47 protein-coding genes and 1 riboswitch (2 of these 48 cut by a window edge) are annotated in these 56,293 nt (G+C 67.6%); of the genes, 26 read left to right on the top strand and 21 right to left on the bottom strand.

Annotated features, from left to right (window positions below; genetic code table 11):
- On the top strand, positions 1 to 547 hold the end of the coding sequence (oadA, locus tag F3I16_RS01545; protein WP_160492022.1) for a sodium-extruding oxaloacetate decarboxylase subunit alpha. The gene continues 1,262 nt to the left of window position 1, outside the view; only the last 547 of its 1,809 coding nucleotides appear in the window; the start codon falls outside the window, past its left edge; the stop codon is at positions 545 to 547.
- A 213-nt stretch (positions 548 to 760) separates the two neighbouring features.
- On the opposite strand, the gene F3I16_RS01540 is transcribed toward oadA, so the two are convergent.
- The 5 genes from F3I16_RS01540 to F3I16_RS01520 all read right to left on the bottom strand — a co-directional run bounded on the left by F3I16_RS01540 (position 761) and on the right by F3I16_RS01520 (position 5,518).
- Positions 761 to 976, bottom strand: coding sequence for a DUF1127 domain-containing protein (locus tag F3I16_RS01540; RefSeq protein ID WP_160492021.1), 216 nt, complete (start codon positions 974 to 976; stop codon positions 761 to 763).
- A 338-nt stretch (positions 977 to 1,314) separates the two neighbouring features.
- The gene (locus F3I16_RS01535) at positions 1,315 to 2,121 is read right to left on the bottom strand and encodes an alpha/beta fold hydrolase (protein ID WP_160492020.1); all 807 of its coding nucleotides are present in this window, start codon (positions 2,119 to 2,121) and stop codon (positions 1,315 to 1,317) included.
- A 110-nt stretch (positions 2,122 to 2,231) separates the two neighbouring features.
- A complete protein-coding gene (locus F3I16_RS01530; RefSeq protein ID WP_160492019.1) occupies positions 2,232 to 3,344 on the bottom strand; it encodes a polyamine ABC transporter substrate-binding protein in 1,113 nt (370 codons plus the stop codon).
- Positions 3,345 to 3,368: 24 nt separating this feature from the next.
- Complete coding sequence (locus F3I16_RS01525) at positions 3,369 to 4,400, bottom strand: histone deacetylase family protein (RefSeq protein ID WP_160492018.1); 1,032 nt, start codon at positions 4,398 to 4,400, stop codon at positions 3,369 to 3,371.
- A 122-nt stretch (positions 4,401 to 4,522) separates the two neighbouring features.
- The gene (locus tag F3I16_RS01520; RefSeq protein WP_160492017.1) at positions 4,523 to 5,518 is read right to left on the bottom strand and encodes an AraC family transcriptional regulator; all 996 of its coding nucleotides are present in this window, start codon (positions 5,516 to 5,518) and stop codon (positions 4,523 to 4,525) included.
- A gap of 136 nt (positions 5,519 to 5,654) precedes the next feature.
- Between F3I16_RS01520 and glsB the strand changes: the two genes are divergently transcribed.
- Positions 5,655 to 6,578: a glutaminase B gene (gene glsB, locus F3I16_RS01515; protein WP_160492016.1), complete on the top strand. Its 924-nt coding sequence runs from the start codon at positions 5,655 to 5,657 to the stop codon at positions 6,576 to 6,578.
- A 123-nt stretch (positions 6,579 to 6,701) separates the two neighbouring features.
- Here the strand turns inward: glsB and F3I16_RS01510 are convergent, their stop codons facing one another.
- From F3I16_RS01510 to F3I16_RS01500, 3 genes are all read right to left on the bottom strand, one after another.
- Positions 6,702 to 7,694 carry an asparaginase gene (locus tag F3I16_RS01510; RefSeq protein ID WP_160492015.1) on the bottom strand — a complete coding sequence of 331 codons (993 nt, stop codon included), beginning with the start codon at positions 7,692 to 7,694 and terminating at the stop codon, positions 6,702 to 6,704.
- A 4-nt stretch (positions 7,695 to 7,698) separates the two neighbouring features.
- The gene (locus tag F3I16_RS01505) at positions 7,699 to 8,145 is read right to left on the bottom strand and encodes a GNAT family N-acetyltransferase (RefSeq protein WP_160492014.1); all 447 of its coding nucleotides are present in this window, start codon (positions 8,143 to 8,145) and stop codon (positions 7,699 to 7,701) included.
- A 227-nt stretch (positions 8,146 to 8,372) separates the two neighbouring features.
- Positions 8,373 to 9,818 (bottom strand): sodium:alanine symporter family protein, encoded by a 1,446-nt coding sequence (locus F3I16_RS01500; protein ID WP_160492013.1) that lies wholly within the window; start codon positions 9,816 to 9,818, stop codon positions 8,373 to 8,375.
- A gap of 162 nt (positions 9,819 to 9,980) precedes the next feature.
- Here F3I16_RS01500 and F3I16_RS01495 point away from each other — a divergent pair, with 162 nt between their 5' ends.
- Positions 9,981 to 10,793: a helix-turn-helix transcriptional regulator gene (locus F3I16_RS01495; RefSeq protein WP_160492012.1), complete on the top strand. Its 813-nt coding sequence runs from the start codon at positions 9,981 to 9,983 to the stop codon at positions 10,791 to 10,793.
- A 342-nt stretch (positions 10,794 to 11,135) separates the two neighbouring features.
- Here the strand turns inward: F3I16_RS01495 and aspA are convergent, their stop codons facing one another.
- The 3 genes from aspA to F3I16_RS01480 form a co-directional block, all read right to left on the bottom strand.
- The gene (aspA, locus tag F3I16_RS01490) at positions 11,136 to 12,560 is read right to left on the bottom strand and encodes an aspartate ammonia-lyase (RefSeq protein WP_160492011.1); all 1,425 of its coding nucleotides are present in this window, start codon (positions 12,558 to 12,560) and stop codon (positions 11,136 to 11,138) included.
- Between the two features lie 400 nt (positions 12,561 to 12,960).
- Complete coding sequence (locus tag F3I16_RS01485) at positions 12,961 to 13,716, bottom strand: ABC transporter substrate-binding protein (RefSeq protein ID WP_160492010.1); 756 nt, start codon at positions 13,714 to 13,716, stop codon at positions 12,961 to 12,963.
- 104 nt (positions 13,717 to 13,820) lie between these two features.
- Entirely contained in the window at positions 13,821 to 15,269 is a 1,449-nt protein-coding gene (locus F3I16_RS01480) for a sodium:alanine symporter family protein (protein ID WP_160492009.1), read from the bottom strand.
- A 911-nt stretch (positions 15,270 to 16,180) separates the two neighbouring features.
- Between F3I16_RS01480 and F3I16_RS01475 the strand changes: the two genes are divergently transcribed.
- The 13 genes from F3I16_RS01475 to F3I16_RS01415 all read left to right on the top strand — a co-directional run bounded on the left by F3I16_RS01475 (position 16,181) and on the right by F3I16_RS01415 (position 32,466).
- Complete coding sequence (locus tag F3I16_RS01475; RefSeq protein ID WP_160492008.1) at positions 16,181 to 17,086, top strand: LysR substrate-binding domain-containing protein; 906 nt, start codon at positions 16,181 to 16,183, stop codon at positions 17,084 to 17,086.
- Between the two features lie 357 nt (positions 17,087 to 17,443).
- Entirely contained in the window at positions 17,444 to 19,165 is a 1,722-nt protein-coding gene (gspE, locus tag F3I16_RS01470; protein WP_160492007.1) for a type II secretion system ATPase GspE, read from the top strand.
- Position 19,166: 1 nt separating this feature from the next.
- Positions 19,167 to 20,387 carry a type II secretion system F family protein gene (locus F3I16_RS01465; RefSeq protein ID WP_160492006.1) on the top strand — a complete coding sequence of 407 codons (1,221 nt, stop codon included), beginning with the start codon at positions 19,167 to 19,169 and terminating at the stop codon, positions 20,385 to 20,387.
- Between the two features lie 15 nt (positions 20,388 to 20,402).
- Positions 20,403 to 20,846, top strand: coding sequence for a type II secretion system major pseudopilin GspG (gene gspG / locus F3I16_RS01460; protein ID WP_160492005.1), 444 nt, complete (start codon positions 20,403 to 20,405; stop codon positions 20,844 to 20,846).
- Positions 20,847 to 20,858: 12 nt separating this feature from the next.
- Positions 20,859 to 21,317 carry a GspH/FimT family pseudopilin gene (locus F3I16_RS01455; protein WP_160492882.1) on the top strand — a complete coding sequence of 153 codons (459 nt, stop codon included), beginning with the start codon at positions 20,859 to 20,861 and terminating at the stop codon, positions 21,315 to 21,317.
- Positions 21,310 to 21,705, top strand: coding sequence for a prepilin-type N-terminal cleavage/methylation domain-containing protein (locus F3I16_RS01450; RefSeq protein WP_160492004.1), 396 nt, complete (start codon positions 21,310 to 21,312; stop codon positions 21,703 to 21,705). The genes F3I16_RS01455 and F3I16_RS01450 overlap by 8 nt, the downstream gene beginning before the upstream one ends.
- A complete protein-coding gene (locus F3I16_RS01445; protein WP_160492003.1) occupies positions 21,705 to 22,364 on the top strand; it encodes a prepilin-type N-terminal cleavage/methylation domain-containing protein in 660 nt (219 codons plus the stop codon). The genes F3I16_RS01450 and F3I16_RS01445 overlap by 1 nt, the downstream gene beginning before the upstream one ends.
- Positions 22,342 to 23,286, top strand: coding sequence for a general secretion pathway protein GspK (locus F3I16_RS01440; RefSeq protein ID WP_160492002.1), 945 nt, complete (start codon positions 22,342 to 22,344; stop codon positions 23,284 to 23,286). The genes F3I16_RS01445 and F3I16_RS01440 overlap by 23 nt, the downstream gene beginning before the upstream one ends.
- Positions 23,283 to 24,398 carry a PilN domain-containing protein gene (locus F3I16_RS01435; protein WP_160492001.1) on the top strand — a complete coding sequence of 372 codons (1,116 nt, stop codon included), beginning with the start codon at positions 23,283 to 23,285 and terminating at the stop codon, positions 24,396 to 24,398. The genes F3I16_RS01440 and F3I16_RS01435 overlap by 4 nt, the downstream gene beginning before the upstream one ends.
- Entirely contained in the window at positions 24,395 to 25,024 is a 630-nt protein-coding gene (gene gspM / locus F3I16_RS01430; RefSeq protein ID WP_160492000.1) for a type II secretion system protein GspM, read from the top strand. The genes F3I16_RS01435 and gspM overlap by 4 nt, the downstream gene beginning before the upstream one ends.
- 196 nt (positions 25,025 to 25,220) lie before the next feature.
- The gene (locus tag F3I16_RS01425; protein WP_160491999.1) at positions 25,221 to 25,760 is read left to right on the top strand and encodes a type II secretion system protein N; all 540 of its coding nucleotides are present in this window, start codon (positions 25,221 to 25,223) and stop codon (positions 25,758 to 25,760) included.
- 12 nt (positions 25,761 to 25,772) lie between these two features.
- Entirely contained in the window at positions 25,773 to 27,977 is a 2,205-nt protein-coding gene (gspD, locus tag F3I16_RS01420; RefSeq protein WP_218573083.1) for a type II secretion system secretin GspD, read from the top strand.
- A gap of 856 nt (positions 27,978 to 28,833) precedes the next feature.
- On the top strand, positions 28,834 to 32,466 hold the full coding sequence (locus tag F3I16_RS01415) for a hypothetical protein (RefSeq protein WP_160491998.1): 3,633 nt from the start codon (positions 28,834 to 28,836) through the stop codon (positions 32,464 to 32,466).
- 314 nt (positions 32,467 to 32,780) lie between these two features.
- Here the strand turns inward: F3I16_RS01415 and F3I16_RS01410 are convergent, their stop codons facing one another.
- From F3I16_RS01410 to F3I16_RS01400, 3 genes are all read right to left on the bottom strand, one after another.
- Positions 32,781 to 35,354, bottom strand: a complete 2,574-nt coding sequence (locus F3I16_RS01410) for an Ig-like domain-containing protein (protein ID WP_160491997.1) — start codon at positions 35,352 to 35,354, stop codon at positions 32,781 to 32,783.
- Between the two features lie 64 nt (positions 35,355 to 35,418).
- Positions 35,419 to 35,492, bottom strand: a riboswitch (cyclic di-GMP riboswitch).
- 693 nt (positions 35,493 to 36,185) lie between these two features.
- The gene (locus F3I16_RS01405; RefSeq protein ID WP_160487892.1) at positions 36,186 to 36,416 is read right to left on the bottom strand and encodes a hypothetical protein; all 231 of its coding nucleotides are present in this window, start codon (positions 36,414 to 36,416) and stop codon (positions 36,186 to 36,188) included.
- Positions 36,417 to 36,553: 137 nt separating this feature from the next.
- Positions 36,554 to 37,918, bottom strand: coding sequence for a sigma-54 dependent transcriptional regulator (locus tag F3I16_RS01400; RefSeq protein ID WP_160491996.1), 1,365 nt, complete (start codon positions 37,916 to 37,918; stop codon positions 36,554 to 36,556).
- A 181-nt stretch (positions 37,919 to 38,099) separates the two neighbouring features.
- On the opposite strand from F3I16_RS01400, the gene F3I16_RS01395 reads away from it, so the two are divergent.
- Positions 38,100 to 39,812 (top strand): ExeA family protein, encoded by a 1,713-nt coding sequence (locus F3I16_RS01395; RefSeq protein ID WP_160491995.1) that lies wholly within the window; start codon positions 38,100 to 38,102, stop codon positions 39,810 to 39,812.
- Positions 39,813 to 39,816: 4 nt separating this feature from the next.
- Entirely contained in the window at positions 39,817 to 40,578 is a 762-nt protein-coding gene (locus F3I16_RS01390) for a general secretion pathway protein GspB (protein ID WP_160491994.1), read from the top strand.
- Between the two features lie 265 nt (positions 40,579 to 40,843).
- Here F3I16_RS01390 and F3I16_RS01385 read toward each other — a convergent pair whose 3' ends face one another.
- The 6 genes from F3I16_RS01385 to F3I16_RS01360 all read right to left on the bottom strand — a co-directional run bounded on the left by F3I16_RS01385 (position 40,844) and on the right by F3I16_RS01360 (position 47,477).
- Positions 40,844 to 42,169: a sigma-54 dependent transcriptional regulator gene (locus F3I16_RS01385; protein WP_160491993.1), complete on the bottom strand. Its 1,326-nt coding sequence runs from the start codon at positions 42,167 to 42,169 to the stop codon at positions 40,844 to 40,846.
- Complete coding sequence (locus F3I16_RS01380) at positions 42,162 to 44,048, bottom strand: ATP-binding protein (protein ID WP_160491992.1); 1,887 nt, start codon at positions 44,046 to 44,048, stop codon at positions 42,162 to 42,164. Before F3I16_RS01380 ends, F3I16_RS01385 begins: the two co-directional genes overlap by 8 nt.
- Positions 44,049 to 44,247: 199 nt before the next feature.
- Positions 44,248 to 44,982: an amino acid ABC transporter ATP-binding protein gene (locus F3I16_RS01375; protein ID WP_160491991.1), complete on the bottom strand. Its 735-nt coding sequence runs from the start codon at positions 44,980 to 44,982 to the stop codon at positions 44,248 to 44,250.
- Positions 44,979 to 45,647, bottom strand: a complete 669-nt coding sequence (locus F3I16_RS01370) for an ABC transporter permease subunit (protein WP_178116643.1) — start codon at positions 45,645 to 45,647, stop codon at positions 44,979 to 44,981. The genes F3I16_RS01375 and F3I16_RS01370 overlap by 4 nt, the downstream gene beginning before the upstream one ends.
- Positions 45,644 to 46,390 carry an amino acid ABC transporter permease gene (locus F3I16_RS01365; RefSeq protein WP_160491989.1) on the bottom strand — a complete coding sequence of 249 codons (747 nt, stop codon included), beginning with the start codon at positions 46,388 to 46,390 and terminating at the stop codon, positions 45,644 to 45,646. The genes F3I16_RS01370 and F3I16_RS01365 overlap by 4 nt, the downstream gene beginning before the upstream one ends.
- 172 nt (positions 46,391 to 46,562) lie before the next feature.
- Positions 46,563 to 47,477, bottom strand: coding sequence for a glutamate/aspartate ABC transporter substrate-binding protein (locus tag F3I16_RS01360; protein WP_160491988.1), 915 nt, complete (start codon positions 47,475 to 47,477; stop codon positions 46,563 to 46,565).
- A 529-nt stretch (positions 47,478 to 48,006) separates the two neighbouring features.
- Here F3I16_RS01360 and F3I16_RS01355 point away from each other — a divergent pair.
- The 8 genes from F3I16_RS01355 to F3I16_RS01320 all read left to right on the top strand — a co-directional run bounded on the left by F3I16_RS01355 (position 48,007) and on the right by F3I16_RS01320 (position 55,751).
- Entirely contained in the window at positions 48,007 to 48,966 is a 960-nt protein-coding gene (locus F3I16_RS01355) for a hypothetical protein (protein ID WP_160491987.1), read from the top strand.
- Positions 48,967 to 49,155: 189 nt separating this feature from the next.
- Positions 49,156 to 49,644, top strand: a complete 489-nt coding sequence (purE, locus tag F3I16_RS01350; protein ID WP_160488159.1) for a 5-(carboxyamino)imidazole ribonucleotide mutase — start codon at positions 49,156 to 49,158, stop codon at positions 49,642 to 49,644.
- A gap of 16 nt (positions 49,645 to 49,660) precedes the next feature.
- Positions 49,661 to 50,746, top strand: a complete 1,086-nt coding sequence (locus F3I16_RS01345; RefSeq protein ID WP_160491986.1) for a 5-(carboxyamino)imidazole ribonucleotide synthase — start codon at positions 49,661 to 49,663, stop codon at positions 50,744 to 50,746.
- Between the two features lie 58 nt (positions 50,747 to 50,804).
- Positions 50,805 to 51,338, top strand: a complete 534-nt coding sequence (locus F3I16_RS01340) for a DUF3299 domain-containing protein (RefSeq protein WP_160491985.1) — start codon at positions 50,805 to 50,807, stop codon at positions 51,336 to 51,338.
- 145 nt (positions 51,339 to 51,483) lie between these two features.
- Positions 51,484 to 52,635 carry an efflux RND transporter periplasmic adaptor subunit gene (locus F3I16_RS01335; RefSeq protein WP_160491984.1) on the top strand — a complete coding sequence of 384 codons (1,152 nt, stop codon included), beginning with the start codon at positions 51,484 to 51,486 and terminating at the stop codon, positions 52,633 to 52,635.
- Positions 52,632 to 53,315 carry an ABC transporter ATP-binding protein gene (locus F3I16_RS01330; protein WP_160491983.1) on the top strand — a complete coding sequence of 228 codons (684 nt, stop codon included), beginning with the start codon at positions 52,632 to 52,634 and terminating at the stop codon, positions 53,313 to 53,315. Before F3I16_RS01335 ends, F3I16_RS01330 begins: the two co-directional genes overlap by 4 nt.
- The gene (locus tag F3I16_RS01325; RefSeq protein ID WP_160491982.1) at positions 53,315 to 54,526 is read left to right on the top strand and encodes an ABC transporter permease; all 1,212 of its coding nucleotides are present in this window, start codon (positions 53,315 to 53,317) and stop codon (positions 54,524 to 54,526) included. The genes F3I16_RS01330 and F3I16_RS01325 overlap by 1 nt, the downstream gene beginning before the upstream one ends.
- Before the next feature lie 28 nt (positions 54,527 to 54,554).
- The gene (locus F3I16_RS01320) at positions 54,555 to 55,751 is read left to right on the top strand and encodes an ABC transporter permease (protein ID WP_160492880.1); all 1,197 of its coding nucleotides are present in this window, start codon (positions 54,555 to 54,557) and stop codon (positions 55,749 to 55,751) included.
- A gap of 33 nt (positions 55,752 to 55,784) precedes the next feature.
- Here the strand turns inward: F3I16_RS01320 and F3I16_RS01315 are convergent, their stop codons facing one another.
- Positions 55,785 to 56,293, bottom strand: the 3' portion of a protein-coding gene (locus F3I16_RS01315) for a D-hexose-6-phosphate mutarotase (protein WP_160491981.1). Its footprint extends 394 nt past the window's final position; only the last 509 of its 903 coding nucleotides appear in the window; its start codon lies beyond the right edge, outside the window — the gene reads right to left on this strand; the stop codon is at positions 55,785 to 55,787.

The raw sequence follows: 56,293 nt of genomic DNA, 5'->3' as shown, positions 1-56,293 counted from the left end.
CGAGGAAGACGTGCTGACCTACGCCATGTTCCCCGACATCGGCCGCAAGTTCCTCGAGGAGCGCGCCGCCGGCACCCTGACTCCGGAACTGCTGCTGCCGATCCCGGAAGCCGGCGGCGTGGCCCCGGCCGACGGCGAAGGCGTGCCGACCGAGTTCGTCATCGACGTGCACGGCGAGAGTTACCGGGTGGACATCACCGGCGTCGGCGTGAAGGGCGACGGCAAGCGCCACTTCTACCTGTCCATCGACGGCATGCCGGAAGAGGTGGTGTTCGAGCCGCTCAACCAGTTCGTCGGCGGTGGCGGCAGCAAGCGCAAGAGCGCCAGCGCCCCGGGCGATGTCAGCACCACCATGCCGGGCAATATCGTCGAGGTGCTGGTCAAGGAGGGCGACCAGGTCAAGGCCGGCCAGGCCGTGCTGATCACCGAGGCGATGAAGATGGAAACCGAAGTGCAGGCGCCGATCGCCGGTACTGTCAAGGCCATCCACGTGGCCAAGGGCGACCGGGTAACGCCGGGCGAAGTGCTGGTGGAAATCGAAGCCTGAGTGGCTGACCGGCAATGAAAAAGGCCATGTCCCAATAGCGGGTTGCACAGGCCATCGAGCTTGAGTGGGGGCGGATTTATCCGCGATAAATAGGCAGCCCGGCGTAGGCCCTGATCGCGAATGAATTCGCTCCCACCAACAGCCAGATATGAAAAAGGGGGAGCATGATGCTCCCCCTTTTTTATCGGTCAGACGCGAGGTCCGCGCCGCGGCTTAGCGCCAGAACGGCTTGCTGACCTCGACCTGGCGCTCGTATAGGCTGATGCCGGCGTCGGCTAGCAGGCGTTCATCGAGGCGGGCCAGCTGGTGGCGGCTGACGATGCGGCGTTTCCACAGCAGCAGGGTGGCGATGATCTGCAGCGGCAGGCTGCCGCGAACGTTGCTGGAGCTGTCTTGAAAGAGCGAGTCGGAACTGAGGGTACGTTCCATGGTGGTGCTTCCTTCCGCTTGTGGCGGGGTGAGAGAGTGTTCGTCTGTAGAGGCATTTTCCTGACTTTATGGTCATTTTTGTAGGCACAGCTGCGATCAATTGCAGGGCTATTTGTTAGTCAGCTTGGTAACTGTACTGCTCTTTTGTCGGCAACTGTACTGGTCATAAGTGGAAAGTCATGCCGTGAGCTATACGGCGAGATTTTCCGCTATGCCTGGTGATAATTGCGGCAAATTCGTGGCGGTACAGTTGTTTTGCGGCCCGGTAGATTTGGCATCTGTTATTGCCCGGCCGCGTCGGATGGCCAGACCCCGCCCGGCCGCGCGTCGAGCGCGCTTCAGGCGCCGCAGTGGCGCTGGAGGAAGTCGGCAATCAGTGGGTTGACCCGTTGCGGATGGGTGATCGGGCCCATGTGGCCGAGCTCGGCAAACTCCACCAGCTGCGCCTGGGGCAGCGCGCCGGCGAGCAGGCGGGCGACTTCGCGGGCCGAGAGCGGCGACTGCCGGCCGACCAGGTAGAGCACCGGCACCTGCAGCTGCCGCCAGGCGTCCAGGCTGGTCGGCTCGCCAAACAGGGCGTCGGCCCAGCCGCGCACATTGACGATCGAGGCGAGGATCGGCCCGCGCCGGCTGGCGGCGGTGGCCGCCCAGGTGCCGGGGCCCATCCAGTAGTCGATGAAGCATTCGGCGGCGGCGTCCGGATCACCGGCGGCCAGGCTGGCGACGGCCCGGGCCACGGTGGCGCGGATGCCGTCGGCCGCGTTCGGCGCCGGCCGTTCGGCATCCAGCAGATTGAACAGGGTCGGCTCGTACAGCACCAGGGCGCGTACTCGCTGCGGTTGGCTGAGGGCGGCGCGCAGGGCGAGCGCGGCGCCATAGGAGTGGCCGACCAGGGAGAAGGAGTCGCCGGCGCGCTGGAACACCGGCTCCAGCAGGGCGACTTCGTCGCTCAGGGCCATCTGCCGCTCACCCGGCCAGGGCGGGCTCTTGCCGGCGCCGTAGGAGTCGGCGGCGAGCACATGGAAGCGCTGCGCCAGGCTCTCCTGCAGCGGGCGCCACTGCGCGGCGCTGCTGGCATTGGCGTGCAGGCAGACCACCGCCGGGCCGGCGCCGGCTTCCCGGTAGAAGGGGCTGGGCGCGGACATGGCAACCTCCGGTACGGACGCGACGGGCGGTTTCTCAAGCTAAGCCGCTGCCGCCGCCTTGTCCATCCGGCCGCCCCGGCAGCGGCCGGGCGGTCGGCGCCGGGCCGGGTTCAGCTGCCGGTCTTGATCTTGCTCCAGGTGCGGGTGCGCACCCGTTCGATCTTCTGCGGCAGCGGTTGCAGCACGTAGAGGGTCTTCTGCGCCGCGGCGCTCGGGGTCAGGTTGGGGTTGTCGCGGATCTCGGCGCTGACCAGCGGCATGGCGTCGCGGTTCGGGTTGGGGTAGCCGAGGAAGTCGGAGATCGGCGCCACCACTTTCGGCTCCAGCAGGTTGTTGAGGAACTCGTGGGCCTCGGCGACGTTCTTCGCGCTTTTCGGAATGGCGAAGGAGTCGTACCACAGCGGCGCGCCTTCCTTGGGCAGGCGCCAGTCGACCACCACGCCGTTGCCGGCTTCCTTGGCGCGGTTGGCGAACTGGTAGAAGCTGCCCGAGTAGCCGATGGCCACGCAGATGTCGCCGTTGGCGATGTCGGTCATGTACTTGGCCGAGTGGAAGTAGGCGACGTAGGGGCGGATCTTCAGCATTAGCTCGCCGGCCTTGGCGTAGTCGTCGGGCTTGGCGCTGTTCGGGTCCAGGCCCAGGTAGTGCAGGGCGATCGGCAGGATGTCGCCGGGCGAGTCGAGCATGGCCACGCCGCACTGCTTGAGCTTGCTGATGTTCTCTTCCTTGAAGATCAGGTCCCAGCTGTCCACCGGCGCATCCTCGCCGAGCACGGCCTTGACCTTGGCCGGGTTGAAGCCGATCAGCACGGTGCCGTACATGTAGGGCACGGCATACTGGTTGCCGGGGTCGTTGGCGGTCATCAGCTCGAGCAGGCCGGGGTCGAGGTGCTGCCAGTTGGGCAGCTGGCTCTTGTCCAGCTTCTGGAACACCCCGGCCTTGATCTGGGTGTCGAGGAAGGTGTTGGTCGGCACCACCAGGTCGTAGCCGGAGTTGCCGGTGAGCAGCTTGGCCTCCAGCGATTCGTTGGTGTCGAACACGTCCCAGGTCAGCTGGATGCCGCTGTTCTTCTGGAAGTCCTTGGGCACCGCCGGCAGCATGTAGTCGGCCCAGTTGTACACGCGCAGCTCGCGCTGCTTGTCCGCGGCCTGGGCCTGGGTCGCGCCGGCCAGCAGGGCGGCGCCGCACAGGGTGGTAGCGATCAGCTGGTGGAGTTTGTTCATCGTGTGCTCCTCATGCGGGGCGCTTCAGGCGCCCTGGAAACCTTCGAGTACGTTGACGGCGTTGATGCCGATTTCCGCCACCGCGTAGCCACCTTCCATGACGAACAGGGTCGGTTTGCCGAGGGCGGCGATGCGCTGGCCCATGCGCAGGTAGTCCGGGCTGTCGAGCTTGAACTGGGAGATCGGGTCGTCCTTGAAGGTGTCGACGCCGAGCGAAACCAGCACCACGTCCGGGGCATAGGCGGCGATGCGCTGGCAGGCGCTGTCCAGGGCGGCGCCCCAGACGTCCCAGGCGCTGCCGGCGGGCAGCGGCAGGTTGAGGTTGAAGCCGCGCCCGGCGCCCTCGCCGACCTCGTCGGCATAGCCGAGGAAGAACGGGAACTCGAAGCTCGGGTCGCCGTGGATCGAGGTCACCAGCACGTCGTTGCGCGCATAGAAGATCGACTGGGTGCCGTTGCCGTGGTGGTAGTCGACATCGAGGATGGCCACGCGCAGGGCGCCCTGGTCGAGGCAGGCCTGGGCGGCGATGGCGGCGTTGTTCAGGTAGCAGTAGCCGCCCATCAGGTCGGCCGCGGCGTGGTGGCCTGGCGGCCGGCACAGGGCGAAGGCGCTGTGGGCGCCCTGGCTGATCTGCTGCTGGGCGGTCAGGGCGACCTGGGCCGAGCTGTACACGGCCTGCCAGGTGCCGGCGGTGATCGGCGCGCCGCCGTCGAAGCTGTAGTAGCCGAGCTGGCCGTGCAGGCTGTCCGGCAGCTTGTGGCGCAGGGTGCGTGCCGGCCAGGTGAAGGGCAGCAGGTCGCCGTTGGGGTTGCCCGTGGCGGCCCAGCGCGCCCAGGCACCTTCGAGGAAGGTGAGGTAGTCGGCGCCGTGGATGCGCTCGATCGGCGCCATGCCGAAGTCGCTGGGGCCGCGCACTTCGCCCAGCTTGCGCTCCTTGACCCGTTGCAGCACGTGGTCGGCGCGCGAGGGCATCTCGAAGCAGGGCTTCAGCTCGCCGTCGATCAGCTCGCAGCGGCCGTGGTGCAGGCGGTGGTCATCACTGTAGAGGGTCAGCATCTTGTTGTTCTCCTGGCAATGCATCTGGCGCCATTGTTGGCAGTGCCGTGGCCGGGAGAAAACGACCGGAGCGGCCACAAGGGGATAGATGTGGCCAATTTGTTGGGGCCCGCAGGTCCGTCTCAGGCGCGGAAGCGACTGGGCGGCACTCCACTCCAGCGCTGGAAGGCATGGCGGAAGCTGGCGGTTTCGCTGTAGCCCATGGCCTCGGCGATCTGGTGGATGGGCAGCTCCTGCTGTTCCAGCAACTGGCGGGCGCGGCTGAAACGCAGTTCGTCGAGCAGGCTCTGGTAGCTGCTGCCGGCATCGTGCAGGTGGCGGCGCAAGCTGCGCGGCGAGCAGTGCAGCTGCTGCGCCAGGCCTTCCAGCCCCGGCGGCGCCTGCAACTGGGCGGCGAGCAGCTGGCGGCAGCGCATGACCAGGGCCTGCCGGCTGACGAAGGTGGCGTTGAGCTGGCGGCACTGCTCGCGCATGTCGCGCGCGGTCACCGGGTTGGCCAGGGGCAGGCGCCGCTCCAGCCAGGCGCGGGAGAAGCCGAAGGCGTTGCGCGCGGCGCCGAACTGGCGCGGGCAGGCGAAGCTGTCGGCGTACTGCGCCTCGTAGGCGGGGGCGGCGTGGCGGAACTGCGCACCGATCAGGGGCAGCGGCTGGCCGAGCAGGTCGTCGCAGATCAGCTTGAGCGAGGCCAGGCAGAACTCCACGTTGAAGGTCTGCAGTTCGGCCTGGTCGCGGTAGCCGTCGGCCTGCATCCAGACGCTGTCGCCGTCGTCCACCAGGCTCAGCTCGAAGTAGGTGCCGAGCAGCGCCGGGTACTCCAGAGCCAGCCGTAGGGCGTCACCCAGGGTAGCGCTGGCGAGCAGGGTGTAACCGAGCGAGCCGTAGGAGGAAACGTGCATGCGCCGGCCCATGAGCAGGCCGAGCTCCTGGCAGTGGGCCTGGGCATTGGCGCACACGCGCATTTCCTGGGCGGTGCTGATGCGGATATCCGGGTGCTGCAGGTCGGCCAGGCGAATGCCGCTGCCGGCCAGCAGGGCTTCGGCGCTGACGCCGGGGTGGTCGCCGAGGATCTGCAGGATCAGGGCGACGCTGTGCAGGGTGGTGAGGTGAGAATGCAGCATGGCGACACCGCCAGTGAAGGATGCCAATTCAGGAGCAAGAAGCATGCCCCGGCAGGCAGCGGCTGGTCACCGCCAACTGTGATGGACGGCGTGCGCCGGGCGTCTATTTCGCCTCGTGGATAGGTGGAGACAGGCCATGCAAGCGGTGTTGAACGAGATTCTGGATCAGGTCCGCCCTCTGCTGGGCCAGGGCAAGGTCGCCGACTACATTCCGGCCCTGGCCGAGGTGCCGGCCAGGCAGCTGGGCATCGCCGTGTATGGCATCGATGGCAGCCTGTACACCGCCGGCGACGCCGACACGCTGTTCTCCATCCAGAGCATTTCCAAGGTGTTCAGCCTGGTCCAGGCGATCCAGCATGGCGGCGAGGACATCTGGCAGCGCCTGGGGCACGAGCCGTCCGGCCAGCCGTTCAACTCGCTGGTGCAGCTGGAGTTCGAGCGCGGCCGGCCGCGCAACCCCTTCATCAACGCCGGCGCCTTGGTGATCTGCGACATCAACCAGTCGCGCTTCGCCGCTCCGGCGCTGTCCATGCGCGACTTCGTCCGCCGCCTGGCGGGCAACCCGCAGCTCAACTCCGACGGCAAGGTGGCCGACTCGGAGTACCAGCACCGCGCGCGCAACGCCGCCGCGGCCTACCTGATGCAGGCCTTCGGCAACTTCCACAATGAGGTCGAGACGGTGCTGCGCAGCTACTTCCACCACTGCGCGCTGGCCATGAGCTGCGTCGACCTGGCGCGGGCCTGCGGCTTCCTGGCCAACCAGGGGGTCTGCCCGTTCAGCGGCGAGGCGCTACTGACTCCGCGGCAGACCCAGCAGGTCAACGCCATCATGGCCACCAGCGGGCTGTACGACGAGGCCGGCAACTTCGCCTACCGGGTCGGCCTGCCGGGCAAGAGCGGGGTCGGCGGCGGCATCGTCGCCGTGGTGCCGGGGCGCTTCAGCCTGTGCGTGTGGTCGCCGGAACTCAATGCGGCCGGCAACTCGCTGGCCGGCATGGCGGCGCTGGAGCTGCTCAGCGAGCGGATCGGCTGGTCGGTGTTCTCGCCGCTCAAGGCTTAGCGGCGCAAGGGATATCCGGGTTTCCAGGCAAGCCCGCACCCTTTCGTAGGAGCGGCTTTAGCCGCGATGCCGTTTGCCGAAGAGCATCGCGGCTAAAGCCGCTCCCACGGGAACCCTGGCTGCTTACTCGGCCAGCTCGCCGCACAGGTCGAGGGCGAACAGGCGCTCCACCTCGGTCTGTGCCAGGCCCGCGCCGAGCAGGCTGAACAGCTTGCCCAGTGCCGCCTCGCGGCTCATGCCGCCGCCGCTGACCAGGCCGGTCTGCGCCAGGGCGCTGCCGGCGGCATACACGCCGAACTCGACATGGCCCTGGGCGCACTGGCTGATCGCCGCCAGCACCACGCCGCGCGCATGGGCCTCGCGCAGGGTGGCGAGGATCTCGGGGTTGTCCGAGGGGCCGGTGCCGCTGCCGTAGCATTCCAGCAGCAGCGCCTGGACGCCGCTGGCCAGCAGCGCACGCAGTTGCGTCGCACTCAGGCCTGGGAACAGCGGCTGCACGGCCAGCGTCACCGGGCGGCGTGGCTGGCGGTAGTGCAGGGCGCTCGGCAGTGCGGCGATGGCCTGGCCGTGGCGCGGCCGGCGGGTGTCCTGGAAGGCGTCGAAGGCCTCGCTCTTCAGCTTGCTGGCGCGGGCGCCGTGCAGCAGCTGGCCGTTGAAATACAGGTGCACGCCAGGCGCCACGCCCTCGGCGAGCAGGGCCAGGGCGCCGAACAGGTTCGGCCAGGCATCGCTACCGGGCACGCCGGCCGGCTGCATGGAGCCGGTCAGCAGCACCGGCACGTCGAGGCCGAGCAGCAGAAAGCTCAGGGCCGCAGCGCTGTAGGCCAGGGTGTCGGTGCCGTGCAGCAGCAGCACGGCGTCAACGCCGTCCTCGTCCACCGCGTGGACGATGGCATCGCGCATGGCCAGCCAGTTGGCCTGGGTCATGTTGGCGCTGTCCAGCGGCGGCAGCAGTTCGGCGAACTGCCAGGCCGGTGCCGGGCGCTCGGGGTGGGCGGCCTGTTCGGCGCGCAGGCGGGCTTCGAAGCCGGAGGCCGGGGCCAGCCCGGCGGCGCTCATCTGCATGCCGATGGTGCCGCCGGTATACAGCACCAGCAGCTTTTGGGTCGGATTCATGGGGTCAACCAAACAAGTGTCGATACTGGATAAAGCCGGAGCGGCTGGCGATCCGGTCGTAGAGTTGGCGCGCCTGGGCGTTGTCTTCCTGGGTCAGCCAGTGCACCCGGCTGGCGCCGGCGGCCTGGGCGGCGGCATACACCTGCTCGATCAGCGCGCGGCCGATGCCGCCACCGCGCACGCCTTCGGCGACATACAGGTCCTGCAGGTAGCAGTAGTCGCCGAGCGTCCAGCAGGAGCGGTGGAAGATCCAGTGCACCAGGCCGATGGCCACGCCGTCCTGCCAGGCCAGCGCGGCGTGCATCGGCTCGCTCGGGTCGAGGAAGCGCTGCCAGGTCACGGCGCTGACTTCGGCCGGAATGTCGCTGTGGTAGAAGCGCTGATAACCCTGCCACAGCGGCAGCCAGGCGGCGTGATCGGCGGCGGTGACGGGGCGGATTTCCAGGGACATGCAAAGGCTCCTTGCGCTGCAGGGTGCGACGGTTTCAGCCGAGTGTACTGGCGAATCGCTGCAGCCTGCTCGCAGAAAAGGCCGGGCGCCGCGCTCCTTGTGGGAGCCGCTTTAGCCGCGAAAGCGTTAGGCGGGGAGTCGGGCTCTTATCGCGGATAAATCCGCTCCCACTCAAGCCGGGGCAAGAAAAAGGGGGCCTAAGCCCCCTCATCCCTGAGTACGGAGACTCAGCGCTGGTGCGCGGTGTGAGCCAGCTCGGCACGGGCATTGGCGCTTTCGCCCTGGGTCGGGGTCGGCCAGGCAGCCGGGTCCAGGTCGAGGTCGGCATAGTCCTGCGGATCCAGTACCGGCGACTGCACGCCGGCCTTGATCTGCCGGTCGTAGTCGCGCATCAGGCGCAGGCCGGTCTTGAACAGCAGGGCCACGGCGGCCAGGTTGACCAGCGCCAGCAGGCCCATGGTCACGTCGGCGAAGGCGAACACGGTGGACAGGTCCTGCATCGAACCCCACAGCACCAGGGCGATGACCAGCACGCGGTAGGCGATCAGCAGCGCAGGCTTCTCGCTGAAGAAGCTCAGCGCGTTCTCGCCCAGGTAGTAGTTGTACACCAGGGTGGTGAAGACGAAGAGCAGCAGGGCGGAGCTGACGAACACGCGGCCCCACTCGCCGACTTCGGCGGCCAGGGCGGTCTGGGTCAGGACCACGCCGGCCAGGTTGCTGCCCGGCTCGTAGACGCCCGAGAGCAGGATGATCAGCGCGGTGCTGGTGCAGATCAGCAGGGTGTCGATGAACACGCTGAGCGACTGCACGATGCCCTGGGCGGCTGGGTGCTTGACCGCAGCCACGGCGGCGACGTTCGGCGCACTGCCCAGACCCGCTTCGTTGGAGAACAGGCCGCGCTTGACGCCCATGATGATGGCCGCGCCGATACCACCGGCGAAGGCCGGCTCCAGGCCGAAGGCGCTCTTGACGATCAGGCTCAGCACCGCCGGCACTTCAGAGATGTTCATGCCGATCACCACCAGCGCCATGGCGATGTAGGAGAAGGCCATGATCGGCACCAGCACGTCGGCGGTGCTGGCGATGCGCTTGATGCCACCGAAGATGATCAGGCCGATCACCGCCACCAGGGCGATACCGCTGACATAGGTCGGCAGGCCGAAGGTGTCATGCAGCGAAGTGGCCACGGTGTAGGACTGCACGGCGTTGAAGCCGAAGCCGAAGGTCACCAGCAGCAGGACCGAGAAGATCACCGCCAGCCAGCGCTGACCCAGGCCATGCAGGATGTAGAAGGCCGGGCCGCCACGGTAGGTGCCGTCGGGCTCGCTGCGCTTGTACAGCTGGGCCAGGGAGCACTCGAAGTAGCTGGTGGCCATGCCGAGCAGGGCAACCAGCCACATCCAGAAGATCGCGCCAGGGCCGCCGAGCATGATGGCTACCGCCACACCGGCGATGTTGCCGGCGCCGACGCGGCCGGCCACGGAAAGCATCAGCGCCTGGAACGAGCTGAGCTGGCCCGGTTTGCGCTGGAAGGCTTCGGCGAAGATGCTGAACATGCTGCCGAAGTAACGGAACTGGACGAAACGCGAGGCGATGGTGAAGTACAGGCCGAGACCGACCAGGGCGACGATGAGGACCTTGCTCCAGAGCAGGTCGTTGAGAAGATCGAGCATGATGAGGGTGTCTCTCTTGTTGTTCTGGATGGGCGAGGCCGCGCCACCGTGCGGCCCCCGAATGGTTGGCCAAGGGCGGCGCCGGCGCAATTTCGCGGGTCGCGGCGAGTTGATGCGAGTTGATGCTAGAATCGCGTCACTCGCATCATCAGGACCAGGCCCATGGCGGAGCATTTCGGCGACAACCTCAAGCTGCTGTGCAGCCATTACCGCTCGATCGCCGAGGTTTGCCGCAAGCTGGCGATCAATCGTGCCCAGTTCAACAAGTACCTCAGCGGCCAGAGCCGCCCGACGCCCTACAACCTCAAGCGCATCTGCGACTTCTTCGGCGTCGAGGAATACGAACTGGGCCAGCCGCCGGAGCAGTTCGCCCGCCTGATCGGCGCCCGTGACGCCAAGCCGGGCAAGGTCAGTGACGGCGACCCGCTGCTGGAGCTGCTGCAGCCGCTGCGCGACAACGCCGGCAACCTCGGCCGCTACTGCGGTTACTACTTCGAATACTCCAACTGCATGTCGGTGCCGGGCTTCATCCTGCTGTCGCTGGTGCACCTGCGCGAGGAGCGCGGCACCTACCTGTTCGAGCGCCAGGAACGCCAGGAGCGCTCGCGGGCCGGCGAGGCCGAGGACTGGGTGCGCTGCCGTTACCTGGGCGCGGCCTTCGCCCTGCAGGACCGGCTGTTCCTGCTGGACTACGAGTCGCTCACGGTCAACGAGATGAGCCAGACCATCCTCATCCCCAGCTACAAGAGCCGCATCACCCGCCTCAACGGCCTGAAGACCGGGGTTTCCAGCGGCGACGGGCGCAATCCGGCCTGCACCCGCGTGGTCTGGGAATACCTGGGGCCGGAGATCAACCGGGTCAACGCCTACCGGCAGATCATGCTGTACCGCCCGGACGACCCGCGCATCGATGCCGACATCCGCCAGCGCCTGACGGTGGAGCCGCTGAAGAACGGTTTGTTCGAGATCGAGTAGTGCCAGGGGCTAGAGGGCGGTTTCTGGTGGCTATGTCCACAGGAGCGATAAGCCGTAGGTTGGGTTGAGGAGCCCCGCGACGAAGCCCAATGACTCACCCCTGTCCGTTGGGCTTCGCTACGCTCAACGCCAACCTACCCCCGTGTGCGCCGCGACATACGGGGCAGTTCTGCCTGTCATTCCATGCAGTACATGGCTGGGGCAGAACCTTTGCGCATGGCGCACCCTGCGGATCGTGGCGTTTTTCGGACAAAAAAAGGGATGGCCGGAGCCATCCCTGAGGGTAAGAGGCGGGGGCGCCTCTCGGTCGATGTTCAGTGCGCGCTACCGCGCGCCGCCGGCTCAGGCTTTGAGCGGCACCAGGCGCGGGGCGATCATGTTCTCCGGGCGCAGGATGTCGGCCAGGGTGGCGTCGTCCAGCAGCTTCTCCTCGCGCACCAGCTCCAGCACACCGCGGCCGGTATCCAGCGCCACCTTGGCGATGCGGGTGGCGTTCTCGTAGCCGATGTAGGGGTTGAGCGCGGTGATCAGGCCGATGGAGTTCTCCATCAGCTGGCGGCAATGGGCTTCGTTGGCGGTGATGCCGTCGATGCACAGCTCGCGCAGCATGTCCATGGAGCGGGTCAGCAGGCGGATCGAGTCGAGGATCTTGTAGGCGATCAGCGGCTCCATCACGTTCAGCTGCAGCTGGCCGCCTTCGGCGGCGATGGTCAGGGCCAGGTCGTTGCCGATCACTTCGAAGGCCACCTGGTTGACCGCTTCCGGAATCACCGGGTTGACCTTGCCCGGCATGATCGAGCTGCCCGGCTGGCGTGCCGGCAGGTTGATTTCGTTGATCCCGGTACGCGGGCCGCTGGAGAGCAGGCGCAGGTCGTTGCAGATCTTCGACAGCTTGACCGCAGTGCGCTTGAGCATGCCGGAGAACAGCACGAAGGCGCCCATGTCCGAGGTGGCTTCGATCAGGTCGGCCGCCGGCACCACTGGGTGGCCGCTGATTACGCCTAGGCGCTCGACCGCCAGCTTCTGGTAGGCCGGGTCGGCGTTGATGCCGGTGCCGATCGCGGTGCCGCCCAGGTTGACCTCGGTGAGCAGCTGCGGGGCCATGCGCTTGAGGTGCTGCAGGTCTTCGCCGAGGGTGGTGGCGAAGGCGCGGAATTCCTGGCCGAGGGTCATCGGCACGGCGTCCTGCAGCTGGGTGCGGCCCATCTTCAGCACGTGGCCGAACTCCAGGCCCTTGGCGGCGAACGACTGGATCAGCTTGTCCAGGGCGGTGAGCAGGAAGTCATGGCCGAGCAGCAGGCCGACGCGGATGGCGGTGGGGTAGGCGTCGTTGGTCGACTGCGCCATGTTCACGTCGTTGTTCGGGTGCAGGTACTGGTACTCGCCCTTCTCATGGCCCATGGCTTCCAGGGCGATGTTGGCGATCACCTCGTTGGCGTTCATGTTGGTCGAGGTGCCGGCGCCGCCCTGGATCATGTCGACCACGAACTGCTCGTGGAACTCGCCCTGGATGATGCGCGCACAGGCGGTGCTGATCGCGGTGTGCTTGGCGGCGGACAGGTGGCCCAGCTCGCGGTTGGCGTCGGCGGCGGCCTGCTTGACCATGGCCAGGGCGATCACCAGTTTCGGGTAGTGCGACAGCGGTACACCGGAGAGACGAAAATTCTGCACGGCGCGCAGGGTCTGGATGCCGTAATAGGCATCGGCCGGGACTTCCAGTTTACCGAGCAGGTCTTTTTCGACGCGGGTGGATGCAGCAGCGGACATGATGAGATTTATCTCTGGTAGATACGGCGAGTGCCGCGATGCCCAATAGACTAGGCCTGAGTCCGTTTGTCGGCTAATGCTGTTAACCGCTATGGTATGCACAATCGGCATAATGTCGCGGTGACCCGAGGCGAATGTCGCGCGTGCATAATTTCGAACGAATTGGCGGGATAAAAATGCACAGCCGGATGCAATTCGGGGTGGGGAGATTCGCTGAGCCGGCAAAGCGGGTGGCTGGGGCTTCATCGCCCTGGCCGGCACCCGCAGCGGAGCCCTCGGCGGGCAGTAGCGAGCCCGAAGGTCGGCGTGCCGGGCGGGCTTCGCCGCGGCCCGGCAGGGGTTACGCCAGGCCTGGTGGCTATCGCGGCCCTGTGCGCCAAGGCGCGGGCCGCCTGGACTGTCAGCACAGCTGCGGATGTTTTGTGCAGCTGCCGTAGCCTTCGCGGCGCATCTGCTCCAGGGCCTGTTGCAGGCGCTCTACCACCTCGTCCGGGGTGTCCTTGTGCAGGGCCAGGTAGAGCGGCGAGGTCTGGAAGCTGAGGATGGTGTCCAGGCCCTCGACCCCTTGTTCCTTGGCGTAGGTGCGCCAGACCGGGTCGGAGGTGGCCCATAGGTCGATCCGCCCGCGTTGCAGCTTGTAGATGTTTTCCTGGTCGCGCAGGGCGTTCTGCGGCTTGAAGCCCAGGCGCTCCAGGTGCTGGCTGACCGCCGCGCTCTGGTAGGCGCCGATGCGGTAGGCCCTGGCTTGTTCCAGGTCGGCTGGGCGGGGGCCGCCATCCTTGAGGCCGACCAGCACGCTCTGGTACTGGGCGATGGGGCCGACCCACTTGAACAGCGGCTTGCGCGCCTCGCTCAGGGAGGTGGAGAACAGGCCGTGGTTGGGGGTGGTCATCGCCTGCTTGTAGATGCGGTCCCAGGGGAAGCGCAGGGTCAGGCTGTAGTCGATGGCGGCGCGCTTGAACATCTCGCGCACGATGTCGGCGCTGATGCCCTGGATATTGGCGTCGCGGGCGAAGTTCTTGCCGTTGCTCGCCATGTTGAAGGGCGGGAAGTTCTCGGTGAGCAGCACCACCTTGTAGTCGGGCGGCAGCTGGGCCTGGCTCAGGGGGCTGAACACCAGGCAGAACAACAGAGCGGCGCAAAGATAATGGCGCATGGTCTGGCACTCCTGTGAAACAGAGAGTCCCGCGCCTGCCACCTGGCTGCGCGGGGCCTATGACACAAAGCAAGCGCCCGGAACGGAGTCCGGGCGGCAGGGTTTCAGCGTTGTTGCAGCACGTGGGCCGGCGTCTGGCTGGTCACGCTGGGCCGGGCGGTCAGCGGCTTCTCTGGCCAGGCGGCCGGGTCCAGGTCGAGGTCGGCGTAGGCCTTGGGATCGAACACCGGCGACTGCACGCCCGCCTTGCGCTGGGCGTCGTAGTCGCGCATCAGGCGCAGGCCGGTCTTGAACAGCAGGAACAGCGCGGCCAGGTTGACCAGTGCCAGCAGGCCCATGGTCACGTCGGCGAAGCCGAACACGGTGGACAGGTCCTGCATCGAGCCCCACAGCACCAGGGCGATCACCAGCACGCGATACACCTGCAGCAGGATGCGCTTGCTGCTGAAGAAGCCCAGGGCGTTCTCACCCAGGTAGTAGTTGTACACCAGGGTGGTGAAGACGAAGAGCAGCAGGGCGGTGCTGACGAAGATCCGGCCCCACTCGCCGACTTCGGCGGCCAGGGCGTTCTGGGTCAGGATCACGCCGGCCATCTCGCTGCCCGGCTGGTATACGCCGGAGAGCAGGATGATCAGCGCGGTGCTGGTGCACACCAGGATGGTGTCGATGAACACGCTGAGCGACTGCACGATGCCCTGGGCGGCCGGGTGCTTGACCTCGGCCACGGCGGCGACGTTCGGCGCACTGCCCAGACCGGCTTCGTTGGAGAACAGGCCGCGCTTGACGCCCATCAGGATGGCCGCGCCGATGCCACCGGCGAAGGCCGGCTCCAGGCCGAAGGCGCTCTTGACGATCAGGGTGAATACCGCCGGCACTTCGCTGACGTTCATGCCGATCACCACCAGCGCCATGCCGATGTAGGAGAAGGCCATGATCGGTACCAGCACGTCAGCCATGCTGGCGATGCGCTTGATGCCGCCGAAGATGATCAGGCCGATCACGCCGACCAGAGCCAGGCCGCTGGCCCAGGTGGGCACGCCGAAGGTGTCGTGCAGCGAGGTGGCCACGGTGTAGGACTGCACGGCGTTGAAGCCGAAGCCGAAGGTCACCAGCAGCAGGACCGAGAAGATCACCGCCAGCCAGCGCTGACCCAGGCCATGCAGGATGTAGAAGGCCGGGCCGCCACGGTAGGTGCCGTCGGCCTCGCGGCGCTTGTACAGCTGGGCCAGGGAGCATTCGAAATAGCTGGTGGCCATGCCGAGCAGGGCGACCAGCCACATCCAGAACACCGCGCCCGGGCCGCCGAGCATGATCGCCACGGCGACACCGGCGATGTTGCCGGCGCCGACGCGGCCGGCCACGGAGAGCATCAGCGCCTGGAACGAGCTGAGCTGGCCCGGCTGGCGCTGGAAGGCTTCGGCGAAGATGCTGAACATGTCGCCGAAGTAGCGGAATTGAACGAAACGCGAGCGAATCGAGAAGTACAGGCCGAGGCCGACCAGCGTAACGATGAGGACCTTGCTCCAGAGCAGGTCATTGAGTAAATCCAGCATGGGTCTCTCCCTCACTTGTGGTGATATCGGGGGGATAAAAGGTGATGACGCCGCGGCGGCGCCCGGATAGGACGGCGCCGGCGGTCGACAACGGGTGGGCCAGATGACCTGGGCGCCCGTTCAGTCGATCAAGCTCGGCCTGGTTGTGCGCCGACACGGAACTGCCGCGCCGCGTCATGGCCAGCCATGACGGATGCAGCAGCGTTAGCAAACCGGGCTTGAGTCAACTGAGCGGGCTGTTCAGGCGACCAGCAGTCGGTCGGGGATTAACCCGAGCGACTGCTGGCGCGACAGGGATGGCCTGACGTTTGGCGGGGGGAGAGACGACAGCGGTCGATCAATTTCATGGTGTCACCCTGTGTAGTTATTGTAGGTATGCCCTGGATGCCGATAAGCATCTCGTTGGCTGCCGGTTTCCTGCCGGCTTATGCCGATGCGCTGGGTCGGCGCATAAGCCCCGCACGTCCTGCTGCGGGTATTGCTCTGGTTGACGAGGCCGGTGCAGAGCATGGCTTGAGCCTGCAATGCCCTTCGTTGCGCCGTGACTCAGGCTGCAAGCGGCGCGATCAACCTATGCTCGACCACTCCGTTTCGGCCCTTGCGACAGCAGCACGCTGCAGAGACGAACATTCTGTTCGGCGTGCGGGGGCTGGATGGCGCCATAGATCCCGGCGGCGACTTCCCGGATGCCAGGCAGGTCTTTTCCGTCTCGGGAAGATGCAGCTGCGGACATAATGGGCATCTTCTCTGGAAGATCCGGCGAGGTCAGCGATAGCCTGTAAGATAAGGACTGCAGCACATTCTCGACCAATGCTGTTACAAGCTGGGGCATGCATAATCGGCATAGTGTCGGTGTGACGCCCCAAAGTCTTTGGACGTGTAATCTGCCTTTATTCGCCCACGGAGCCTCGATGAATCTGGAAACCAAGTGGCTGGAAGACTTCGTCGCCCTGGCCGCCACCCGCAGCTTTTCCCAGGCCGCGGAAAAACGCTTCGTCACCCAGCCGGCCTTCAGCCGGCGCATCCGCAGCCTGGAGGCGGTGCTGGGCCTGACCCTGGTCAATCGCTCGCGCACCCCGGTGGAACTCACCGAGTCCGGCCAGCTGTTCCTGGTCACGGCGCGGAGCATGGTCGAGCAGCTCGGTGAGGTGGTGCGCCACCTGCACAACCTCGAAGGCCAGCAGGGCGAGGTGCTGCAGATCGCCGCCGCGCACTCGCTGACCCTCGGCTTCTTCCCCGAGTGGATCGCCCGCCTGCGCCGCGAAGGCCTGCCGCTCAATACCCGGCTGGTGGCGAGCAACGTCGGCGAGGCCGTGCATGCCCTGCGCGAAGGCGCCTGCGACCTGATCCTCGCCTACTACGACCCGGATGCGGCGCTGCAGCTGGCGCCGGAAATCTTCCCCTCGCTGCACCTGGGCGCCACCTCGATGCTGCCGGTGTGCGCGGTGGACGAGCATGGCGCGCCGCTGTTCGACCTCGACAGCGGGCACAGCGTGCCGCTGCTGGCCTACAGCGCCGGGGCCTTCCTCGGCCGCTCGGTCAACCTGCTGCTGCGCCAGCGCGCCCTGCGTTCCAGCACGGTGTACGAGACGGCGATGGCCGACAGCCTGAAGAGCATGGCCCTGCAGGGCCTGGGTGTGGCCTGGGTGCCGCGCCTGTCGGTGACCGCCGAACTGGCCCGGGGCGAACTGGTCATCTGCGGCGGCGAACACTGGCAGGTGCCGCTGGAGATCCGCCTGTACCGCTGCGAACTGTCGCGCAAGGCGCTGGTGCGCCTGCTCTGGCGCAAGCTGGGGGCGGGCGTCGGCCAGGAGTAGGGTGCCGGCGGTGCTTTGCGCCTGCTGCCAAGCCGGCGCAACAGCCGTCGATCCGTTAGTTTCGCCACTGAAACAGCACCCCGGATACCAGCGTCTATAGTGAAACAAGTTGCGAACCCGGCCCGCCGGTGACCCCCGCTGCGGCCTGTGGCATTGCCGTCAGGCGCAGGACCGAGAGGGGCGTACCCCGTTCGCAGCGTGCCCAGCCGCCGGCTGTGGCCGTGACGTTGCGCCGCGCCTCGCCAGATCTTCGCGCGCACCGCCGGTTGACAAGGTCTGGAATCGAAGCGGATGGATGCAACATGTACCTGTCACAGGGATCCCGTGCGCTTTAGGGCATGCTGACAGGATTGCACCATGGTTGCCGCGGAACGCATTGAGCCCGATCCCGAGCCTGTGGATCTGGGGTTGGCGCTGGTCAAGGCCGGCTGCCTGTCGGAGGCCGATCACAAGCGCGTGCTGCGCATGCAGGCGGCACAGCCCGAGGCCGGTTCGCTGGTCAACCTGCTCAACCGTCTGGGCCTGGTCGCCGAGCGCGACATCGCCGCCGAGCTGGCGCAGTTGCTCGACCTGCCGCTGATCGCCGGCGAGGACTTCCCCGCCGAGCCGCTGCTGGCCGAGCGCCTGTCCTTCCGCTTCCTCAAGGAGTGCCGCGCGCTGCCGCTGGAACTGGTCGACGGCGAGCTGCGGGTGGCCATGGCCGACCCGCAGGATGCCTTCGTCCTGGCCGCCCTGCGCCTGGCCAGCGGCTGCCGGATCAGCCCGCGGGTGGCCCTCGGCTCGGAGATCGACGCCGCCATCGAGCGCATGCACGGCCAGGGCCAGAGTCAGATGGGCGGCATCCTGGCACGGGTCGAGAGCAACGAGCAGGACGAGGTGGCCGACGTCGAGCAGCTGCGCGACCGCGCCAGCGAGGCGCCGGTGATCCGCCTGGTCAACCTGATCATCCAGCGCGCGGTGGAGCTGCGCGCCTCGGACATCCACATCGAGCCCTTCGAGAGCCGCCTCAAGGTGCGCTACCGCATCGACGGCCTGCTGCAGGAAACCGAGGCGCCGCCAGTGCAGCTGTCGCCAGCGGTGATCTCGCGGGTCAAGCTGATGGCGCGGCTGAACATCGCCGAGCGGCGCCTGCCCCAGGACGGCCGCATCGAGATGCGCGTGCAGGGCAGCGACCTCGACATCCGCGTGTCCACGGTGCCGACCATGCACGGCGAAAGCGTGGTGATGCGCCTGCTCAATCGCGAGAACGTGGTGCTCGACTTCGCCGCCCTGGGCTTCGGCGAGCAGCCGCTGGCGCGCCTGCAGGCCGCGCTGCGCATCCCCCACGGCGTGCTGCTGGTCACCGGGCCCACCGGCAGCGGCAAGACCACCACCCTGTACACCGCGCTGAACAGCCTCAATACCAGCGAGAGCAAGCTGATCACCGTGGAAGACCCGGTCGAGTACCAGCTCGAGGGGGTCAACCAGATCCAGGTCAAGCCGAGCATCGGCCTGACCTTCGCCAGCGCCCTGCGCTCCATCGTGCGCCAGGACCCGGACGTGATCATGGTCGGCGAGATGCGCGACCTGGAGACCGCGCGCATCTGCATCCAGTCGGCGCTGACCGGCCACCTGGTGCTCTCCACCCTGCACACCAACGACGCGCCGAGCAGCATCACCCGCCTGCTGGAGATGGGCGTCGAGGACTACCTGCTGACCAGCACCCTCAACGGCGTGCTGGCCCAGCGCCTGGTGCGCAAGCTGTGCCACGCCTGCCGCGAGCCCTATGAGCCGCTGGCGGAGATGGTCAGCGAGCTGAACCTGGCGCGCTTCGCCGGCGGCCGCCCGGTGCGCCTGTACCGGGCGCGGGGCTGCAAGGCCTGCAACGGCAGCGGCTACCACGGCCGCATTGCCATCATCGAGGTGCTGGTGCTCAGCGATGCGGTGCGCCGCCTGATCCTGCAGCACGCCGACGCCGGCCAGCTGCTGCAGGCGGCGCGCGGCGAAGGCATGCTGACCATGTATGAGGACGGCTGCCAGAAGGCCGTGGATGGCCAGACCACCCTCGAAGAGGTGATCCGCGTCACCCAGGAGGGCTGAGATGGCGCTCTATCACTATCGGGCGGTGAAGGACGACGGCGAGGTCCAGCTCGGCCAGCTGGAGGCCGACAGCGAGCAGGCGGTGCTCGAGCAGCTGCGCCTGCGCAACCTGATCCCCATCGAGGTGAGCACCCGGCGCAACTGGCAGGCCCTGCTCAACGTCGAGTTCGGCAGCCTGCTGCGCCACTCGCGCCAGGGCCGCCTGACCCTGCGCTTCACCCAGTACCTGTCGTCCCTGCTGCAGGCCGGCGTGCCGCTGGATCGTTCGCTGGAGATCATGCACAAGGTCAACCGCGACCCGGCCATGCAGGCGCTGGTCAAGCAGATCCGCGATGGCGTGCACCGCGGCCAGTCGCTGTCGCGGGTCATCGGCGAGGAGCGCCAGGTGTTCGGCGGCTTCTACGTCAGCATGGTGCAGGCGGCCGAGATGTCCGGCGACCTGGCCAGCGGCCTGCACAACCTCAGCTACTACCTGGAGCGCAGCAAGTCGCTGCGCGACAAGCTGGTCTCGGCGCTGATCTACCCGATGATCCTGCTGGCCGTGGCCATGCTGTCGCTGCTGATCATCCTGACCTACGTGATTCCCCAGTTCAGCCAGCTGTTCGCCGACATGGGCGCCAAACTGCCGCTGTCCACGCAGATCGTCATCGGCGTGGCCAACGGCCTGCAGGCCTATGCCGGCTGGGCCGTGGTGGTGCTGGTGGTGCTGGCCTGGTGGGGCCAGCGGACCCTGCAGCGCCCGGAATATCGGCTGGCCTGGGACCGCTGGCGACTGCGCCTGCCGCTGCTCGGCGGGCTCTACCAGCGCATCGAGACAGCCCGTTTCAGCCGCAGCCTGGGCACCCTGCTCAAGGGCGGGGTGCCGCTGCTGGCGGGTCTGGAGATCTCGCGCCAGGTGGTGGGCAACCGGGTGATGGCCGAGCAGATCGGCGTGGCCGCCGAGAGCCTCAAGCAGGGGCGCCTGCTGGCCCCGCCGCTGCTGGCCACCGGGCTGTTCCCCGACCTGGCCATGCAGATGATCCAGGTCGGCGAGGAGACCGGGCGCCTCGACGAGATGCTGCTGAAAGTGGCGGACACCTATGACCTGGAAGTGGAGACCGCCATGCAGCGTTCCCTGGCGGTGCTCGAACCCTTGTTGATCGTCGGCCTCGGCGTGCTGATCGCCGGGATAGTCATGTCGGTTCTGGTGGCGGTGATGAGCCTCAACGAACTGCCCATCTGAAGTGCAGGAGGAAATATGCAGCGTTCGGCAAACAAGCAAGGCGGGTGGGCGCGCAGCCGCGGCTTCACCCTGCTGGAGATCCTGGTGGTGCTGGTCATCCTCGGCATGCTCGCCAGCCTGGTGGGGCCGCAGGTGTTCAAGCAGCTGAGCGGCTCCAAGACCCGCGCCGCGGAGTTGCAGATCCAGGAACTGAGTGCGGCGCTCGACCTGTACCGCCTGGAGATCGGCAGCTACCCCAACAGCGGCCAGGGCCTCGATGCCCTGATCAGCCAGCCCACCGGGGTGAGCAAGTGGAACGGCCCCTATCTGAAGAAGTCGGTGATCCGCAAGGACCCCTGGGGCAACGACTACAAGTACCGCTACCCCGGTCAGCACGGCGATTTCGACCTGTGGAGCCTCGGCGCCGACGCCAAGGATGGTGGCGACGGCGAGGACCGCGACGTGCGCAGCTGGGAGTGACGAGGTGCCGGCATGGGCAAAACTGCGTCGAAGGGTTTCACCCTGCTCGAGCTGATGGTCACCCTGGTGATCATCGCGACGCTGGTCGGCCTGGTGGCGCCGCGCCTGGGCGGCGCCCTGGCGCCGATCAGGCTGGAGAGCGAGGGGCGCAAGGTGGCGGCGCTGTTGCGCCATGCGCGCAGCCAGGCGGTGCTGCGCAACCAGGACGCCGAAGTACGCCTCGGCGGCGAGCCCCCCGGCCTCAGCCTGGATGCCGGCGAGGCGCCCTACCGGCCGCCACAGTCGATCCAGCTGGAGCTGCGCGGCGGCAAGGTGACGGCGGCCGAAGCGGCGGCCACGGCCGAGGCGACGATCCGCTTCTACGCCGCCGGCGGCTCCAGCGGCGGCGAGGTGATCCTCAGCCTGGAGGACGGGCGGCAGACGGCGGTCAGCGTCGACTGGCTGTCCGGACGGGTGCGCGTCGATGACTAGCAGAGCGCGCGGCTTCACCCTGATCGAGGTGCTGGTGGCCTTCGTCATCCTCGCCCTGGCCCTCAGCGTGCTGACCCGCATCCTGTCCCTGGCGGCGTATTCCCTGGCCACCGCCGGGCATTACCAGCAGGCCCTGTACCTGGCCGAGTCGCAGCTGGCGGAGATCGGCGCGACCCTGCGCGCGCGGCGCAGCGAGCGCCTGCGGGGCAACCTGGAGCCGCCCTACCGCTGGGAGGCCGAGCTCGAACCCTACGACTTCGTCAGCAGCCAGCTGAACCTGGAGGAGCGGATCAAGGCGATGCTGATCACGGTCAGCGTGTCCTGGGGCGACAACCCCAGCCAGCGGGTCAGCCTGTCGACCATCCGCCTGGTCGAGGAGCCCCTGTGATGCGCGGCCCGGCCGGCTTCACCCTGATCGAGCTGCTGATCGCCATGCTCCTGGCCAGCCTGCTGGCGGTCCTTACCTACACCGGCCTGCAGCTCGGCCTGCAGGGCTGGACGGTGTCCGAGCGGCGCCTGAGCGAGCTGGAGGAGCGCTACCTCGGCCAGACCCTGCTGCGCCGCCTGCTCGAAAGCCCGTTGCAGCGCCTCCTGCGCGACGAGGAGGGGACGCTGCAGATGGGCTTCTACGGCACCGAGGAGGACCTGATGTTCGTCGCCAGCCTGCCGCAGATCGAGCACAGCACCGACCTGTACTGGGTGCAGCTGGCCCAGGTCGAGCTGGACGAACAGGACCCGCCGACCTGGCAGCTGGTGCTGCGCTACCTGCCGTTCGACCGCTACCTGAGCGTCGACTGGCCGCGGCTCGAGGAGCAGCTGGCCGAGAGCGGCCGCCAGGAAGTGCTGCGCGACGGTCTGGCCGGGCCGCTGCGCTTCACCTACTACGGCGAACTGCCGGGCGCCGAGGCGGCCTGGCACCTGCAATGGCAGGCGCAGGAGCGCCTGCCATCCCTGGTCAAGGTGGACGCCAGCGAGGAGAGCGACGGCGCCATCCGTCTCTCGGTGGCGCCCCGGGAGATGGCCTATGGCGTCAAGCAACTGGACTGAGCCGCGCCGCTGGCGCGGGCTGGCCCTGGTCGGGGTGCTCTGGGTGCTGGTCCTGCTGTCGCTGATCGCCCTCAACATCTCCGCCACCAGCCGGCTCGAACTGAAGCTGGCGGCCAACCTGGTGGAAGCGGCGCAGCGCCGCCACGTCAACGACGCGGCCGTCAACTGGGCGCTGTGGAGCCTGCTGCAGCCCGGCACCGCCGGCTGGCTGGCCGATGGCAGCCGGCGCCTGCTGAGCCTGGAGGACTACCAGATCGAGGTGGCCATGCAGGACGAACACGGCAAGATCGACCTCAACGAGGGCAACCCGCTGCTGCTGCAGGGCCTGTTCCTCGCCGTGGGCCTGCAGCCGGAGGTGGCGGTGGACCTGGCCGACGCCATCCTCGACTGGCGCGACAGCGACGAGCTGCGCCGCCTGCACGGCGCCGAGGCCGAGGAGTACCGCGCCGCCGGCCTGGTCGAACCGGCCAACCGGCCGTTCGAGCGCGTGGAGGAGCTGCGCCTGGTGCTGGGCATGAGCCCGGCGCTGTACGAGCAGGTGGCGCCGCTGCTGACCCTGTATTCCGGGCAGGCCCAGGTCAACCCGCTGGTGGCCCCGCAGCAGGTGCTGCTGGCCGTGCCGGGGGTGTCCGAGGCGAATGCCCTGCAGTACATCGAACAGCGCCGCAGCACCTACGAGCAGGGCCTGCCCACGCCGCCGTTCGGCTCGGTCAACGCGAGCCTGCTGAACAGCAACATGCCGGGCATTAGCTATGCTATCGAAACAGCGGTGAGCAAGGCCGGCAGCATCGTTTCCCGGCAGAACCTGATCATCCGCCGGCGTGGCGGAATGGGCAGCCGATTCGAGATTCTCAGTCTCAGTTCGCCTCAGGTTGCCCCCGAGCCCGGCCGCGATCCCGCGGTGCCAGGAGAGCCTCTATGAACATGCGCGGTTACGGAGCCCAACTGGGGGCGCGGCTTCGCACGCTGCTCGCGCAGGCCAGCGACTTCGCCATCTGGTGGTGGGACGAGCTGCTGGGCCTGATGCCCGAGCGCTGGCAGCGCCACCTGCGCCACCTGGGCAACAGCCTGATCATCGAAGTGGACGAACAGCAGGCCGCCTTCAGCCTCGGCAATCTGGCCCAGGCCGAAGCGCTGGAAAGCCTCAGCCTGGAAGCCCTGTGCGGCGACGGCGGGCTGCGCGAGGCGAGCCTGGCGCGGGCCGCCAAGGCCGCCCAGATCATCCTCCTGCTGCCCGCCCAGCATGCCCTGCGCAAGACCGTCGGCTTGCCCCTGGCCACCGAAGGCAAGGTGGACAACGTGCTGCGCTTCGAGATGGACCGCTACACCCCGTTCAACAACGAGCAGGTGTATTTCGGCCATCGCCAGCTGCGCCACGCTGGCTCCCGCGAGCGCATCGAGATCGAGCTGACCGTGGTCCAGCGCGACTACCTCGACCCGCTGCTGGCCGCCCTCGGCCGGCTCGGCCTGGCGCCCGACGTGGTGTCGCTGCGCGACAGCGCCGACAGCGCCGGCAACCTGGTCAACCTGCTGCCGGCCAGCCGCGGCCTGGCCGGCCGCCAGGGCTGGCGCAAGCGCCTGCGTGTGGTGTGGGTGCCGCTGCTGGTGCTGGGCCTGCTCGCCTGGCCCTTCTTCCAGCAGGACCGCGAGCTGCAGGCGCTGCAGGCCGAGGTGCTGCAGCTCAAGGACCAGGTCGATCAGGCGCGCGGCCTGGGCAGCACCCTTGAAGAGCTGCAGACCGGCCGCGACTTCCTCCTGCGCCAGCAGGCCCTGGCCCCGCAGCCCCTGCTGCTGCTGGACGAACTGACCGCCCTGCTGCCCGACAGCACCTGGCTGACCCGCTTCGAAGACGACGGCAGCAGCGTGCGCCTGGACGGCGAGTCGGCCGAGGCGTCGAGCCTGATCAGCCTGCTGGAGAGTTCGCCGCTGCTGGAGAACGTGCGCTTCGCCTCGCCGGTGACCGCCAACCCGGGCACCGCCCGCGAGCGCTTCAGCCTGGTGGCCGATGTCAGCCGCAGCGAGGTGCAGCCATGAAGAGCCTGCGTCGCCGGCAGCGCCAGGCACTCGCCCTGCTGCTGTTGCTGGCCGTGCTGGTGCTGCTGCTGGGCGGCGTGGTGCAGCCGCTGCTGATGCATTACTGGAGCAGCGAGCGGGAGATCGAGGCGCTGCACAGCCGCCTGGAGCTGTTCCGTCGCCTCGCCGCCGCGCTGCCCGAGCAGGAGCAGAACCTTGCCCAGCTGCAGGCTCAGGACCCCGCCAGCCAGCTGCTGTTCCAGGAGCCGCGCCCGGCCCTGGCGGCAGCCAGCCTGCAGCAACTGGTCGGGCAACTGGTGACCCAGGCCGGCGGCCAGGTGGTCAGCACCCAGATCATGCCGCGCGAGCGCGGCGACACGCCACTGCCGGAAATCGCCTTGCGCGTGCAGTTGCGCGGCGACAGCCGCACCCTGGTCGGCGTGCTGCACGGCCTGGCCTACAGCCAGCCGCTGCTGCTGACCCGCGACCTCACGGTGGCCAGCAACCCGCGCCAGCGCGCGGCCCAGCGCCTGCTGCGCAATGCGCCGAACGCGCTGGACGTACCGCCGCTGGAGCTGTCCTTCACCGTGGCCGGCTACACCCGCCGGGTCAGCGATGGAGCGAGCGACGAGGTGAGTGATGAATAAGGCCATGTCCTCCTTATGTGTTGCATGGGGTGGCGAGCGTGGATTGCTCTGTATTGCGCCGCGCGCCTGCGTGGGTAGGTTGGCGTTGAGCGCAGCGAAGCCCAACAACCGGGGCAGGCTCGTTGGGCTTCGTCGCGCTGCTCCTCAACCCAACCTACGACTTATCGCCTTTGCAACACGCTATTGGGACATGGCCATGAATAAGTCCCGCCCGTTGGCCTGTGTTGCCCTGCTGCTGCTCGGCGGCGTCGCCCTGGCCGCCGAGGAGGCCGTCGAACCGGCGCCGCCTCCTGCCTTGGTCGCGCGGCCGCTGGGCGACTTCCAGCGCATGCTGGAGCGGCCGTTGTTCAACGCCAACCGTAAGGCCGAGGACAGCACCCAGGACGACACGGTGAGCAGCGCCGACGAGCAGCAACTGCGTGAGAACTGGCGCCTGACCGGGGTGCTGATCGAACCCCAGCGCCAGCTGGCGCTGTTCTCCCAGCTCAAGGGCGGCAGCAGCCTGCAACTGGAGAGCGGCGCGGTGCTGGACAACAACTGGGTGCTGGAGCAGATCGCCGCCGACCACGTGGTGTTGCAGCGCAGCGGCCTGCGCATCGAAATCCTGCTGTACGACCCCGCCGCCCAGCCCGTGGCTGCCCCCCAGGCACCACAGGCTGCGCCACCGGCGGCCAAGCCGAAGCCGAACAAGTCGCAGGATGCGGCACAACCCAAGATCCCGGCAGTACCGGGATAAAGGAGGGGCGTCATGACCCATCGAGCAAGCTGGAGGTACGCCTGGCTGTTACTGGCCGGCGGCGTGCTGGCCGGCTGCGGACTCACCCCGGGTGGGGAGCGCAACACCATGGACGCCTGGCGCAAGCCGCCGCCCGAGGCGCCGCAGCCATCGGTGCGGCGCAAGGGTTCGAGCGCGGAGCTGGCGCAGCGCGATGCCAGCCGCCTCGACCCCGAGGAGCGCAGCGACGCCCTGGTCAGCACCCCGCAGACCCCGCGGGCAGAGGTCTACCGGGGCGCCCCGGGCATGCTCGACCTCGGCGCGGCGATCACCCCGCAGCCGACGGCCGAAGGCGACATCACCCTCAACTTCCAGCAGAGCAGCATCGTCGAGGTGGTCAAGGTCATCCTCGGCGAGATCCTGCGGGTCAACTACGTGCTGGACCAGGGCGTGGTCGGCAACGTCAGCCTGCAGACCAGCCGCCCGCTGCTGCGCGAGGACCTGCTGCCGATCCTCGAATCGGTGCTGCAGCTCAACGGCGCGGTGCTGGTGCGCAGCGGCGACCTCTACGAGGTGCTGCCGCTCGATGCGGCCTCGGCCGGGGCCATGGTGCCGCGCCTGACGCCGCTGCCGCAGCAGGGCTTCCAGCTGCTGGTGGTGCCGCTGCGCTACATCTCGGCCACCGAGATGCACAAGGTTCTCGAACCGCTCAAGCCGACCAAGGGCCTGCTGCAGGTCAACGAGGCGCGCAACCTGCTGCTGGCCGCCGGCACCCAGGAGGAGCTGAACAACATCCGCGACACCGTGCGCCTGTTCGACGTCGACCAGCTGCGCGGCAAGTCGGTGGGCCTGTTCCACGTGCAGGAGGTGGACGCCAAGGTGCTGCTCGGCGAGCTGGATGCGATCTTCGGCGACACCGCCAGCGGCCCGCTGGCCGGCATGGTGCGCTTCATGCCGATCGAGCGGCTCAACGCCCTGCTGGTGATCACGCCGCAGGCCAAGTACCTGGAGGATGCGCGGGCCTGGGTGGAGCGCCTGGACCGTGCGGAGAACGGCCAGGGCAGCAACATGTTCGTCTACCAGGTGAAGAACGGCAAAGCGCCGCAACTGGCGGAAATCCTCAACGCCCTGCTGGAAGGCCAGGGCCAGGCCCAGGAAGCCGAAGGGGAGGGCGCCGGGCCGCTGAACCGCGACGAGCCGGTCATGCCGGCGGAAGGCGAAGGCGAGGCCGGCGAGCCGCCGAGCACGCCGGGCGCGGCCCTGGCCAGCAGCCTGGGCGTCGACGGCAGCAACCTGGAAGTCGGCACGGTCAGCGTGATCGCCGACGAGGAGAACAACGCCCTGCTGGTGCTGGCCACCCCGGCCGACTACGACAAGCTGCTCAAGGTGATCCGCAAGCTCGACGTGCTGCCGCTGCAGGTGCTGGTGGAAGCGACCATCGTCGAGGTGGCCCTGGAAGACGAGCTGCGCTACGGCCTGCAGTGGTACTTCAAGGGCTCGATCGGCGGCAAAACGCTGCGCGGCGTGCTCGGCCAGTTGCCCCTGGTCAGCCCCACGGACCCCTTGCCCACCGGCTCGCTGAGCCTGGTCGATGCTGGCGAAGCGCGGGTTCTGCTGGACTTCCTCGCCACCGACTCCAAGGTCGACGTGATTTCCTCGCCTACCCTGATGGTGCAGGACAACCGCACCGCGACCATCCGCGTCGGCGACCAGGTGCCGATACGCACCTCGGAAACCACCAACACCAGTGGCGTGATCGACGACCCCGTCGACCCCTCGGCGCTGGTCACCAGCACCATCCAGTACCAGGACACCGGGGTGCTGCTGGAGGTCAAACCGCGCATCAACTCCGGCGGCATGATCGCCCTGGAACTCACCCAGGAGGTCAACGACGTCAAGGAAACCACCACCTCCGGCATCGACTCGCCGACCATCACCCAGCGCCGCATCAACACCAGCGTCAGCGTGCTCAGCGGCGAGACCCTGGTGCTCGGCGGGCTGATCCGTGAGAACAACTCGCGCGACAGCGAAGGCCTGCCCTATATGCGCAACATCCCGGTGCTGGGCTGGCTGTTCGGCAGCCAGGGCAAGGCCAAGAGCCGTACCGAGCTGGTGGTGATGATCACCCCCACGGTGGTCTCCAGCCTGGACGAAGCCCGCGACGTGACCCAGGAGTACCGCAGCAAGCTCAAGGGCATCGAGCTGCCGCAGGATGCCTGGCAAGGCGACGAGCCATAGCGCTGTCGCACACCCCGCCGCGCAATGCGGCGGCTTGTGCGCAGCTTGTCCGATAAGCCGTAGGTAGGGTTGAGGAGCAGCGCGACGAAGCCCAACGCTCCTGCCCCCGCCTGTTGGGCTTCGCTCCGCTCAACGCCAACCTACCCGCGTATGCGCACCGCGAAATACCGGGCAAGCCCCGCTCATCACCCCATGCCACCCATAGTCGAGGCCGAGCCCGAGCGAAGCCCTGGCGCACCTTGCACCGCCCCCGGTGTTCCATCCCTGCCGAGCCCCTCGGCCCCGCGCCAGAGCCGTTTTTCAAGGCGGTGAAACAGCCGGAGTTGCAGCACCTTAACAATCGAGCACTGCCCCGCTACGGGCGCCAGGCCCCATGCAACGGGGCTTGCCCGGCATTCGCCGGAATCGACTGTTAACCAGGCCTGACAGAAACCCCGGAAATTCCCGCAAAAGCCGGGCAAGGGCTCGCTTTCTGGCTTTGTATCAAGAAATTAATTTATATAAATCAGATGCTTACAGCTATGGCACGGTAATTGTCTATCAGAGCGCGAGGGGACGCAGTTTGTCTTCGGAGGCGGTACCGGATGCTGGGTCGGTGCAAGGCACAGGACAGCACGCGGGGCCGCAAAATGTGTGATTTCGACTTGTCCTGCTGCTCACGGAAAACAATCTCGGCCAAAGACCGACACAGCCCGTGACCCCAGGCAAGCCTGAAAAGGCCACACCTGCCATGGCTAGTCGGTGGGCGGGGCCAAGGAGCATCGATATGCGCACGCGAAAATCAGTCCGCTCGTGTCGCCCCGGACTACTAGGCCGTCTACCGGCCTATTTGCTGGGGGCGATCCTGTCGACGGGGATGGTCTTCTCCGTCAACACCTATGCGGTACACGACATTGATGTGTTCGAGCTGGATAACGGCCAGCTGGGCGCCAATGCCATCGACGAAACCGACATCGGCAATGCCGATGCCTCCGCCCCGGACGACTGGGCCAAGGTCGGCGGCTGCCCGAACGGCCTGGCCAGTTGCGGCTATGTCTCCGGGCCTACCGTGGACCCCGACAATCCCGGCGGCTCGGCCTTCAAGAGCCTGTTCATCCAGGACCCCAATGGCGTGGCCAACACCGATGACATCTTCACCGGTGGCGGCTCCAAGGATGACCTGGACGTCAAGCAATGGCTGACCAAGCGCGGCTCGACGCCGGACAAGGATGACCTGCTGCCGATCGGCGCCGCGGCCTATTTGGAAGATATGTCGGATGACGGAGTCGACAACCCGGATCTGCTGATCTACCTGTTCGGCTCCCTGTTCGCCCCCAATGGCAGTGCGGCTATCGGTGCCTGGCTGTTCAAGAAGGACATCGGCATTTGCGATGACGGCATCGGCGGCGCAGACACGGACCCCTTCGGCGTGGTCGACGGCAATGGCAACTGCCTGCCGCCCGCCCAGCAGCCGATCAATTTGCACACCATCGGCGACGTGTTCGTGGTGGCGGAGAACGTCAACGGCGGCCGCGTGGTGATCATGGAAGTCTACAAGTGGGTCGACGAGAACACTGCGGGAGGCCAGGATACGGCCGCCGCCACGGCCGCCAAGGCCGCGTGCACCAGCGACGGTGGCACGCTGGTCAACGGTACCCTGTGCCGGGTGTTCGCTGACGAGGATGCCCACTGCGATAGCGTCAATCTGGCCAATGACGATGCCTGCGGCACCATGAACCTGGGTGAAACCAAGGGGCAGAATGCGCAGCCGGGCGTGCCCACCGAGTCGCCGGACGACTGGGGCTTCCAGTCCAAGTTCCCACCGGCAGCTGGCCCGGCCAGCCCGCCCGGAACCGACGGCATCCAGAGCAATGACTTCCCGCCCACCTCGCTGTTCGAGGCTGGCTTCAACTTCACCAATCTGTTCCCTGAAGCAATCGGGTGCTTTAACACGTTCCTGATGAACACCCGTGCCTCGCACAGTGTGGATGCCACGCTGAAAGACATCGGCATGGGCAAGTTCCCGCTGTGCGGTATCAGCGTGAGCAAGAGCGGACCGGAGAAATCCAAGATCGGTGACGATGCGGACTTCACCTTCACCATCACCAACACCGGTGCCATCACCCTGTATCTCGATACCGTCGTGGATGATGTACTCGGCGATCTGGAAACGGCTGCCGTAGCAGAAGGTTGCGCCACCCTGGCGGCACAGGCCTCCTGCGAGTTCACCGTGACCAGGCCGATTCCGGATGGCTCGCCCGACCCGCTGGTGAACACGGTGACGGTGCACTACAACTCCGCGCAGAGCCTGCAAGGGGATGACCAGACCTCAACGGCCAGCCACAGCACCAACCTGTTCCAGCCGAGCATTACGTTCGACAAGACTGGTGATGCGCTGTCCAAGGCCACCGACACCACCAACTACACCATCACCCTGAACAACACCAGTTCGGCCGATACACCAGACCTGGTGTGCACCATCACCGACCCGCTGTTGAATCTGGATGAGGATGTAACCCTGGCCTCCGGGGCTAGCCACGTGATCAACACGAATTACGTCGTCCAGGCGGGCGATAGTGATCCGCTGCTGAACACGGCCTCGGTCACCTGCTCGCCAACCGGCTTCCCGAACATCTACACCGCGTCGGATGGCCACAGCACCAACCTGTTCCAGCCCAGCATCACGCTGGACAAGACGGGTAGCGAGCTGTCCAAGGTGGGTGACCCGGTGGACTACACCATCACCCTGAGCAACACCAGCTCGGCCGACAGCCCGGCGCTGGACTGCACCGTCAGCGATGCGCTGCTGGGTATCGACGAGGCGGTGACCCTGGCCGCCGGTGAACAGCATGTGATCAACGCGCAGTACACCGTGCAGGCGGGTGATGCGGATCCGTTGCCGAATACGGCATCGGCCACCTGTTCGCCGCAGGGCTTCCCGAACGTGCTGGCGGCTGAGGATAGCCATAGCGTCAACCTGTTCCAGCCGAGCGTGGTTGTGGTCAAGGAAGGCGACGCGTTGTCCAAGGTGGGTGACCCTGCCAGCTACACCATCACGGTGACCAACACCAGCTCGGCAGATAGCCCGAACCTGGTCAACGGCACCATCGTGGATACGCTGCTGGGCGATCTGCTGGCGGCCAACCAGTATGTGAGCAACTCCAGCTGCACCGGCACCCTGGCGACCGGGGCAAGTTGCGTCATCCAAGCCACCCGCACGGTACAGGTCGGTGATCCCGACCCGCTGCCGAACACGGTGACGGTGCACTACAACCCGAGTGGCTTCCCGAACGACATCACGGACAGCGACGACCATAGCGTCAACCTGTTCCAGCCGTCGGTGGCCGTCGACAAGACTGCCAACTGCGACCTGGATGTCATAGTCGGGCAGACCATCACCTACAGCTACACCATCAACAACACCGGCTCGACGGACAGCCCGAACCTGAACCTGGCCAGCATCGTGGATGACAAGCTGGGTGACCTCGCTGCACAGGCTGCCGCTGCCAATTGCAACACCTTGGCATCGGGTGCTTCCTGCAACTTCACCGTGGACTACGTGACCCAGGCCACGGACGTCGGCGCGCCGATCGTCAACACGGTGGATGTGCACTACAACCCGGCCGGCTTCCCGAACGACATCTCTGACCAGGACGATCAGAGCTGCAACGTCGTGCTGCCGAACCCGGCTACCGTGGTGATCGAGAAACTGCTGCTCAACGCCGAGAACCTGGCGTTCAGCTACAGTACGACCGGTGATCTGCCGCCGAGCTTCTTCCTGACTCCGCTGTATGGTCAGCTGCCGCTCACCAACTCGCCGTTCGCTGATCCGCTGGCTGGTCAGAGCTTCGCGAGCTCCATCGAGTACACGGTGGATATCCCGAGCTTCGGCGCCACGGAACAGGTAAGCGTTACGGAAGACGAGCCGTTGCCGCCGTTCATCAGCGCGGTCAGCCTGACCTGCGCTGCTGCCGATGGCGGTAGCCTGACCGGTCAATCGGTAGCTGGCCTGACGGCAACCCTGACGCTGGGCAGTGGCGACTATGCCTTCTGCCGCTACGTCAACCAGTTCAACCCGGGTGACGAAGGCTGTACTCCGGGGTACTGGAAGCAAGAGCAACACTTCGGCAGTTGGACCAACCCGCCGTACGATCCGTACAGCACCCAACTGCAGGACGTGTTCAACTTCGCTGGGGTTAACGGCCAGATCGGCGGCCTCGCCGACGACCTGATGCTCGATGCCCTGAGCTACTCGGGTGGCACTGGCAAGCTGGGCGCAGCCCAGATCATGCTGCGTGCCGCAGTAGCCGCCGTGCTCAATGCCGCCAATGGTGGAGTGCAGTACGCCTTCACCCTCAGTGATGTGATCAGCGACGTCAATGCCCAGCTGCAGAGCGGTACTCGCGAAAGCATGCTGGCCCTGGCCACCCAGCTGGACGATGCCAACAACGGGGTGTTCGACAACCCGGATGGCGGCGAATCCTGCCCGTTGGGCCTCAACCCGCTGTAGTGAACCATGCCCCTAGGGGCTAGGAGGAAAAAGGGCGATGCCGCGAGGCATCGCCCTTTTTTATGGCTATGTGGCCGTTACGTGTTGCATGCGCCATCGAGCGTTGGTGGGAGCGGATTTATCCGCGATAAACCGGCCACTCTGCGCAGGCCCTGATCGCGAATGAATTCGCTCCCACGCACAGCCCGTGCGGCCGGGCAGGGCGGGAGCACGCCGCGCGGCGGGCGATGCAAGGCGGGTTTCACCCACCCTACATGGGGAAAGGGCGATGCCTCGCGGCATCGCCCTCTTTATATACAGCTTGCGGCTCGGCCTTATTTGCCTTTGCCACCATTGCCGCCCGTACCGCCGCTGCTGACCAGGCTGACCTGCACGGTGGCGCTGGCGACCTTGCTGCCGTTGCTGATGCTGTAGGTGAAGCTGTCGGTGCTCTTCAGGCCGCGGCCCGGGCTGTAGGTGACGGTGCCGTCGGCATTGGCCTTGACGGTGCCCTTGCTGCCCTGGGTTACGCTGACCAGGCTGAGCTTGGCGCCCTGCGGGTCGCTGTCGTTGGCCAGTACCGCGATCACCACCGGGTTCAGGCTGCTCAGGCTGGCCGAGTCGTTATTGGCCACCGGTGCCTGCAGGGCGCTGGCGGCGATGCTGACGCTGACTGGGGCATTGGCGCTGCCGCCACGGCCGTCGCTGATGCTGTAGGTGAAGCTGGTGGTGCCGCTGTAGCCGCTGTTCGGGGTGAAGGTCAGGCTGCCGTCGCCGTTGAGCTTGACGCTGCCGTTGCTCACGCCGCTGATCGAGCTGACGCTCAGGGCATCGCCGTCGGCATCGCTGTCGTTGCCCAGCACGGCCACGGTCACCGCAGTGCCGGCGCTGCCACTGGCGCTGTCGCTCTTGGCCACCGGCGCGGTGTTGGCGGCGGCCGCTTCCACCACGTAGAGGGCGGAGGCGCTGACGCTCTGGCTGCCGCTGACGGCGTTGGTGATGATGTCGTAGTAGGCGGCCGGGGCGCTGCTCGCCGAGGTCACGCTGAGGGTCGCGCTGGTGCTGGCGCCGGCGGCCAGGCTTACCGAACTCTTGCTCAGGCTGGCGCTCCAGCCGCTGGGCACGCCGGCGCTCAGGTTGAAGCTGCGGCTGGTGCAGCTGCCGCTGTCGCGGTTGACCAGGTTCAGGGTGTAGCTCACTGCGGTGCCGGCGCTGACCCAGTTGTCGCCGCTGGCGGTCAGGCTCAGGCTCGGCGCACTCTGCACGCACTGCTCGGCGCCCAGGCTGACGTCCACCAGGGCCTCCTTGCCGTCGGCCCACTGGGTGCTGACATTGACGCCGCTGGTGCTGTCGCTGAAGCGCTTGCCGGCGACCAGGGCGGCGTCATACCAGCCCGAGGTTTCCGGGGTCATGTCGAGCATGTAGCTGGCGTTGCCGTTGAGGTCGATGCCGCTGTGGATGGACACGCCCTTGTGCAGGTTGCCGCCCGAGGACTCGTAGGCGCTCAGCGGGCTGTCGAGGCCGATGGCCTGGCGGTATTCCACGTAGTACCAGGTCTTGGCGCCATTGGTGGGGTCGACGCTTTTCAGGGTCTTCAGGGCCAGCGGCAGGCTGCCGCTGAACTCCTGCGGCGCCAGGCGGTAGCTGCCCGAGCTGGCGACGGTGAGGATGCGGTTGCCGAACCAGCCCAGGCGGTCTTTCTGGTAGGCGTTGAAGTGGCCCTTGCCGGCACCCATGGTGTCGGCAAGGTCGCCGTATTCCTTGACGGTGCAGTTGCTGCCCAGGGTGCTGCCGGCGCAGACCTGGTCATGGGAGTGGTACAGGCCCAGGTTGTGGCCCAGTTCGTGGGTGTAGGCGCCGCGGTTGAACGAGCCGTTGAGCCAGGCCCGCGACGGCTTGCCGCCGACGCTGCCGAGGCCGCCCCAGCCGCAGGCGGAGGACACCGGGAAGGCGTAGACCAGGCGGTCGTAGTTGCTCAGCACATGGCCGGCGGCGGTGGCCGCCTGGTCCGCCAGGTTGGTGATGGCGGTGCGGTCGCAGCTGCTGCTGTTGGTGGCGATGGTCTGCCAGTTGAGTACGGTGGCCTGGAACGAGGTCTGGCCGTAGGAGACTTCCTGGTAGAAGGGGTTGATCTGGTTGCTGAACATGGACTGCATGTCGGCGCTGGTCCAGGGCTTGTTGCTGGGGGCGTCCTGGAAGTTGACCATCATCACCAGGGTGCGTTGCTCGCCCACGGTGTTGGCCTGCACGCCCGGCTGGCTGCCGTAGCTGGCGGCGCTGCCGGCGGCCAGGCTGAGGATGTCCTCGTCGAAGCTGGCGACCACCAGCTCGCCGGCCTCGCCCGACTTGGCGTTGGCGCCGGCGGGAATCAGCACGCCTTTCAGGCGCACCTTCTGCCCGGTTTGCAGCTCGCGGTGGCTGTGGCCGGCGTCATGCAGGCGCACCTGCTCGCCATAGGGCGTCTTCAGCAGGTGTTCGATGCGGTTCAGGCTGGGGTCTTCGAAGTTGTCGACATGGATGATCTCCAGCTCGCCTTCCACTTCCACCGCTTCTTCCACCAGCGCCAGCACTTCGCTCGGCAGCTGGCCCTGCTTGTCCGTCGGCACGGCAACCCGCAGCACTTCGCCCGGCTGCTGCAGGGCCAGTTCGCTGAGCAGCGCGCGACGCTGTTCGGCCTGGTCGCGCATCTGCTGCTGCAGGTGGGCCTTGGCCTCGCCGCCGGCGTTCTGCCAGCGCTGTTGCAGGTCGAACAGTGCCTTGGTCTGGCCGGTGGCCGCGGCGCGGGCGGCCTGCCCGGTGCTGCTGGCGGCCTGGGCCTGGGTGTCGAGCGGATGGGCCAGGGCGGCCGGGGCGAGGCTGGCGGCCAGAATGGCCAAAGCGAGGGCGAAACGGGGCTGGGACGGGCGCATGAAGGCTCTCCTGAATCAGGTTCAGAAAAGTTCCTCTTCACGGCTGTCCATGAGGGATGTCTCCTTCGGCAGTCCGGCGACCCATGAGGGCCCGTGACTTTGCGTCGCCAGGTTGCCCTGGTTATGCCTTTGTCGGGAGAGGAGCTTTCTGTAGCGATACAACGTGGGCAGCCGCGGCTGCCCGATTAAAGCCCCTCGATCTTCGACGACATGTAATGCCAGTGCGTGGATCGGCAAACCTCACTGTTCACTGCGCAATGCAGCGGGGTATTTCCTGTAACAGATGCCAGGGTTGTACTGTTCATTTTCTGTACAGCTGTTACGGGAGCGGAATCTATCACGCGATTTGTTCGTTTTTTATACAAACGAGGCATAAGGCTGTAGAGGTTTGGTTAAAAAACGATCTGGAACTTTTTCGCCGGGCAGGCGAAAGGCTCGCGCTAGAGGCCTGGGGGCAAGTCGAGCCGAGCATCGGCTCTTTGCTACCGTTCATCGAGCCGGCGGTGGAAATGCGCGTGCTGTCACACTGGCTTTCAGCCACTAATGGCGCTTTGAAATCATGGCCAAATGCTGGCCTTGCGCCCGGGGTGAATGGCCGCACGGCGCTGCCGGCGCGTGGCGCGGGCGGGTCGGGGTCGGCGGGAGGGGCGGTGCAGGAGGGCGTGGCTCAGAGCCTGTTCAGGCTATTTTCCCGGCTCTGCCAACGAGGCGAATCCACCGATTTCAGGCCCTTGCGTAGGGTGCGCCGTGCGCACCGCAGGCCGGTGTGTGGTTTGTGGTGTGCGCGGCGCACCCTGAGAGAGATCGTCAGCAGGCGCTCGGAACAGGTGCTCAGGGATCTTCCGCTTCGTCCCACAGCAGGATTGGCGGCGAACTGGAGGGATGCTGGCGATGCTGGATGCGCTGCTTGCGGTAGTGGTACCAGTTGACGAAGGGCGGCTCGCTGAACAGGGGGAAGGCCAGCATGCCGCTTTCCGGGCATGCGCCGACCACTTCCGCGGCGCCGCTGCCTCTTCTTTCCGGCGTCTGCAGATCGGTGGCTCGGCGACCGCGTTCGGGCATGCTGCTTACCTCCGTACTGGCCGGAGAAATCATGCAGGTAGCACGCCAAAGCCCTGAAAGGCCCGCCCCAGGCGGGGCGCCGCGCTAAACGCGGGGCGCCGGGGCGGTCGACTGTTGCTCGGTCGTTACAGCTGCGCTTAACGGATGCCGTATTTGTCCATCATGCGATAGAGGGTTACACGGGACACGCCGAGCAGTTTTGAGGCCTGCGACACGTTGTTCATCGAGTGGCTCAGGCAGCTGCGCACGGCCAGTTCCTCGGCATGGGCGCGGGCCTGCTCCAGCGGCATGACCATGTCCAGGCTCTCGCATTCCTCGAGGCCGAGGTCGGCCGCGCTGATCATGCGGTTCTCGCTCATCACCAGGGCGCGGCGAATGCGGTTGATCAGCTCGCGCACGTTGCCCGGCCAGCTGTGGCTGAGCAGGGCGCCGATGGCCTGGCGGGTCAGGCCGCGCGAGCTGGTGCCGTACTCCTTGGCGAACTTGTGCAGGAAGTAGCGCGCCAGCAGCTCGATGTCGTTGCCGCGCTCGGCCAGGCGCGGCACATAGATGCTCAGCACGTTGAGGCGGTAGTAGAGGTCCTCGCGAAAGGTGCCGTCGGCCACCGCCTGTTCCAGGTTGACGTGGGTGGCGGCGATGACCCGCGCATTGACCTGGATGCTCTGGTTGCCGCCCAGGCGCTCGATGGTCTTCTGTTCGAGAAAGCGCAGCAGGTAGACCTGCATCTGCGGCGGCAGGTCGCCGATCTCGTCGAGGAAGATGGTGCCGTTCTGCGCCGCCTCGATGCGCCCGATCTTGCGCTTGTAGGCCCCGGTGAAGGCGCCTTTCTCGTAGCCGAACAGCTCGGCATTGATCAGCGTCTCCGGCAGGGCGCCGCAGTTCACCGCGACGAACGGCCCCTCGGCCTGCGGCGAACGCTGGTGGATGGCGCGGGCGATCATCTCCTTGCCCACCCCGGTCTCGCCGCGGATCATCACCGGCGCCTCGACCCCGGCGACCCGGCGGATCTGGTCGAAGATGGCGAGAAAATGCCGGCTGCCGCCGACCATCTGGAACTCGGCCAGCGGCACCAGGGCCTCCTGCTCCAGGGCACGCAGGCGCGACATGCCGTCCAGATGACCGAGGGCGTGGCGCAGGTGATCCAGGCTGTTGCCCTGCAGCGGCAGGGAAAAGTAGTCGTAGAAGTGCTCGTAGATCAGTCGTCGGAAATTCTGCTGTTCCAGCAGCCCGGAGCGGGTCAGGGCGACCCAGGACAGGTGCTCGTCGTGGTCGAGCAGGCTTTCGAGCTGCTCGTACTGCTCCTCGGCGAGCTCCGGCAGCATGACGATGCCGACCCGGTATTGATGGAACTTCAGCAGGCCCTGGGCGCTATCCAGGGTGGTGACCCGGTCGAATACCCAGTCCTGCAGATGCTGCAGAGGCGGCGGGGTCTCTTCGCTGGAGAGATCGAGAAGCAGCGCGCGGCGGGGGGCGCCGGGCGCTTCGGAGACTATCGCGGACATGTGTTAAGCCTTTGATACAGTAGCGTGATTCTGCTACTCCAAACAGGCGATCCTCTTTACACAGTGTAGATCGGGGCGACGATTTGGCTGTTCCGCCGACGAAAGGACGTATGCCCGTACCGGACTGGAAAGTGCTCTGACGACTTCTATAGTCACAGGTAGACTGCGAGGTCAGACGTCCATGTACAGCAATTATTTCGGCTTCTCCGAACTGCCGTTCACCATAGCGCCCAACCCGCGCTACCTGTACCTGAGCGAGCAGCACCGCGAGGCATTGGCCAGCCTGCTCTACGGCATCAACTGCAACGGCGGTTTCGTCCTGCTGACCGGCGATGTCGGCACCGGCAAGACCACGGTGTGCCGCTGCCTGCTCGAACAGCTGCCGGAAAACACCGAAGTCGCGGTGATCCTCAATCCCAAGTACAGCATCACCGAGCTGCTCGAGGCCATCTGCGACGAGCTGAAGATCCACCGCCCGCACAACAGCCACCGGATCAAGGGCTATATCGACGCGATCAACCAGCACCTGCTGGAAGCCCACGGGCGCGGGATCAATACCGTGCTGATCATCGACGAGGCGCAGAACCTCGGCCTCGACGTGCTGGAGCAGATCCGCCTGCTGACCAACCTGGAAACCAGCAGCCAGAAGCTGTTGCAGATCATCCTGATCGGCCAGCCGGAACTGCTCGCCACCCTGGCCCGCCCCGAGCTGCGCCAGCTCGACCAGCGCATCACCGCGCGCTACCACCTGCACGCCCTGTCCCGCGAGGAGCTACCGGCCTATGTCGGCCATCGCCTGGCCGTGGGCGGACGCGATGCGCCGCTGTTCAGCCGGGCGGCGCTGCACCGCCTGTACCGCCTGACCGGCGGGGTGCCGCGGATGATCAATGTGATCTGCGACCGCGCCCTGCTCGGCGCCTATGTCGAGCGCCGGCCACGGGTCAACTGGTGGCTGCTCAACCGGGCGGCGCGCGAAGTGCGCGGCCAGTTCGCCGCGCCCGCGTCGACCTGGCGCTGGGCGCTGCTGCCGCTGGCGCTGCTGCTGTTGCTGCTGGGCGGCTTCCTGATTCCCGGCGGGCGCGAGCTGCTGGCCTGGATGCGCCCCGTGCCGGTCGAGCAGGTGCCGGCGCCACCGGCCGCCCCGCTACCCGTGCCCGTGGCGGAGCCGGTAGCGGCTCCGGCCGCCGAACCGGAGGCCAGCGAACTGCCGGCGGGCGGCCAGGTGCAGCCCGCGCTATTGCCGTCGAGCCCGGCGCAGTGGCAATGGCCGGCGGGCACCGACCTGACGGCCACCGAGGTGCTGGCCTACCAGCGCCTGTTCGATCTCTGGGGGCTCGACTACGACCCGCAGCAGGCGCCGGTGATCTGCCGCTTCGCCCGTCAGCACGGGCTGGATTGCCTGCAGACCCCCGGCCCGCTCGAGGAACTGCTCGGCTTCAACCTGCCGGCGGTGATCAGCCTGCGCAATGCCGGCGGGCAGCGCTTCCATGCCACCCTGGTCGGCCTCGACCAGCAGACCGGGCGCGCCACCCTGGACGTCGCCGGCGAGCCGCGCGAGGTCGAGCTGGAGGACCTGCGCAACTGGCTGGACGCCGGCGCGCTGCTGCTCTGGCGCCTGCCGCCGGGCTACCAGGAACCGCTGCGCCCGGAGACCAGCAGCCCGGTGGTGCCGTGGCTGGCGGCGCGCCTGGCCAAGCTGCAGGGTCTCGAGCCGCCGCGCGGCCAGCGCCAGCGCTACGACGAGCCCCTGCAGATGCAGGTGCTGGCCTTCCAGCATCAATACCAGTTGGCGACCGATGCGGTACTGGGGCCGCAGACCCTGATCCGCCTCAGCACCCTGACCGAACCCGGTATTCCCCTGCTGACCGCCGCCGCCGAAGCGGACTGGGAGTGAGGCCATGTCCTACATCCTCAATGCGCTGAAACAGTCGGAAAGCCAGCGCAACCTGGGCGAGATCCCCCATATCGACACGGCCCAGGAGCCGACCAGTGCCTACCGCCCGGCGCCGCGCCGCGGCATCGGTCGCGGCTGGGCGATGCTGGCCGGCCTGCTGCCGGTGCTGGCGGTCGGCTGGGTGATGATGAACCGCCAGCCCGAACCGGCCGCCGAGCCGCCCGCGCCACCTGCCGCGGTCGCCCCGAACCCGCCGCCGCCCGCCGCAGTCGCTGCCGTGCCCGCTCCGGCGGCGCCCACCGATCCACAGGCCCCCGGCCTGTCGCAGTTGCAGAGCATGGCCGGCACGCGCATCCAGCTCGACGACCAGCCGCCGCCGGCCCGCCCCGCGGCGCCGGTGGTGCTGGAGCTGCCGGTGGCCGCCGGGCGGGTGACGCCGCCGCAGGCCTCGCTGACCCGCGAGCGCCGCGCACCGCCGCCGATTCCGCAACGCGGCGCCGAGGACGCGGGGCAGGGCCAGGGCGCCCAGCTCAACGGCGTCAGCCACTGGAAGGGCCTGCCTTCCGGCATCCAGCGGCAGGTGCGCGAACTGGGCATCAACGCCCATGTCTACTCCGCGGACAGCAGCGCCCGCTTCATCCGCGCCAAGGGGCGCAGCCTGCACGAAGGCGACCGTCTGACCGACGACCTGCAGCTGCAGCAGATCACCAGCGACGGCATCGTCTTCACCTACCAGGGCGCCCCGTACTGGATGCGCCTGAACTGAGCGGTGGCTCGTGGCTTCGCCCTGCCAGGTTGCGAGGCCTGCCGTAGGGGGCGCCGTGCGCACCAGGCACTCGCGGGGGTTATCGGTGCGCGCGGCGCACCCTACGAGCGAGTCGCCGGGGCTCAGAACCTGTGCAAAGTCTCGCGAGCTAGAGCCAGGCAAGGCGAAATCGGGCGAAGAAGCGCAGTTTACGAGTTGTAAATGAGCATTCTGAGTCCGATTTCAACGCAGCATGGCCGACGCGCAGCAGACTTTGAACAGGTTCTCAGCCCAGGCCGTACTTCTTCACCTTGTCGAACAGCGTGGTCTTGGCCATGCCCAGGGCCTGGGCGGCCTGGCTGAGGTTGCCGGCGTGGCGCTCCAGGGTGGCGCCGAGCAGGTTGCGCTCGAAGGCTTCCACCGCCTCGGCGAAGCTCGGCTCGTGGCCGTCCGGCACCGCGCCGCTGCCCTTGAACACCGGCAGGCCGAGGGCGAAGCGCTCGGCCACGTTGCGCAGCTCGCGCACGTTGCCCGGCCAGTCGTGGGCCAGCAGGGCGGCGCTGGTGCTGCGGTCGAGCACGGGCGGGGCACGGTCGAAGCGCAGCGCGGCGAGCTGCAGGAAGTGCTCGAACAGCAGCAGGATGTCTTCGCGGCGGTCGCGCAGCGGCGGCAGCTCCAGGGTCACCACGTTGAGCCGGTAGTACAGGTCGCTGCGGAACTCGCCGCGCTTGCCCAGCTCGGCCAGGTCGGCCTTGGTCGCGGCGATCACCCGGCAGTCCACGGCGATCGGCTGGTTCGAGCCGAGGCGCTCCAGGCTGTGTTCCTGCAGCACCCGCAGCAGCTTGATCTGCAGGGCCAGCGGCATGCTCTCGATCTCGTCGAGGAACAGGCTGCCGCCGTCGGCGTGCTCGATCTTGCCGATCCGCCGCTTGCTGGCGCCGGTGAAGGCGTGCGCCTCGTGGCCGAAGATCTCGCTCTCGAACAGGCTCTCCGGCAGGCCGCCGCAGTTGAGGGCGACGAAGGGCTTGGCCTGGCGCCGGCTGAAGTCGTGCAGGCAGCGCGCCACCAGCTCCTTGCCGGTGCCGGTCTCGCCTTCGATGATCACGTTGGCGCCGGTGTCGGCGACGTTGGCGATCAGCTCGCGCAGCTGCTGGATGGCCGGTGAGCGGCCGATCAGGCGTTGTTCCAGGGCCTGGCGCCCGGCCAGCTGGCGGCGCAGGGCGCTGACTTCGCGGGCCAGGCCGCGTTGCTCCAGGGCGCGGCGGGCGACCTCGACCAGGCGCTCGGGGGAGAAGGGTTTCTCGATGAAGTCGTAGGCGCCGTCCTGCATGGCGCCGACCGCCATGCCGATGTCGCCGTGGCCGGTGATCAGCACCACCGGCAGGCTCGGGTCGCGCTGCTTGAGGCGGCTCAGCAGGGTCAGGCCGTCGCTGCCCGGCAGGCGGATGTCGCTGACCACGATGCCGGGGAAATCCGCGCCGACCTTGGCCAGCGCCTCCTCGGCGCTGCCCACGCCGATGCTGGCGATGTCTTCCAGCTGCAGGGCCTGCTGGCAGCCGAGCAGCACGTGGGGGTCGTCTTCGACTATCAGGACGCTCAGCGTTTCAGTCATGGCGGTGATTCCCCTCGCGCAGGATCGGCAGGCTGAGGATGAAGGCGCTGCCGCCTTCCTCCGGGTGGCGCACGGCCAGGCTGCCGCCGGCGGCTGCGGCCAGGCTGGCGGACAGGGTCAGGCCGAGGCCCAGGCCCTTCTCGCCGGGCTTGGTGGTGAAGAACGGCTCGAACAGGTGGGCGCGCACGTCCGGGGCGATGCCGGCGCCGCTGTCGCGCACCTCCAGATGGTAGCTGTCGCCGGCCGCGCTGCCGCTCAGCCACAGCTCGCGGCACGGCTGCTCGCGCAGGGCGTCGAGGGCATTGCTCAGCAGGTTGACCAGGATCTGCTCCAGGCGGGTCTGGTCGATGGCCAGGCGCGCCTCGGCGAACTGCCGGTGCAGGCTCGGCCGCTCCTGCTCGATGCGGCTGTGCAGGAGGAACAGCGCGGCCTCCACCGCCTGCTCCAGGCCGGCCTCACCGCGGTCGCCGCCGCGCCGGGCGAAGGCGCGCAGGCTGGCGGTGATGCGGCCCATGCGGTCGACCAGTTCGCCGATCGCCTGCAGGTTGCTGCCGGCGGTATCCAGGGCGCCGCGTTCGAGAAAGCGCGCGGCATTGGCCGAGAGGGTGCGCAGGGCCGCCAGCGGCTGGTTCAGTTCGTGGGCGATGCTGGTCGACATCTGCCCGATCACCGCCAGCTTGCCGGCCTGCACCAGGCCGTCCTGGGCCTGGCGCAGGGTCGCCTCGGTCTGCTGGCGTTCGCGCACCTCGTCCTGCAGGCGGGTGTTGCTGGCCTGCAGGTCGGCGGTGCGCTCGGCGATCTTGCGCTCCAGCTCGCTGTTGGCCCGCTCCAGCGCCGCGCGGGCGGCCAGGCGGGTGGCGATCACCTTGCGCCGCTGGTTCAGCACCAGGGCCAACAGCAGCAGCAGGGCGCAGGCCACGGCGGCGAGCATGGCGTGGCTGCTGGCGGCGCGGCGCTGGTCGTCCAGCGGGGTGAGCAGGGTCAGGTGCCAGGGGCTGTCGGCCAGCGGCCGGCTCTGGCGCAGGTAGTCGCGCGGCTGGCCGTCGGCGCCGGCCAGGCGCACTTCCTCGAGGCCGTCGGCCAGTTCGCGGCGGGCCAGCGGCTGCATCTCCTCCAGCGCCGCCCAGTGGTACTGCAGGCTGCGCGCCAGGCGTTCACGGCTGGCGGCGTCCAGCGGGCGGATGGCCTTGAGCCGGCGGCGCGGATCGCTGGAGAGAATGATGATGCCGTTTTCGTCGCTGACGTAGGCCTCCACGCGGGCGTCGGCCCAGCGCTTCTCCAGGGCGTCCAGGCGCACCTTGACCACGGCCACGCCGATCACCCGGCCGTGACTGCGCAGGCCGTGGGCCAGGTAGTAGCCGGGCTCACCGGTGGTGCTGCCGATGCCATAGAAGCGCCCCGGGCGACCGCGCACGGCATCCTGGAAATAGGCGCGGAAGGACAGGTCCTCGCCCAGGTAGCTGTCCGCCTGGTTCCAGTTGCTGGTCGCCACCACGCGGCCTTCGCGGTCCAGCACATAGGTGGCCAGGCTGCCGCTGCGGCGGTTGAGGCCTTCGAGGTAGTCGTTGAGGCGCTGGCGGTCCTCCGTGCTGGGCGTCCGCAGCAGGCGGCTGACGCTGTTTTCCAGCTCCAGCAGGCTGGGCAGGTAGGTGTACTGGTTGATCTCGCTTTCCACCGCGCGGGCGTTGAGCTCCAGCTGGCGTTCACCATTGCCGGCCAGGGCGCGGATGCCGCTGGCTTCGCTGAGGCGATAGCCGGCATAGCCGCAGGCGCCGATCAGCAGGAGCGCCAGCAGGGTCAGCAGCAGTTGGCGGAACAGGCGTGGTTTGACCATGAGGGCGGGCGGCAGGGCGCGGACGCTGGGGGAGAGACATTGCATCACAGTCGTCCGGGGCTGGCCAGCGGGCGCCCGGAGCCGAGGCTCCGGGCTCTCCCTCAGAACCTGTTTAGGATCTTTTGAGCTAGAGCCAGGCAAGGCGAAATTGGGCGAGGGCGCGGAGTTTACGAGCTGTAAATGAGCAGCCCGAGCCCGATTTCAACGCAGCATGGCCGACGATCAAGAGATCCCAGACGGGTTCTCAGTGCTGGAGGATCTTGGCGAGAAATTGCTGGGCCCGCTCGGAACGGGCGTTGATGTCACCGAAGAATTCCTCCTTGGCGCAGTCTTCGACGATCTGCCCGCGATCCATGAAGATCACCCGGTCGGCGACCTTGCGCGCGAAGCCCATCTCGTGGGTCACGCACATCATGGTCATGCCCTCGTTGGCCAGCTGCACCATGACGTCGAGCACCTCGTTGACCATCTCCGGGTCGAGTGCCGAGGTCGGTTCGTCGAACAGCATCACCACCGGGTCCATGGCCAGGGCGCGGGCGATCGCCACCCGCTGCTGCTGGCCGCCGGAGAGTTGCCCCGGGTGCTTGTGCGCATGGGCGGCGAGGCCGACCCGGTCGAGCAGCTTGAGACCCTTCTCGCTGGCCTCGGCCTTGCTGCGGCCGAGCACCTTGACCTGGGCGATGGTCAGGTTCTCGGCGATGGTCAGGTGCGGGAACAGCTCGAAGTGCTGGAACACCATGCCGACCCGCGAGCGCAGCTTGGGCAGGTTGGTCTTGCTGTCGGCGATGGAGGTGCCGTCGACCACGATGTCGCCCTTCTGGAAGGCTTCCAGGGCGTTGACGCACTTGATCAGGGTCGACTTGCCCGAGCCGGACGGCCCGCACACCACCACCACTTCGCCCTTCTGCACCTCGGTGCTGCAGTCGGTCAGCACCTGGAAGTCGCCATACCACTTGTTGACGTTCTGGATGGAAATCATACGGCTAACCTCTTTTGCAGGAACTTGACCGCCTGCGAGGCGGCGAAGCTGAGGGTGAAGTACACCAGGCCGGCGAAGATCAGGAATTCATGGGCCTGGCCGAGGATGTCGCCGCGCGAGCGGGCGGCGTTGAGGAAGTCCATCAGGCCCACGGTGTAGACCAGCGAGGTGTCCTGAAACAGGATGATGCTTTGCTGCAGCAGCAGCGGGGTCATCTTGCGGAAGGCCTGCGGCAGGATGATCAGGCGCATGCTCTGCGCGTAGCTCATGCCCAGCGCGCTGGCGGCGCCCATCTGGCCCTTGGGGATGGCCTGGATGCCGGCGCGGACGATCTCGCAGAAGTACGCCGCCTCGAACATCACGAAGGCCACCAGGCACGAGGTGAAGGCGCCCACCGGGGTGTCTTCGCCGGTGATCCAGCGCAGCAGGAAGGGCACCATGAAGTAGAACCAGGTGATCACCAGCAGCAGCGGGATGGAGCGGAAGTAGCTGACGTAGGTGGCCGCGGCCTTGGCCAGCAGCTTGTTGTGCGACAGCCGCGCCATGGCCAGCAGGGTGCCCAGCAGCACGCCGCCGAGCACGCCGAGCAGCATCAGCTGCAGGGTCATGGCCATGCCCTGCCAGAGGCCCGGCAGGGCCGGGAGGATCGCGCTGAAGTCCATTATTTGCCTCCCATGGCGATCAGCCCCGGCACCGCCACGCGCTTCTCGATCAGGCGCATCAGCAGCATCAGGCTCATGTTCAGGGTGAAGTAGATCAGCGTGGCCAGGGTGAAGGCCTCGAACAGGTTGGCGCTGAACTCGGCGGTCTGCTTGGTCTGCGCCAGCAGCTCCATCAGGCCGATCAAGGACGCCACCGAGGAGTTCTTGAAGATGTTGAGGAACTCGCTGGTCAGCGGCGGAATGATGATGCGGTAGGCCTGCGGCAGCAGCACGTCGCGGTAGATCTGCGCCAGGCTGAAGCCCAGGGCGTAGCCGGCGGCCAGCTGGCCCTTGGGCAGCGCCTGGATGCCGGTGCGCACCTGCTCGCAGACCCGCGCGGCGGTGAACAGGCCGAGGCAGACCACCACGCTGAGGTAGGCCGAGGTGGCGGGGTTGAGGTCCTGCTTGAACCACATCTCCAGCGGCTCGGGCAGCAGGTCCGGCACCAGGAAGTACCAGAGAAACAGCTGCACCAGCAGCGGCACGTTGCGAAACAGCTCCACGTAGCAGGTGGCGAAGCCGCTCAACCAGCGGTTCGGCACGGTGCGCAGCACGCCGAGCAGCGAGCCCAGCGCCAGGGCGATCAGCCAGCCGGCCAGGGCGATGGCGAGGGTCCAGCCCAGGCCGGTGACGAACCAGTCCAGGTAGATCTCGCTGCCGATGCCGGTGGACTTGAAGAACACGCTCCAGTCCCAGTTGTAATTCATGTGGGTTTCCCCTCGGGTAAAGCCGATGCAAGGCCCAGGCGGACGGGTGGCCGGGTACTCGCGTACCCCCGTCGCGGGTGGCGGCGGTGCCCCTGTCCTATCTGGCGAAGGCGGGGGCGGTCGCCCCCTGGTTCCCGCACCGCGCCTCTCGTGAAGGCGCGGTGGCACCGTGTCAGAGCTGCTCGGCAGCCTTGTCGGTGGGGTTGGCGACCAGCTTCTTCAGCTCGTCGCTCATCGGGAAATTGAGGTTCAGGCCCTTGGGCGGGACCGGGTTGAGGAACCACTTGTCGTAGATGGCGTTGACTTCACCGGACTTGAAGGTGGCGGTGAGGGCGTCGTCGACCACTTTCTTGAACGCCGGGTCGCCCTTGCGCACCATGCAGCCGTAGATCTCGTAGGACTGCGGGGTGCCGACCACGTGCCAGTCGGCCGGCTGCTTGGCCTTGGCCATTTCGCCGGCGAGCAGGGCGTCGTCCATCATGAAGGCCACGGCGCGGCCGGATTCGAGCATCAGGAACGACTCGCCGTGGTCCTTGGCCGAGATGATGTTCATGCCCATCTGCTGCTCGGCGTTCATCGACTTGAGCAGGCGCTCGGAGGTGGTGCCGGCGGTGGTCACCACATTCTTGCCCTTGAGGTCGGCGAAGTCTTTGATGCCGGTGGTCTTCTTCGCCAGCAGGCGGGTGCCGACCTCGAAGATGCCGACCGAGAAGTCCACCTGCTGCTGGCGCTCGACGTTGTTGGTGGTGGAGCCGCACTCCAGGTCGACGGTGCCGTTCTGCACCAGCGGGATGCGGGTCTGCGAGGTCACCAGGTTGTAGCGCACCTTCAGCTCGGGCAGGCCCAGCTTCTGCTTGAGCGCCTCGACCACTTTCAGCTGCAGGTCGTGGGAGTAGCCTTCCGGCTGTTGCGGGTCGCTGCCGAAGTAGGAAAAGGGGATGGACGAGTCGCGGTGGCCGAGGACGATGGTGCCGCTGTCCTTGATCTTCTTCAGGGTGCCGGTCAGTTCCTCGGCCAGCGCCGGGGAGCTGCACAGGGAGGCGGCCAGGGCGATGCCGACGGCGCGGGAGAGATTGCTCTTGAACATGCTGATCCTCACTCTTGTTGTTATGCGGGTGGCCGTCGGGGTGCGGCGCGGTGCCCGTGGGTGGTGGAAGGCGCGTGGCATTCCTGCAGTGAGGTAGAGCAGGTTGTGTGCCAGGCTTTCGGCATGGCTCGTGTTCTATCTAAGTTATTGAAAATAAACGATTAAATAATATTTTGCGATGAGCCGCGGCAGCCGCCGCGTTCGCCCTGGCGAACCGGGCGCCATGCCGCGTTCGGTTAGCCGAACGCGCAGCGGGCCCTACGGCTGCCTGCCTCTGCCTTAACGATCATTCCCACGAACGCCCAGGCAACTCCGAGCGCCCCATCAGGAGGGTGGGTGGAATCGCTGCGTGGGGGGTTGAGCCGCAGGGATGCGTGATAACTGCATGGATGTAGGAGTTGGAGCGCCGCAGGATGCCAAAGCCGAAAGGCGTATAGGGCTACGCCGATCCGTATGTGACCGCGGACAATGCGCAGTCCGGGTGGGTCCGATAGCATGCACGGCCCTGTTATTGCTCAAGGATGGAGCCATGCGCCGTTTGCGCTTACTTTTCCTGCCCCTCTGCCTGTTGCTCACCGCCTGTGACCGTGACGAGCTGGTGCTGCACTTCGATACGCCGATCAGCACACTGACGGGCGGCATTGAGCCCGCCTTGCGTGAGTCCCTGGAACAGGCCCTGCAGGAGCAGCACTTCGATGCTGAGCAGTTCGACCTTGAGCTGCTCGAAAATGAACAATCGCTGCGGGTGAGCTTTGCCGAGCCGCTGGATGCTGCGCGGCGTCAGGCCGTGCAGGGCTACTTTGCCGGCCGCCTGGAAGCGCGCAAGCAGTGGTCTGGCAAGCTGACTCTGGAGATTCAGCCGGAGCGGCTCGATGAGCACCTGGCGCAAACCACCGGCGGGTTGCTGGCGAAGGAGCAGCGCGAGCAACTGCGCAAGAGGGCCGAGGCTATGCGGCGTCAGTTCGAGAGCCAGCTGACCTTCCATGGCGAGGCCGAGCTGGTCTATTCGGCACGCGAGCAAGACTTCCCGCTGGCGACCAGTTCGGATGAAACCTTCTGTCAGCTCTCTGCAATCCTGGATAAGCCGCTGCCTGAGATCAGCTACCGCCTGCAAGCAGGCGGCAACGATGTTCTGCTTAACGACTTCTTCCAGATGGTGGGCCGTATTGCACCCATCTCGATTCCCCATCGCATGCAGTTTGCCGATGCCAACCTGCAGGCCATCATGGACGCCGCTGCAGTGAGCTATGTGCTGCGGCCGATTCCGTGGGCCAAGGAAGGCGATAAGCGCCTGCGCATGATGACGTTCCAATTCGGCAGCGTCGGTATGGTCACCCATATGGACGGTATGGTGACGGGCTCCCTGGAGCGCTACGAGCGTGAATGCCTGCAGCGGATCATCGACGCCGGTCGGCCGTTCACCTACTTCTATGGCAAGACCCTGGATCGGATGCATACGGTCGACTACTTCTTCCAGGAAGCGTCCTGAGCGGACCTGCTGCCGCTTCGGCGCCAAGAGGACGAACGGTAAAGCCGGAGGCGCGCGGGTTTACGCTTTCCGGTATACTGCGCCGCCTCCAGGCCCCATGCGGCCTGGCCCGCACATAACAAGCCACGCCCGATGCGTGGCTTGTTGGTTTTTGTCGCGCCGACAGGCGCCCGAGTCAGAGGCAAAACGATGAGCGCACTGGTTGGCGTGATCATGGGCTCCAAGTCCGATTGGAGCACCCTCAGTCACACCGCAGACATGCTGGAAAAGCTGGGCATTCCCTATGAAGTGAAGGTGGTTTCCGCCCACCGCACCCCGGACCTGCTCTTCCAGTACGCCGAACAGGCCGACAGCCGTGGCATCCAGGTGATCATCGCCGGTGCCGGTGGCGCGGCGCACCTGCCGGGCATGTGTGCGGCCAAGACCCACCTGCCGGTGCTCGGTGTGCCGGTGCAGTCGGCCGTGCTGTCGGGCGTCGACTCGCTGCTGTCGATCGTGCAGATGCCGGCCGGCATCCCGGTCGCCACCCTGGCCATCGGCAAGGCCGGAGCGATCAACGCCGCGCTGCTGGCGGCGAGCATCCTCGGTCACCAGCACCCGCAATTCCACGCGGCGCTGCAGCAGTTCCGCACCGAGCAGACCGAAGCGGTGCTGGAAAACCCGGATCCGCGTTCCTGATAGGGGCTCAGAAGCTATGAAGATCGGTGTGATTGGTGGCGGCCAGCTGGGCCGCATGCTGGCGCTGGCGGGCACTCCGCTGGGCATGAGTTTCGCCTTCCTCGACCCGGCGCCGGACGCCTGTGCCCAGGCCCTGGGCGAGCACCTGCGCGGCGATTACAACGACCACGAGCACCTGCGCCGCCTGGCCGATGACGTCGACCTGGTGACCTTCGAGTTCGAGAGCGTGCCGGCCGAGACCGTGGCCTTCCTCTCCCAGTTCGTGCCGGTCTACCCGAGCGCCGAAGCGCTGCGTATCGCCCGCGACCGCTGGTTCGAGAAGTCGCTGTTCAAGGACCTTGGCATCCCCACCCCGGACTTCGCCGATATCCAGTCCCAGGCCGATCTCGATGCCGCGGTAGCCGCCATCGGCCTGCCGGCGGTGCTGAAGACTCGCACCCTGGGCTATGACGGCAAGGGCCAGAAGGTCCTGCGCCAGGCTGAGGATGTGGTCGGCGCCTTTGCCGAGCTGGGCAGCGTGCCGTGCATCCTCGAAGGCTTCGTGCCGTTCACCGGCGAAGTGTCGCTGGTGGCCGTGCGTGGTCGCGATGACGAGACGCGCTTCTACCCGCTGGTGCACAACCGCCACGACAGCGGCGTGCTGGCCCTGTCCATCGCCAGCACCGCGCATCCGCTGCAGGCCCTGGCCGAGGACTATGTCGGCCGCGTGCTCAAGCAGCTGGATTACGTCGGCGTGCTGGCCTTCGAATTCTTCGAAGTCGACGGCGGCCTGAAGGCCAACGAGATCGCCCCGCGCGTGCACAACTCCGGGCACTGGACCATCGAAGGCGCCGAGTGCAGCCAGTTCGAGAACCACCTGCGCGCCGTCACCGGCCTGCCGCTGGGCTCCACGGCCAAGGTCGGCGAGAGCGCCATGCTCAACTTCCTCGGCGAAGTGCCGGAGGTGGGCAAGGTCACGGCGATTGCCGATTGCCACCTGCACCACTACGGCAAGGCCTTCAAGGCCGGGCGCAAGGTCGGCCACGCCACCCTGCGCTGTGCCGACATGGCCACGCTGAAGGCGCGCATCGCCGAAGTCGAAGCGCTGATCGAACCCGCCTGAGGCCCGTGAGGCTGCGCCCCGGCGCAGCCTTGTCGTTCACGCCCCATCGAGAACCCCCATGCGCCGAATCCTGCTTGCCCTGCTGCTGATGCCGTTGCTGGCCCTGGCCGAACCGCGGGAAACCGACTGGCTGGAGCTGATGCCGCGCGAGGACCAGAAGGCCCTCGAAGCCATGCCGGAAATCAGCCACGAGACGCCGGAAGGCGCCGGTACCTTCGGCCAGCAGGGCGGCCTCAAGCAGCAGGCCAAGGACCTGCCGGCGGTGATGTACTCGAGCAAGACCGTGCCCCACCTCAACGGCAAGCTGGTACGCCTGGGCGGCTACCCGGTGCCCCTGGAAAGCGACGCCGAGGGCCGCAGCACCCTGTTCTTCCTGGTGCCCTATCCGGGCGCCTGCATCCACGTGCCGCCACCGCCGCCGAACCAGATCATCCTGGTGCGTCCGGCCAAGGCCATCCTCCTCGAAGACATCTATGCGCCGCTGTGGGTCAGCGGCACCCTGAAGATCGAGGCGGTCAGCAATGACCTGGCCGATGCCGCCTACACCATCAGCGGCGGCGAAGTGCGCCTGGTCGAGGAAGAAGACCTGTAACCCCGCGCCCCGCGTGGGGCCTGGTGCGCGCGGCGCACCCTACGCCAGCGGCGTTGCCCCTTCGCCCGCGCCCATACCGGCTCATCTCTGGCACAGCCGCCCCACCAGCGCCTAGTCTGATTGGACTGGAGCCTGGGAGATGGGCATGCGCAAACTGTTATTCGGCGTCCCGCTGCTGCTGGTGCTGGGTCTGTTGCTGTGGTGGTGGAGCCGGCCCGAGCCGCTGCCGGTGCGCCTGGTGGCGGTCGAGCGCGGCACGGTGGAAACCCTGGTGGCCAATACCCGCGCCGGCACCCTCAAGGCCTGCCGGCGTTCGCGCCTGTCGTTCAACCTCGGCGGCCAGGTCACCCAGCTGCTGGTCGACGAGGGCCAGCGCGTGCAGGCCGGCGAGGTGCTCCTGCGCCTGCGCCAGGATGACCGCCAGGCCCGGGTCAGCGAGGCCGAGGCGCGCCTGCGCGCGCAGCGCAATGCCCGCGAACAGCGTTGCCAGCAGGCCCATCTGGAACAGCGTGACCTCGAACGCCTGCGCCACCTGGCCGAGCGCAAGCTGGCCGCCGCCGACCGCCTGGACCAGGCCCAGACCCGTGCCAACCTGTCGGCCCTGGTGTGCGCGGCCAGCACCGCGCTGATCGCCGAGGCCGAATCCCAGCTGGAGCTGCAGCGCTCGCTGCTCGACCAGGCCACCCTGCGCGCGCCCTTCGCCGGCATAGTCGCGCAGATCAACGGCGAGCTGGGCGAGTACGTCACCCCCTCGCCACCGGGCATCCCCACGCCGCCGGCGGTGGACCTGATCGACGACAGCTGCCTGTACGTCGAGGCGCCGATCGACGAGGTGGACGCCGCCCGCGTGCGCCTCGGCATGCCGGTGCGGATCAGCCTGGACGCCTTTCGCGGCCGCCATTTCGCCGGCCAGGTCAGCCGTATCGCGCCCTTTGTCCGCGACCTGGAGAAGCAGGCGCGCACCGTCGACGTGGAGGTGCGCTTCGCCGAGGTGCCGCCCGAGGTGATCCTGCTCACCGGCTACAGCGCCGATGTGGAAATCCTCCTGGAGGAGAAGCGCGAGGTCCTGCGCGTGCCCACCGAAACCCTGCTCGACGGCCAGCGGCTGTACCGCTACGACGCCGCGGCCGGGCGCCTGCGCGAGACGCGCATCCGCAGTGGGCTGAGCAACTGGCGCTGGACCGAGGTGCAGGGCGGCATCGAGGCGGGCGCGCGGATCCTCGCCAGCCTGGACCAGGAGGGCCTGGCCGACGGCCTGGCGGTGCGCCCCGAGGAGGCGGCGGAGAGCCCGCCATGATCGAGCTGCGCGCAGTCAGCCGCTGCTTCCAGCTCGGCGATCAGCGGGTGATGGGCCTCGACGCGGTGGACCTGCAGGTGGCGGCCGGCGAGTACCTGGCGGTGACCGGGGCGTCCGGCTCGGGCAAGTCGACCCTGCTCAACATCCTCGGCCTGCTGGATGCCCCGGACAGCGGCGAGTACTGGCTGCGCGGCGAGGCCACGGCGACCCTCGACGAGGTGCGCCGCGCCGAGCTGCGCAGCCGCTGGATCGGCTTCGTGTTCCAGTCCTACCACCTGATCCCGCGCCTGACCGCGCGGGACAACATCGAGCTGCCGATGCTCCTGGCCGGCATCGAACCGGCCGAGCGCCGGCGCCGTAGCGCCAGGCTGATCGAGCGCCTGGGCCTCGGCGACCGCCAGGCCCACCGCCCCGGCGAGTTGTCCGGCGGCCAGCGCCAGCGCGTCGCCATCGCCCGCGCCATCGCCATGCAGCCGGCCCTGCTGCTGGCCGACGAGCCCACCGGCAACCTCGACAGCCACACCGGCGGCGAAGTGGTGGCGCTGCTCGAGGAGCTCAACGGCGAGGGCCTGACCCTGCTGGTGGTGACCCACGATCCGCAGCTGTCGCGGCGCGCCCGGCGCCAGCTGCTGATGCGCGACGGGCGCATCGTCGAAGACCGCCACCAGGAGCCGAACTGATGCGCGCCGCCGATGCCCTCGGCCTGTGCCTCGGCAGCCTGCGCGGGCACCGTTCGCGCAGCCTGATGCTGCTCCTGGCGGTGGCTATCGGGGTCGGCGCGGTGAGCCTGCTCACCGGCCTCGGCGAAGGCGCGCGCAGCTATGTCCTCGGCGAGTTCGCCGTGCTCGGGCGCAACACCCTGATCATTTTGCCCGGGCGCAAGGAAACCAGCGGCGGCATGCCGCCGATCACCGGCCTGGCGCCGCGCGACCTGACCCTGCAGGACGCCGCGGCCATCGCCCGCCTGCCCGCGGTGCTGCGGGTGGCGCCGCTGCAGGCCGGGCAGGTCGAGGTCAGCGTCGGCAACCGCAACCGCGAGGCCTTCACCCTCGGCACCAGCCAGCAGTTCTTCGCCATCCGCCAGCTCCAGGTCGGCCAGGGCCAGCCGCTGCCGGCGCTGGACTTCGGCGAGGCGCGGGCGGTCTGCGTGATCGGCGCCAAGCTGCGCCGCGAGCTGTTCGGCACGCGCCCGGCGCTGGGCGAGTGGCTGCGCGCCGGCGACCGGCGTTTCCGCGTGGTCGGCATCCTCGCCGAGCGCGGCGAATCGCTGGGCATGGATTTCGGCGAGATGCTGATCATCCCGGTGGCCAGCGCGCAGATGCTGTTCGACCGCGAGGGGCTGTTCCGCGTGTTCGCCGAGCTGCGCGGGCCCGGCCTGCTGGCCAGCGGCAAGCGGCAGATCATCGCGACCATCCGCGAGCGCCACGAGGGCGAGGACGACATCACCCTGATCGGCCAGGATGCCATGCTCGCCGCCTTCGCCGACATCCTCCGCGCGCTGACCCTGGCCCTGGCCGGGATCGCCGCCATCAGCCTGCTGGTGGCCGGCATCCTGATCATGAACGTGACCTGGATCGCGGTGAACCAGCGCACCGCCGAGATCGGTCTGCTCAAGGCCATCGGCGCCAGCGCGGCGCAGGTGCGCCTGCTGTTTCTCGGCGAGGCGGGGCTGCTGGCCGGCGCCGGCGCCCTGGCCGGGCTGGCGCTGGGCGAGGCGCTGCTGTGGCTGGGGCGCTGGATCTGGGATTTCCCCCTGCATGCGCCCTGGTGGGCGCGCCTCAGCGCGGCGCTGCTGGCGCTGGCCACGGCGCTGCTGTTCGCCTGGCTGCCGGCCAGCCGCGCGGCGGCGCTGCACCCGGTGGACGCCTTGCGTCCGCAGGCGGCGCGCTGATGGCCATGCTTGGCGGGAACCGGCCATGATGCGCCTGCGCGATGGCTTCGCCCTGACCGCCTCGGCGCTGACCAGCCGGCCGCTGCGCAGCCTGCTGACCCTGCTCGGGGTGGCCATCGGCATCGCCGCGGTGGCGCTGCTCACCGCCATCGGCGAGGGCCTGCGCGGCTACGTGCTGGACAACTTCTCGCAGTTCGGCACGCGGATCATCGCCATCCACCCGGGCAAGACCCAGACCGGCGGCCTGGGCGGCATCCTCAGCAGCGTGCGCCCGCTCAACCTGGGCGACGCCGCGGCCCTGGGCCGGCTGGCGCATGTCGAGGCGGTGGTGCCGATCATCCAGGGCAGCGGCGACATCCAGTACCAGCAGCGCTCGCGGCGCAGCGACATCATCGGCGGCGGCCACCAGCTGGCCGAGGCCTGGCGCTTTGAGCTGGCCCTCGGCCAGTTCCTGCCGCCGGCGCGCGACGGCCGTTCGCCGCCCTACGCGGTGCTCGGTTACACCCTGCACCGCGAGCTGTTCGGCGCGGCCAACCCGCTGGGCGAGCTGGTGCGCATCGGCGGCACGCGCTTCCGGGTGATCGGGGTGATGGCCGAGAAGGGCCAGCTGCTTGGCTTCGACCTCGACGACATCGCCTACATCCCGGTGGACTGGGCGCAGAGCCTGTTCAACCGCGAGGGGCTGATGGAGATCGACGTGGTGTTCAATGCCGGCACCGGCTCGGCGCCGCTGGCCGAGCGCATCCGCACGCTGCTGGTCGAACGGCACGGCGCCGAGGACTTCAACATCACCACCCAGGACGACATGCTTGCCAGCCTGGGGCGCATCCTCGCGGTGCTGACCCTGGCGGTCGGCGCCCTCGGCGGGGTTTCCCTGCTGGTGGGGGCGGTGGGCATCCTCACCATCATGACCACCACGGTCAGCGAACGCACCGCGGAGATCGGCCTGCTGCGCGCCATCGGCGCCAGCCCGCGGCAGGTGCTGGGGCTGTTTCTCGCCGAGGCCACCCTGCTGTCGCTGGCCGGCGGCCTGCTCGGCCTGCTGTTGCTGGCGTTGCTGCTCGGCGTGCTGCACCTGGCGGCGCCGGGCCTGCCGCTGGCCCTGCGCCCGGCGTTCCTGCTGCTGGCGCTGCTGCTGGCCGGGCTGATCGGCGTACTGGCCGGCATCGCTCCGGCGCGGGCGGCGGCGCGCCTGCACCCGGTGGAGGCGCTGCGCGGCGAATAGGCGCCTGCCCGCGCGGGGCTTAGAGCAGGTTTCCTAGAGCGCCTCGCTGCTGAGCGTTAGCCGCAGGCTGTGGGACTCGCCGGGGGCCAGGGTGACGATGTCGTCGCCGACGTTCGCCGTTTCGATGCACAGCATGCGCTGCCAGGCGTCCTCGGCGAATTGCGACAGGCGCCGGGCCTTGTCGATCCAGGGGTTCCAGACGATGGCCGAGTGCGAGCCCCAGGCATCCAGGTGGATGCGCCGCTGCCAGCCCGGATCGACGATGCTCAGGCGCGTCGGGGTGTCCAGGTAGATGCGGTCGGTTTCCCCGGCAAAGCCGAGGGCGCCGTGCTGCCGGTGCTGCTGCCAGTTGTCCAGGGTCTCGATATAACGGCAGCCGTCCAGGCCCTGCACGCTGACCTGGCGGATATCGCTGACGGCGAAGTAGCTGTGCAGCGCCTGGCTCAGCGCCAGCGGCTGCTCGCCGAGGTTGCGGCTGCCCAGCTTCAGGTGCAGCTGCTGGTCGAGGCGGATGCTCAGGTGCAGTTCGGCCGCATGCGGCC

The sequence above is a fragment of the Pseudomonas sp. L-22-4S-12 genome (assembly GCF_009799935.1).
Lineage (GTDB): Bacteria > Pseudomonadota > Gammaproteobacteria > Pseudomonadales > Pseudomonadaceae > Aquipseudomonas.
Note: the sequence above shows the minus strand (reverse complement) of the source record. Positions and strands in the feature narration are given on the sequence as shown.

Excerpts from the sequence above, each read along its gene's own strand:
- F3I16_RS01360 (WP_160491988.1), bottom strand. The coding sequence starts at position 47,477 with ATGTTCAAGAGCAATCTCTCCCGCGCCGTCGGCATCGCCCTGGCCGCC.
- F3I16_RS01500 (WP_160492013.1), bottom strand. The coding sequence starts at position 9,818 with ATGCTCGATCTTCTCAACGACCTGCTCTGGAGCAAGGTCCTCATCGTC.
- gspG (WP_160492005.1), top strand. The coding sequence starts at position 20,403 with ATGCAGCGTTCGGCAAACAAGCAAGGCGGGTGGGCGCGCAGCCGCGGC.
- F3I16_RS01450 (WP_160492004.1), top strand. The coding sequence starts at position 21,310 with ATGACTAGCAGAGCGCGCGGCTTCACCCTGATCGAGGTGCTGGTGGCC.
- F3I16_RS01495 (WP_160492012.1), top strand. The coding sequence starts at position 9,981 with ATGGCGGAGCATTTCGGCGACAACCTCAAGCTGCTGTGCAGCCATTAC.
- F3I16_RS01475 (WP_160492008.1), top strand. The coding sequence starts at position 16,181 with ATGAATCTGGAAACCAAGTGGCTGGAAGACTTCGTCGCCCTGGCCGCC.
- F3I16_RS01395 (WP_160491995.1), top strand. The coding sequence starts at position 38,100 with ATGTACAGCAATTATTTCGGCTTCTCCGAACTGCCGTTCACCATAGCG.
- F3I16_RS01520 (WP_160492017.1), bottom strand. The coding sequence starts at position 5,518 with ATGCTGCATTCTCACCTCACCACCCTGCACAGCGTCGCCCTGATCCTG.
- gspM (WP_160492000.1), top strand. The coding sequence starts at position 24,395 with ATGAAGAGCCTGCGTCGCCGGCAGCGCCAGGCACTCGCCCTGCTGCTG.
- F3I16_RS01435 (WP_160492001.1), top strand. The coding sequence starts at position 23,283 with ATGAACATGCGCGGTTACGGAGCCCAACTGGGGGCGCGGCTTCGCACG.
- F3I16_RS01510 (WP_160492015.1), bottom strand. The coding sequence starts at position 7,694 with ATGAATCCGACCCAAAAGCTGCTGGTGCTGTATACCGGCGGCACCATC.
- F3I16_RS01335 (WP_160491984.1), top strand. The coding sequence starts at position 51,484 with ATGCGCAAACTGTTATTCGGCGTCCCGCTGCTGCTGGTGCTGGGTCTG.
- F3I16_RS01480 (WP_160492009.1), bottom strand. The coding sequence starts at position 15,269 with ATGCTGGATTTACTCAATGACCTGCTCTGGAGCAAGGTCCTCATCGTT.
- F3I16_RS01410 (WP_160491997.1), bottom strand. The coding sequence starts at position 35,354 with ATGCGCCCGTCCCAGCCCCGTTTCGCCCTCGCTTTGGCCATTCTGGCC.
- purE (WP_160488159.1), top strand. The coding sequence starts at position 49,156 with ATGAGCGCACTGGTTGGCGTGATCATGGGCTCCAAGTCCGATTGGAGC.
- F3I16_RS01415 (WP_160491998.1), top strand. The coding sequence starts at position 28,834 with ATGGTCTTCTCCGTCAACACCTATGCGGTACACGACATTGATGTGTTC.
- F3I16_RS01375 (WP_160491991.1), bottom strand. The coding sequence starts at position 44,982 with ATGATTTCCATCCAGAACGTCAACAAGTGGTATGGCGACTTCCAGGTG.
- F3I16_RS01530 (WP_160492019.1), bottom strand. The coding sequence starts at position 3,344 with ATGAACAAACTCCACCAGCTGATCGCTACCACCCTGTGCGGCGCCGCC.
- F3I16_RS01365 (WP_160491989.1), bottom strand. The coding sequence starts at position 46,390 with ATGAATTACAACTGGGACTGGAGCGTGTTCTTCAAGTCCACCGGCATC.
- F3I16_RS01440 (WP_160492002.1), top strand. The coding sequence starts at position 22,342 with ATGGCGTCAAGCAACTGGACTGAGCCGCGCCGCTGGCGCGGGCTGGCC.
- gspE (WP_160492007.1), top strand. The coding sequence starts at position 17,444 with ATGGTTGCCGCGGAACGCATTGAGCCCGATCCCGAGCCTGTGGATCTG.
- aspA (WP_160492011.1), bottom strand. The coding sequence starts at position 12,560 with ATGTCCGCTGCTGCATCCACCCGCGTCGAAAAAGACCTGCTCGGTAAA.
- F3I16_RS01325 (WP_160491982.1), top strand. The coding sequence starts at position 53,315 with ATGCGCGCCGCCGATGCCCTCGGCCTGTGCCTCGGCAGCCTGCGCGGG.
- F3I16_RS01525 (WP_160492018.1), bottom strand. The coding sequence starts at position 4,400 with ATGCTGACCCTCTACAGTGATGACCACCGCCTGCACCACGGCCGCTGC.
- F3I16_RS01485 (WP_160492010.1), bottom strand. The coding sequence starts at position 13,716 with ATGCGCCATTATCTTTGCGCCGCTCTGTTGTTCTGCCTGGTGTTCAGC.
- F3I16_RS01340 (WP_160491985.1), top strand. The coding sequence starts at position 50,805 with ATGCGCCGAATCCTGCTTGCCCTGCTGCTGATGCCGTTGCTGGCCCTG.
- F3I16_RS01385 (WP_160491993.1), bottom strand. The coding sequence starts at position 42,169 with ATGACTGAAACGCTGAGCGTCCTGATAGTCGAAGACGACCCCCACGTG.
- F3I16_RS01425 (WP_160491999.1), top strand. The coding sequence starts at position 25,221 with ATGAATAAGTCCCGCCCGTTGGCCTGTGTTGCCCTGCTGCTGCTCGGC.
- F3I16_RS01405 (WP_160487892.1), bottom strand. The coding sequence starts at position 36,416 with ATGCCCGAACGCGGTCGCCGAGCCACCGATCTGCAGACGCCGGAAAGA.
- F3I16_RS01380 (WP_160491992.1), bottom strand. The coding sequence starts at position 44,048 with ATGCAATGTCTCTCCCCCAGCGTCCGCGCCCTGCCGCCCGCCCTCATG.
- F3I16_RS01535 (WP_160492020.1), bottom strand. The coding sequence starts at position 2,121 with ATGTCCGCGCCCAGCCCCTTCTACCGGGAAGCCGGCGCCGGCCCGGCG.
- F3I16_RS01465 (WP_160492006.1), top strand. The coding sequence starts at position 19,167 with ATGGCGCTCTATCACTATCGGGCGGTGAAGGACGACGGCGAGGTCCAG.
- glsB (WP_160492016.1), top strand. The coding sequence starts at position 5,655 with ATGCAAGCGGTGTTGAACGAGATTCTGGATCAGGTCCGCCCTCTGCTG.
- F3I16_RS01505 (WP_160492014.1), bottom strand. The coding sequence starts at position 8,145 with ATGTCCCTGGAAATCCGCCCCGTCACCGCCGCCGATCACGCCGCCTGG.
- F3I16_RS01455 (WP_160492882.1), top strand. The coding sequence starts at position 20,859 with ATGGGCAAAACTGCGTCGAAGGGTTTCACCCTGCTCGAGCTGATGGTC.
- F3I16_RS01400 (WP_160491996.1), bottom strand. The coding sequence starts at position 37,918 with ATGTCCGCGATAGTCTCCGAAGCGCCCGGCGCCCCCCGCCGCGCGCTG.
- F3I16_RS01390 (WP_160491994.1), top strand. The coding sequence starts at position 39,817 with ATGTCCTACATCCTCAATGCGCTGAAACAGTCGGAAAGCCAGCGCAAC.
- F3I16_RS01540 (WP_160492021.1), bottom strand. The coding sequence starts at position 976 with ATGGAACGTACCCTCAGTTCCGACTCGCTCTTTCAAGACAGCTCCAGC.
- F3I16_RS01330 (WP_160491983.1), top strand. The coding sequence starts at position 52,632 with ATGATCGAGCTGCGCGCAGTCAGCCGCTGCTTCCAGCTCGGCGATCAG.
- F3I16_RS01345 (WP_160491986.1), top strand. The coding sequence starts at position 49,661 with ATGAAGATCGGTGTGATTGGTGGCGGCCAGCTGGGCCGCATGCTGGCG.
- gspD (WP_218573083.1), top strand. The coding sequence starts at position 25,773 with ATGACCCATCGAGCAAGCTGGAGGTACGCCTGGCTGTTACTGGCCGGC.
- F3I16_RS01355 (WP_160491987.1), top strand. The coding sequence starts at position 48,007 with ATGCGCCGTTTGCGCTTACTTTTCCTGCCCCTCTGCCTGTTGCTCACC.
- F3I16_RS01320 (WP_160492880.1), top strand. The coding sequence starts at position 54,555 with ATGCGCCTGCGCGATGGCTTCGCCCTGACCGCCTCGGCGCTGACCAGC.
- F3I16_RS01445 (WP_160492003.1), top strand. The coding sequence starts at position 21,705 with ATGCGCGGCCCGGCCGGCTTCACCCTGATCGAGCTGCTGATCGCCATG.